Raw genomic sequence first — 56,607 nt, forward strand, 5'->3', positions numbered from 1 at the left:
CGTTCATCAGCCATCTGTTCCCGCCGTCGAAACGCGGCCCCGCGATGGGACTCTGGAGCGGCGTCGCCGGGATCGCGGCCATCATCGGGCCACTGCTCGGCGGTGTGCTCGTCGACCATCTCGGCTGGGAATGGATCTTCTTCGTCAACCTGCCGGTCGGCGTGGTCGCGCTCGCACTGGCGCTGCTCAAGGTGCCGGACTGGCAGCCGAAGCACTCGCATTCCTTCGACGTCCCCGGCATCCTGCTGTCGGGCGCCGGCTTGTTCTGCCTCGTCTACGGCGTCCAAAATGGACAGCAGTACGACTGGGGCCGCGTGTTCGGTCCGATCACCGTATTCGAGATCATCGGCGCCGGTGTCGCCCTGCTGGTCGCTTTCGTGGCGTGGCAACGGTTCAACCGTAAGGAACCGCTGCTGCCGCTGGGTGTCTTCGCGAACCGCAATTTCTCTGCCGGGGCGCTGACCTCGGTCACCGTCGGCTTCGCGATGACCGGGATGTTCCTGCCGCTGGTGATCTACATCCAGGCCGTGCTCGGCGAGTCGCCGACGATGTCCGGCCTGCTGTTCGCGCCGATGTCGCTGCTGGGCGGCTTGATCGGCCCGTTCGTCGGCCGCGCTTCGGACAAGGTCAACGGCAAGGTCCTGCTGATCATCGGCCTGACCGCACTGGGCGCGGGGCTGGCGCTGGCGGCGCTGACCGCACGGGCGGGCGCGAACGCTTGGGCGCTGACCCCGGCACTGCTGGTGGCGGGCTTCGGGATCGGGTTCATCTTCGCGCCGATGGGCAACCTGACGATGAGCTCGGTCGAGCCGCGGCTCATCGGGACCGCGTCGGGCATCTTCAACACCGCGCGCCAGGTCGGCGGCGTACTCGGCAGCGCCGCCGTCGGGGTACTGCTGCAGGCACGGATCAGCGCTTCGATCGCCGACGAGGCCACGGCGGCGGCGAGCGCGTTGCCGGAGCAATACCGGGCGCCGTTCGCGGAAGGTGTCGCGAAGGCCGCGGAATCGACCGGGGAGTTCGGCTCGTCCGGGGCGGCGGCGTTCCCCGGCTTGCCATCGGACGTAGCCGAGCAGGCCCAGCGCCTCGCGCTCGACGCCGTCCACAATGGACTCACCGATGCGGCGAGGGTGACCCTGCTGCTTCCGGCCGCGGTACTGGTGCTGGGCGTGCTCGCCGCGCTCACCATGCACCGCCCTTCTCGGGCACCCCACCCGCCCGCTCGCGAACCCGCCGCCAGCATCGCCTGACCCCTTGAGTGGTAAGGACGGGTGCTCAGGTACCTACCGCCGGTGCGCGAGCGGCGGGTTCGCGTGACTGAACGGACGACACGCGTGCCTGGAGGGACGACACACGTGATCAGACGGACGACTCGCGGCGGAACCCCGGCCGCGGTCGTGTCGTCCATCCAATCACGCGTGTCGTCCGCCGGATCACGCGTGTCGTCCGGTCAATCACGTGACATCGCCTGACCCCAGGTCTCGTGAGTGGTAAGGACGGTTAGAACCGTCCTTACCACTCACGAGGCCCTACCGGCGGTACCGCAGACCGTAGCCGTACGGATACAAAGCCTTCTTGCCGTCACCGACGTTCACCGGTTCCTGCGCCGCGCTGGTCGGCCAGCTGAATGTCAGCTTCCCTGTCGGGTTGTAGTCGCCGTACAGGACATCGGCGACACCGGCTCCTTCGCTGCCCGGGAGCCAGGCGGCGAGAAGCCCGTCGAACTGCGGCAGTTGCGCGGCGATGTCGAGCGGGCGCCCGGACACGGTCACCACGACGACCGGGACCCCGGAGGCCTTCAGCTTGGCGATCGTGGCGAGGTCTTCCGCGTCGAGCCCGAAGCCGTTCGGGCGATCTCCCTGTCCTTCGGCGTACGGCGTTTCGCCCACCACGGCGACGGCGACCTGGTAGCCGCCGTCGATTCCGTTACCCGCACGGTCATAGGTCACCGTGGTTCCCTTCCCCGCCCCCGACTTGATCCCGTCGAGGATGGTCGTGCCCGGGATCACCGGGCCGCTCTGGCCTTGCCAGGTGAGCGTCCAGCCGCCCGCCTGGTTGCCGATGTCGTTCGCGTTCTTGCCCGCCACGAAGATCTTGTTGTTCTTCTTCGCCAGCGGCAGCACACCGTCGTTCTTCAGCAGCACCTGGGATTCACGGACGGCCTGACGGGCCAGTTCACGATGTTCCTTGCCGCCGAACGTCTTCTGGAGCGAACGGTCGGTGTACGGGCGCTCGAACAGGCCGAGCTTGAACTTCTGCGCCAAGATGCGGCGGTTCGCGTCGTCGATCCGGTCGCGCGAAACCCGGCCCGCCTCGACTTCGGCCTTGAGATAGGCGATGAACTGCGGCGCGTCCCACGGGACCATGAACATGTCGATACCCGCGTTGACCGAGAGCCGCACCTCTTCGGGGGTGAAGCCTTCCTTGCCGTCGATCTGGTTGATCGCGTTGTAGTCCGAGATCACCAGACCGGAGAATCGCAGCTCCCGCTTGAGGACGTCGGTGATGAGGTACTTCTCGGCGTGCATGCGCACACCCTGGAAGCTGGAGAACGAGATCATCACCGAGCCGACGCCGCGGTCGATCGCCTCACGGAACGGCGGCAGGTGGATCTGACGCAGTTCGCGTTCGCTGATCCCGGTATTGCCCTGATCGACGCCGTTCGTCGTGCCGCCGTCGCCGACGTAGTGTTTCGCCGTCGCGAGCACCGATCCCGGTTTCCCGCCGAGCCTGCGCCCCTGGAGGCCGGTGATGGCCGACGCGTTGGCGATGGCGTCGCGCGGGGATTCGCCGAAGGATTCGTAGGTCCGGCCCCAACGATCGTCACGGGCGACGCACAGGCACGGGGAAAAGTCCCACTGCGGACCGGTTCCGGCGACCTCCAGCGCCGTCGCGCGGCCGATCTTCTCGACCAGGCGCGGATTGTTCGCCGCGCCGAGGCCGATGTTGTGCGGAAAGATCGTCGCGCCGTAGACGTTGTTGTGGCCGTGCACGGCGTCGACGCCGTAGAGCGTGGGGATGCCGAGCGGCGTCGAAATCGCCGCCTTCTGGTACGCGTCGACCATGTCGGCCCACCCGTTCGGCGTGTTGCTCTCCGGCACCGAGCCGCCGCCGGAGAGCAGGGACCCCAGTTTGAGCGCGGCGGCCTGTCCGGGGGTGACCGCGCCGCGTTCGGCCTGGGTCATCTGGCCGATCTTGTCGTCGAGGCTCATCCGCTTGAGCAGGTCGTTCACCCGTGCGGAGGTCGAAGCTTGGGGGTTCTTGTAGACCGGCCCGGGGGCGGCGGACGCCATCGGCGCCAGGGCCGAACCGGCCAGGAGCAGTCCTGCGAGCACTGTGGTTTGCGTCGTGCGAAGTGATCTTCTGACGCGGAGGCGGGACGACATTGGTTCCTCCGTAGCTCGGACAATCCATATGTTGCGCGCCACAACAAACTAGCTCCACGTCCGGGTGTCCCAGGTCACAATCAGGCAACGACCGGCCTTCGAGTACCTTCCACGAGTGCGTTTCGTTCTCGCGTCCCAGTCCCCCGCCCGCCTCGGCGTCCTGCGTTCCGCCGGCTTCGACCCGAGCGTCGTCGTGTCCGGCGTCGACGAGGACGCGGTCGCCGCGTCCCTGACCGATCCGGCTCCCGAAGAGCTGGTCCGCGCGCTCGCCGCCGCGAAGGCCGAAACGGTTTTCGAGACGCTTGGCGGGCACGGCGACATGGTCATCGTCGGCTGCGATTCGATGCTGTCGATCAACGGCGAGATGGTCGGAAAGCCGATCACGCCGGAAGCCGCGCGCGAGCGCTGGGCGTCGATGGCGGGCAAGACGGGTGAACTCCTGACGGGCCACTCGATCATCCGCGTCGAGAATGGCGTGAAGACGAAAGAAGCGTCCGGAACCGAAGGCACCACTGTTCGCTTCGGCACGCCGTCGCAAGAAGAGATCGAGGCGTACATCGCTTCCGGAGAGCCGCTTCAGGTGGCAGGCGGATTCACGCTCGACGGGCTCGGCGGCTGGTTCATCGAGGGAATCGACGGCGATTTCTCGAGCGTCATCGGGATCAGCCTGCCGCTGACCCGGCGTTTGCTGGCCGAGGTCGGTGTCAGCGTCATCGAACTGTGGACGCGTCCCGCATCCTGAGACGACTCCCACACGATCGGGTGATCCGGAAGAGTCCTGCTTCGCCGAACGTTCTTCACGTTCGGGAAATCAGGAAACCTTCACGCACCGGAGTCGCCCCGTGTCTTTCATTCGGACCTATACAAGGCCAAAGGTCTTCGCGGCGGCGGTCCTCGGCTCGCTCGTCGTGGGCGCCCTGCTCGGCGTGCTCGCCAGGACGACCGAGGCGAGCTGGCTGACCGACCTGCTCGACCAGATCGGCACCATCTTCACGACGCTGCTGCAGATCGCGGTGATCCCGCTGGTCTTCACGGCGATCGTGGTCGGGATCAACAGTCTGCGCAATCTCGGCGGCGGCAAGAAGGCCGCGCGACTGGGTGGCAAGACCGTCCTGTGGTTCGCGATCACCTCGTTCATCGCTTCACTGATCGGCATCGCCGTCGCGAAGCTGTTCAACCCTGGCAGCGGCGGTCTCGGTGAAGGCGTCGCCGCGACGGCGAAGAACGCGGACAAGGCCACCAAGAGCGTCGACAACTGGGGCTCCTGGAGCGCCTTCATCGAAGGCTTCCTGCCGAAGAACTTCTTCGCGGCCTTCAGCGAGGGCTCGACGCTTCAGGTGCTGTTCCTCGCCGTGATCATCGGCGCGGCCGCCTACAGCCTCGGCGACAAGGCCAAGCCGTTCGTCGACTTCACCACCAGCGTCTTCGAGATCATCCAGCGCTACCTCGGCTGGATCGTCCGGCTCGCCCCGATCGGCATCATCGGCCTGATCGGCGCCGCGGTCTCGAACTACGGTGACGCCCTGTTCCGGCCGCTGTTGTCCACCACTCTCGCGGTGTACGTCGGCTGCTTGCTGGTGCTGCTGGTGGTCTACCCGATCCTGCTTCAGTTCGTGGCGAAGGTCAGCCCGCTGAAGTTCTTCTCGAAGGCCGGCACGGCGATCCAGTTCGCCTTCGCTTCGCAGTCTTCGGCCGCGACACTGCCCCTCACCCGGCAGTCCGCCGTGAACCTGGGCGTCCAGCCCGCGTACGCCGCCTTCGCGACTCCGCTGGGCAGCGCCACGAAGATGGACGGCTGCGCCGCGGTGTTCCCCGCCATCGGCGCCATCTTCATCGCGAACCTCTCCGGCGTCTCGCTGAACATCTGGCAGTACGTCGGGATCGTCGTGGTCGCCGTGCTCGGCGCGCTGGCCACCGCGGGCACCACCGGCTGGCTGACCGCGCTGACCCTGACCACCGCGTTCATCGGGCTCGACGCGCAGCAGGTGGCGCTCGGGATCGCGCTGATCTACTCGGTGAACCCGATCATGGACATGATGCGGACCGCGACCAACGTCGCGGGCCAGATCGTCGTGCCGGTGGTCGTCGCGCGTGGCGAAGGCCTGTTGGACGACGACGTGCTCAACTCGCCGACGGACCCTTCGCCCACTTCCGACGGCGAAGCGGCTACTACCTCTCGGAGGGAGCCTGCTGCCGCGGGTGCTTGAGGTTCTTAGAGTCCGTGAAGGCCCCCTTCCCTACCCTCAAGGTAGCGAAGGGGGCCTTCACGGACTTCAGGCTCCGAGGACCGGCCGCCACCCACGCTCTCACTGGGGGCACGCCCGCAGATCCGCCTTCGTCAGCCGCACATCCGGCCATCCCCTCAGTTCCGAGGGCGCGGTGTACCGGCGCGTGCAGCCCACCGAACCGCGCGCGACGTCGTAGACCTCCGCGAGCACCGGCGCCGCCTGGCACCGAGCCGAGCCGGACTGCGCGCCGGGGCACTCGTGCCGCACGACGATGACGTCCGCGATCCCGTCGGCGGTCACGTCGTTCAGGGCGATCGTCCCGGCGTCGGAGAAATACGGCTTCCCGGTGTCCCGCCAGATTCCGCCGCGCGCGACGAACAGCTCGCCCGCCGAGCCGCCGCCCACTTCGCCACGCACCAGGCACACCGGCGTCACCCCGTCGACGCACCGCAGAGAATCGCCCTTCAGGGTGACCCCCATGTCGTTGACGATCAGCGGGTACACGGTGTCCGACCCGATCCGGACCACGCCCTGCTTCCCCGCGTCGTCGGCCATCAGCACGACGGGCAGCCCGCCGACGGTCATCGCGCCGATCTCCCGGCAGGCGGAGTCGCCGCAGTCGACGCCGGGCGTATGCGGGGCACCGTCGGACGCCGGAGGCACGCCGGGGTCGCCGGCGGGCGCCGGAGCGGCGGGGCGGAGCAGGACCACGGCCACGATCACGCCCGCCGTCACCACCACCGCCAGCAGCGCGGTGAGCAGCACGGATCGCGGGGCCCGCGCTTCCTGAGTCCGCATATCCGAGAGCGTAAGTGATCTAGCGCAGAGTGCACGTCTATGTTGTTCCTGTGACGAATCCCGGACTGCCCCCAGCGCTGTTCCTCCCGACGGCGAAAAAACCGAAGGACTACAGGAGCGCGGAGATCGAACTCCGTGCGACCAAGGACGGCCGGATGGCGCTGATCGCCTTCAGTTCCGTGCAGCGACTGGTCGAGTGCTGCGGTCCGCATCAGCCGTGGGCGCTGGTCAAATCCGAGCATCTCGGCCGGGTCCACCAGGCCCAGCCGTACGACTTGATCGTGCTCGATTCCGACCTTCCGGAAGAACTGCGGCACCGCGAGGCGCTGGTATAAACAAAGGTCACTGGGTGGCCTTGCTCTCACTAATCGGGGCGGGAACTTCCGTAAACTGCTGCGGAGCCGCATCGGGGCGGCCCGACGTGCGAACGCAGGAGGTACGGCGTGACCGAGCAGGCCGGCACAGGTGGTCCGGTGACCAAGATCCTGATCGCGAACCGCGGGGAGATCGCGGTACGGGTGATCAGGGCGGCGAAAGACGCCGGGCTGACCAGCGTGGCCGTCTACGCCGACCCGGATCGTGACGCACCCCACGTCCGCCTCGCCGACGAGGCCTTCGCACTCGGCGGCACCACCGCGGCCGAGAGCTACCTCGTCTTCGACAAGCTGCTCGACGCCGCCAAGCGGTCGGGCGCGGACTCGGTCCACCCCGGCTACGGGTTCCTCTCCGAGAACGCGGACTTCGCCCAGGCCGTGATCGACGCCGGGCTGACCTGGATCGGGCCGAGCCCGCAGGCCATCCGCGACCTCGGGGACAAGGTCACCGCGCGCCACATCGCGCTGCGCGCCGGAGCTCCGCTCGTGCCCGGTACGAAAGACCCCGTCGCGAACGCCGACGAGATCGTCGCCTTCGCCGACGAGCACGGCCTGCCGGTCGCGATCAAGGCGGCGTTCGGCGGTGGTGGTCGCGGGCTGAAGGTCGCCCGCACCCGCGAAGAGATCCCGGAGCTCTTCGAATCCGCGACGCGCGAGGCGATCTCCGCGTTCGGCCGCGGCGAATGCTTCGTCGAGCGCTACCTGGACAAGCCGCGCCACGTCGAGGCGCAGGTCCTCGCCGACCAGCACGGCAACGCCATCGTCGTCGGCACCCGCGACTGTTCGCTGCAGCGCCGCCACCAGAAGCTGGTCGAGGAGGCGCCCGCGCCGTACCTGACCGACGAGCAGCGCAAGCGCATCCACGAATCCGCGAAGGCGATCTGCAAGGAAGCCGGCTACTACGGCGCCGGGACCGTCGAGTACCTCGTCGCCGTCGACGGCACGATCTCGTTCCTCGAGGTCAACACGCGTCTGCAGGTCGAGCACCCGGTGTCCGAGGAGACCACGGGCCTCGACCTCGTGCGCGAGATGTTCCGGATCGCGCGCGGTGAGAAGCTGCGCATCACCGAGGACCCGGAACCGCGCGGCCACTCGATCGAGTTCCGCATCAATGGTGAGGACGCCGGCCGCGGTTTCTTGCCCGCGCCCGGCACCGTGACGAAGTTCGTCGCGCCGAGCGGCCCCGGCGTCCGCGTCGACTCGGGTGTCGAGTCCGGCAGCGTGATCGGCGGCCAGTTCGACTCGATGCTCGCGAAGCTGATCGTCACCGGATCGGACCGGCAGAACGCGCTCGAGCGCAGCCGCCGCGCCCTGGCCGAGATGGTCGCCGACGGGATGGCGACGGTCCTGCCGTTCCACCGCGTGATCGTGGAAGACCCGGCCTTCGTCGGCGACGAGAACGGGTTCAGCGTGCACACCCGCTGGATCGAGACCGAGTTCGAGAACACGATCGAGCCGTTCGTGGCACCGGAAGCCGCCGACGCCGAGGAAGAGGCGCCGCGGCAGAACGTCGTCGTCGAGGTCGGCGGCCGCCGTCTCGAAGTGTCGCTCCCCGGCGGTTTCTCGCTCGACGCCGGTGGCGGCGGCGGGACGGCCGTGAAGGCCAAGCCGCGCAAGCGCGCGGGCGGTACCAAGGCGGCGGTGAGCGGCGACGCGGTCACCGCGCCGATGCAGGGCACCATCGTCAAGGTCGCCGTCGAAGAGGGCCAGCGGGTCGAAGCGGGCGAGCTGGTCGTCGTGCTCGAAGCGATGAAGATGGAGAACCCGGTCACCGCGCACAAGGCGGGCACGGTCACCGGCCTCGCGGTCGAGGTCGGTGCCGCGGTGACGCAGGGCACCCAGCTGTTCGAACTGAAGGACTGAGCCACCGCCACGGCCCGGTGGGTCCATTGTGGACTCACCGGGACTGACGGATGTCGTGGTTGACGGGGCCTCACCCGGCCTACCATCACCAGGGTGAGCGAGGTTCCGTCTCCGCGGCTGCGGATCAGTGATCAGGATCGCGAGTCCGCGCTGGCCGCGCTCGGCGAGCACATGACCGCCGGCAGGATCGACATCGACGAGTTCGGCGAGCGATCCGCCCGGGTCACGGCCGCCAAGACGCGCGGCGACCTGTCCGAGGTCTTCGCCGACCTGCCCGAACCGCGTCCGCGCTACGACACGCCCAGGAGCGAACCGGAGAAGCCGGCATCCCCATGGGCGGGCATCTCCCCGGCGCAACGCGTCATGGGCGCGCTCCTGCCGATCCTGTTCATCGCCACCATCGCGCTCATCATCACCACCGGTATCACCTGGTGGTTCATCCTCGTCCCGATCGGGATCAGCGCCGTCGGCGAGGGCATCTGGGGCAAGGGCTGGGAGAACTCCCACAAGAAGCTCGGCAAGCAGCGCCGACGGGAGCTGGACGGCTGATCCGCCCGTAGACTCGGGACGTGAGTGCCGAGAGACCGGACATGCGGCTGAGCGACGCCGAACGCCAAGACGCGCTCGAAGCGCTGGAGGAGCATGTCCGCACCGGCAGACTCGACCTCGACGAGTTCGGGACCCGGTCGGCGAAGATCAGCGCGGCGAGGATGGCCAGCGAGCTCGAACCGCTGTTCACGGACCTGCCCTCGCCTCGCCCGAGCGCGCTGCTCCCCCTGCCTCCGATGCCCGGTGTCGCGCAGGCGTCCGCGAAGAACGAGGTCCAGCCGTCCAAATGGCTGACGGCCAGCGCGGTGCCGATCGCCGCGGCGGTCGCGATCGCGTTGTTCTTCTTCACCCGGGGGACGTTCCTCGTCTTCCTGCTGCCGCTGGCGGTCGCGCTGATCATGAGCCGCCGCCGCTAGACAACCGAAAGCCCGGTTCGCGCGTGTCCTCGGTACATCTGGGGAAATGGGGACGAACATGATCGTCAAGTCCAGAGTGCGCGGCGGGGCCCTGCTCGCCGCCACCACCATCGGCATGACCGTGCTGGGCGCCGTGCCCGCGAGCGCGGCGGAGGGACACTGGGAGGCCACCTTCCTGACTCTGCCCGCGGGTAGCGAACTCTCGCGGGGCTTCGTCACCGGCGCGGACGGGCACGGCGGCTACGCGGGCGCCTTCCCCATCGGCGGCACCTCGCAGATCGTCACCTGGAAGAACGGCGCACCGACCGTCCACGGGGTACCGGCCGGCTACGAATGGGCGATGGCCTGGGACCAGAACGGGTCCGGCACGGTGGTGGGCGACGCGTCCGACTACGACACCGGCGACACCAGGCCGTTCGTCCTCGACGCGAACGGGTTCCGGGTCCTCCCGGTCCCGGCGGGGTTCTCGTACGTCTACGGCGTGGCCGTCAACGACCAGGGTGACGTGGTCGGCAACGCCCACAAGAAGGACGATCCGGACGGCACCCGCGCGGTGCTGTGGCGGGCCACCGCCACCTCGGCCGGTCCCGAGTTGCTTCCCGCGGGGCTGCTGGCGACCGACATCGACGATGACGGCACGGTCCTGCTGAGCCGTCTCCACAACGGCGGATTCGTGTGGAAGAACGGCGCCCTCACCGGGGTCACCGCCCCCGCCGGATACGAGTCCGTGACCGTGCGGGCCATCAACGCCGGCCGGATCGTCGGCAGCGCCTACGACCCGGCGATCCGGGATTCGCAGGCGTTCGTGTGGAGCACGCCGTCCACCGCGGAAGCGCTGCCCGGTGGCGTGTACGGCGTCGACCTCAACTCGCACGGGCTCACGACCGGGCTGGAGCCGGCTCCCGAGCCGATCAGGAACCGCTCGGTGACCTGGCAGGGCACCGAGCGGACCGGGCCTTTGCCGACCCCGGCGGGCTTCGGACGGGCGCAAGGCCGGGTCGTCTCGGAGGACGGGACGATCGCGGGAATCACCTCGGACAACCCACTGGACGAGGGCGGCACGCCGGTGGTCTGGCACTACGTGCGGTGATCTCCGGCCGGGGTGGTCCGCGTGCGGGCCACCCCGGTCTGGTTACCCTCGAAGAGTGGAACCGGTGGAGATCAACGCGGGCGAGTACTACCTGCGGCAGCTGCGGGCGGACAAGGCCCTCGACGACCGTCCGGCGCTGGTCGCGGCCTTCGCCGATCCGACGCACCGTAAATACGTCCTGAACTATCGCTTGCGCGACCTCGACGAGGCGACCGAGTACGTCGCGCTGCGCGCCGCCCAGTGGGCGGGTGACGAGCGCTGTTCGTGGGCGGTGGCCGAACCGACCACCGGGGATCTGCTGGGCGAGGTCGGCCTGCGGGACCTGGATCTCGATGCCGGATACGCGGAGGCGTCGGTCTGGGTGCGCGCGGCGTCGCGGGGCAAGGGCGTCGCGAGCACCGCGCTCAGCGCCGCCCTGCGCTTCGGTTTCGGCGGGCTCGGCCTGCGCGAGGTCAGCTACCGCTACGAAGAGACCAACGAGGTGTCCGCTTCGGTCGCCCGCAAATGCGGGTTCACCCTGGTCGGGCCCGAACTGGAGCCGGCCCCGACCGGGGAACGCCTCATCCGCTGGTGCCGCCGCAATTAGTCACCTACTTGCCCGCGATCGAGGTCCGGCGCCGGTGAGCGCCCAGGCAAGTAGGTGACTAATTGCGGCGGGTGGTCAGAAGGGGTAGGTGGGCGGCGGGTTCCGGACGGTGACCCATCGGGTCTCGGTGAAAGCCTCGATGTTCGCCGCCGCGCCGCCGAAGCGGCTTCCGGTGCCCGAAGCAGCGACGCCGCCGAAGGGGCTGTTCGCCTCGTCGCTGACGGTCTGGTCGTTGATGTGCACGATCCCGGTCGGGACGCGGTCGGCGAGCTCCAGTCCTTTGAGGACATCGCGCGTGACGATCCCCAGCGACAGCCCGTACTCACTCGCCGTCGCGAGGCGGACGGCCTCCTCCGCGTCGGAGAACCGCACGACCGGCGCGACCGGGCCGAAGATCTCCTCGGCCACCGCGGGCGCCGTCGACGGCACGTCGGCGAGCACCGTCGCGGCGTAGAACAGCCGGTCGTACTCGGCGCCGGCGGCGACCCTCGCCCCCGCCGCGACGCTGGCCGTGACCAGCTCGTGGATCTTGTCCCGCTGCCCGGCGTCGATGATCGGCCCGAGCGCCACCTCGTCCCGCGCCGGGTCGCCCACGCGCAACGCGGCCGCCTTCGCCGCCAGCCGCTCGACGAAGTCGTCGTAGAGCCGCTCGTGCACCAGGTGCCGACCGGTGGTCATGCAAATCTGGCCTTGGTGGAAGAAGGAGCCGAACGCGGCGACTCCGGCGGCTTCGTCGACGTCCGCGTCGTCGAGCACGATGATCGCGGAGTTCCCGCCCAGTTCCAGATGTGCCCGCTTCAGGTGCTTCCCGGCGAGTTCGCCGACCTTGCGCCCGGCGCCTGTCGACCCGGTGAACGAGATGACCCGGACCGCCGGATGCGTCACCAGCGTCTCGCCGACGTCGGCGCCGCCCGGCAGCATCTGCAGCACCCCCGGCGGCAGACCCGCTTCCTCGAAGATCCGCGCGAGGACGACGCCACCGGTGACGGCGGTGCGCGGGTCCGGCTTCAGGATGACGGCGTTCCCCAGCGCGAGCGCCGGGGCGACCGAACGGATGCCCAGGATGATCGGCATGTTGAACGGCGAGATCACCGTGACGACACCGGCCGGGACGCGGCGCGCCATCGAAAGGCGCGGCTCCTCACTCGGCAGAAGCTCGCCGTACGGGCGTCCGGGCAGAGCCGCCGCTTCATAGCACTCCTGCTCCGCGACGTGCAGCGAAAAGCCCGCGACTCCCGGCACGGCGCCGACCTCGCGGACGTTCCACCAGCGGATCTCGTCGGCGTGCTCGGACCACAGCCGGGCGGCTTTGCGCAGGATCGCGGCCCGCTGGACATGCGGTGTCGCGGCCCAGGCCCGCTGCGCCTCGGCCGCCGTTTCCGCCGCTTTCGCGGCGTCTTCGGCCGAGGCGATCCCCACGCTGCCCAGCACTGCTCCGGTCGCGGGCTCCGTGACATCTCGGATGCCACCGGTCCCGGGCACCCAGGAACCGCCGGCGAAGATCCGGTCCGTCCACGTCGCCGAGTCGAGAAACACCACAAGGCCGCCTTCCGTCTCTGGGACGGCCGACGCTATGCCAGATTCACCGGATCAGGCAACGATCCTTGCGCGCGTGGCACACCACGCGGCAGGGACGATCAACTCACCGGTTCGATGATCCCCGAGCGCGCTTCCGGTGCGGCCGAGCGCAACGCGTCGGCGGCCTCGTCGCTCGGCTGCGACTGGGACTCCCGTTCCGCGTCGACCCGCGCCTTGTACACCTCGACTTCGCGTTTCTCCTCGTCCTTCGACCAGCCGAGCACTTCGCCCACCAGCGTGGCGACCTGCGCGGCGCAGTCGACGCCTCGGTGCGCGTACTCGATCGAGATCCGCGTCCGGCGCGCGAGCACGTCTTCCAGGTGAAGCGCGCCCTCGTGGCTGGCCGCGTAGACGACCTCGACACCGAGGTAGTCCGGAGCGTGCTCCAGCGGCTTCAGCAGCTCTGGCCGTCCTTCGCCGAGCGCGAGGACCTCGTGCACCATCGAGCCGTACCGGTCGAGCAGATGACGCACGCGGTACGGGTGCAGCCCGTGTTCGCTGGCCAGATGGTCGGCCTGGTTGACCAGCGCGTGGTACCCGTCCGCGCCCAGCAGCGGCACCTTGTCCGTGATGGACGACTGCGGCCTGCCCGGAAGATCGACGGCCGCGGCGTCGACGGCGTCGGCCGCCATCACCCGGTACGTCGTGTACTTGCCGCCCGCGATCGCGACCAGTCCCGGCGCGACACGCGCGACCGCGTGCTCACGCGAAAGCTTCGACGTCTCTTCGCTTTCCCCGGCCAGCAAAGGCCGGAGACCCGCGTAGACGCCTTCGATGTCGTCGTGGGTCAGCGGTGTCGCGAGCACGGTGTTGACGTGTTCGAGGAGGTAGTCGATGTCGTGCTTCGTCGCGGCGGGATGCGCGAGGTCGAGGTTCCAGTCGGTGTCGGTGGTCCCGACGATCCAGTGGTTGCGCCACGGGATGACGAACAGCACGGACTTCTCGGTGCGCAGGATCATGCCCGATTCCGAGACGATCCGGTCACGCGGGACGACGATGTGCACACCCTTGCTCGCCCGCACCCGGAACCGGCCGCGGCCGCCGGAAAGACGCTGCAGTTCGTCGGTCCACACGCCGGTGCAGTTGACCACCGCGGAGGCGTGGACCTCGGTCTCGCGGCCGTCCTCGACGTCGCGCACGCGGACCCCGGAAATGCGGTCCGCCTCGCGGAGGAAACCGACCACCTGGGTGGAGGTGCGCACCACGGCGCCGTAGTGCGCGGCGGTGCGGGCGACGGTCATCGTGTGGCGCGCGTCGTCGGCTTGCGCGTCGTAGTAACGGATCCCGCCGATCAACGCGGACCGCTTCAGCGCCGGGACCATCCGCAGCGCGCCCGCGCGGCTCAGGTGTTTCTGGCCGGGGACCGACCGCGCGCCGCCCATCGTGTCGTACATCAGCAGACCGGCCGCGGTGTACGGGCGCTCCCAGACCCGGTGGGTCAGCGGGTACAGGAAGCTGACCGGCTTCACCAGATGCGGGGCGATCGTGGTCAGCATCAGCTCGCGTTCCCGCAGAGCTTCCCGCACCAGACCGAATTCCAGCTGTTCGAGGTAACGGAGCCCGCCGTGGAAGAGTTTGCTGGACCGGCTCGACGTGCCCGAGGCGAGGTCGCGCGCTTCGACGAGGGCGACCCGCAGGCCGCGTGTCGCGGCGTCGAGCGCCGTGCCCGCCCCGACCACTCCGCCGCCGATGACGACGAGGTCGAACTTGTCCTCACCCAGCCGCTGCCAAGACTCTTCCCGCTTGAGCGGTCCCAGCCTGGCGGGGCTGTTTTCGGCTTCGCGCTGAGAGCTTGCCACGTGACATTCCTCCTTGGTGCCGCTGTGACTCCAGCATCGCACGATCGGCCGCGACCGGTCCGTTATGCGGGTGACACGTGTGGCGTAACCCTCGTCGATCTTGGAAGGATTGGTTCCCAACACGCCTGGAAGGAACAAATACGCGACGGTAACGTGCCACGGACGTGGGTCGGCAAGGGCGCCGTAGCACACCGTGTTCGACCCTGCGCGGAATGTCCAAAGTGGAGGTCAAGCGGTGAGTGCAGGAGCCATATTCGTCTGGGAACTGCTGGGAACGGCGGTCCTGATCCTGTTGGGTAACGGCGTGGTCGCCAACCACGTGTTGCGCAAGAACAACGGCCACAACGGCGGCGTCGTGATGATCACCCTCGGGTGGGCGTTCGCGGTCTTCGCCGGTGCCAGCATCGCCGCGCCGAGCGGCGCGCACCTGAACCCCGCGGTGACGCTGGGCCTCGCCATCGCGGACAAGACGAAGTGGGCGGACGTCCCGATCTACTTCGCCGGGCAGCTGGTCGGCGCGATCCTCGGTGCCGTGCTCTGCTGGGCCGCCTACAAACTCCAGTTCGACGACCACCCGCAGCGCGACGAGACGCTCGGCATCTTCTCGACCGCGCCGCAGATCCCGAACAAGGCGTGGAACCTCGTCACCGAGATCATCGGCACCTTCGTGCTGGTCGCGTGGATCCTGCTCAGCCCGGTCTACGCCAACGCCACGGGTGAGGGCGGCACCCCGAACTTCGGCAACTCCGCGCTCGGCTACGCGGGTGTAGCGTTCGTCGTGCTGGTCATCGGCCAGTCCCTCGGTGGCCCGACCGGTTACGCCATCAACCCGGCCCGAGACCTCGGCCCCCGCATCGCGTACGCGTTCCTGCTGCCCATCAAGAACAAGGCCAACCCGAACTGGGGCTACTCCTGGATCCCGGTCGCCGGCCCGCTGGTCGGCGGTGCCCTGGCCGCCCTGCTGTTCCTCGCCGTCCACAACCTCACCTGAGACTGGAGTTTTCGATGACTTCGTACGTAGCCGCGATCGACCAGGGCACCACGTCGACCCGCTGCATGATCTTCGACCACTCCGGCCGGGTGGTCGCCGTGGACCAGCGGGAACACGAGCAAATCTTCCCGAAAGCGGGCTGGGTCGAGCACAACGCCGAGGAGATCTGGGAGAACACGCGGGCCGTCGCCGCGGGCGCGCTGGCCAAGGGCGACCTGGTCGCGAGCGACATCGTCGCGGTCGGCATCACCAACCAGCGCGAGACCACGCTCGTGTGGGACGGCACCACCGGCAAGCCGGTGTACAACGCGATCGTCTGGCAGGACACCCGCACCGACAAGATCGTCGCCGACCTGGGCGCGCTCGGCGGCGGTCAGGAGCGCTACCGCGCGAAGGTGGGCCTGCCGCTGGCGACCTACTTCTCGGGCCCGAAGATCAAGTGGATCCTCGACAACGTCGACGGTGCCCGCGCGAAGGCCGAAGCCGGTGACCTGATCTTCGGCAACATGGACACCTGGGTGCTGTGGAACATGACCGGTGGGGTCGACGGCGGCGTGCACGTCACCGACCCGACCAACGCGTCGCGGACCATGCTGATGGACCTCGACACGCTGACCTGGGACGCCGAGATCGCCGAGGAGATGTCGATCCCGCTGTCGATGCTCCCGGAGATCCGGTCGTCCTCGGAGACCTACGGCAAGGTCCGGGAGAAGGGCGCGCTGGCCGGAGTCCCGATCTCGGGCATCCTCGGCGACCAGCAGGCGGCGACCTTCGGGCAGGCGTGCCTCTCGCCGGGTGAAGCGAAGAACACCTACGGCACCGGCAACTTCATGCTGCTCAACACCGGCACCGAGAAGGTCATGTCGGACAACGGGCTGCTCACCACGGTCTGCTACAAGATCGGCTCGAACGACACGGTGTACGCGCTCGAAGGTTCGATCGCGGTCACCGGTTCGCTCGTGCAGTGGCTGCGGGACAACCTCGGCCTGATCGGTTCGGCGGCCGAGGTCGAGCAGCACGCCCGCACCGTCGAGGACAATGGTGGCGCGTACTTCGTGCCTGCGTTCTCGGGTCTCTTCGCCCCGTACTGGCGCTCCGACGCCCGCGGCGCGATCGTCGGCCTCACCCGGTTCGTCAACAAGGGGCATATCTCGCGGGCGGTCCTGGAGGCGACGGCCTTCCAGTCGCGCGAGGTGATCGACGCGATGAACGCCGACTCCGGCGTCCCGCTGAAGTCGCTGAAGGTCGACGGCGGGATGGTCGTCAACGAGCTGCTCATGCAGTTCCAGGCCGACATCCTCGGCGTGCCCGTGATCCGCCCGGTGGTCAACGAGACCACCGCGCTCGGCGCCGCCTACGCGGCCGGTCTCGCGGTGGGCTTCTGGGAGAGCGAAGACGACATCCGCAACAACTGGGCGCAGGACAAGCAGTGGGACCCGTCGATGGACGAGGCCCGCCGTGAGTCCGAGTACCGGAACTGGAAGAAGGCGGTCACGAAGACCTTCGACTGGGTCGACGAAGACTGACCCGCCACCATGCGAGTGAAGGCCCCCGTCCCTCGGTTGGGGGCCTTCACTCGTTACGGGGACGAAGTCATCCTGGCGAACACGATGACGTTGTCGAGGTAGTTGCGCGACGCCTTGTCGAACACGCCGCCGCAGGTGATGAGCCGCAGTTCCGGCTCGGTGGTGTCGCCGTAGACGGCGTCGGTGGGGAACTTGTCCTTCGCCACCCTCTCGACCTTCGTGACCGTGAACTCAGCCGTCACGCCGTCCTTGCGGGTGATCGAGACCTTGTCGCCGGGCGTCAGTTCCTTCAGCCGGAAGAAGATGCCCTTCTGCTTGTTGCCGTCCACGTGCCCGAGGATCACCGAAGGCCCGATTTCCCCCGGGGTCGGCCCGTGCACGTACCAGCCCGCCTGCATCGGCTGGGTCACCGGCGGCACCTCGATGGTGTTGTCCGCGTTGAGCCCCAGCGGGATCAGGCTGGACTTCGCCTCGATCTCCGGCACGTCGATCGACACCGGATCGGCCTTCGGCAGGCCGCGGGTGACGGTCTCGGGCGCGACGCTCGGCACCGTCTCGGCTTGCGGCGTCCCGGCTCGCGGCGGAGCGACCTCGTCGCATCCGGACAGGAAGAACGCCAAGACGGCCGCCAGAACCAGCGGTGCCCGTCGCGGCCAGGTCGCCTTCATACTCGCCCCTTCGGGTAGCGGTCAGGGCGCCATGCTGCCGTCGCCGGCGTGAGCGGCACCGGAAGGCACCGAGTTCACCTGGCGGGGAGGAACGGTGAACGTTGCCGTATAAGACTTTCCGTTGCAGTTGACGATCAGCGGGTAGCTGCCGGGCGCCGTGCCGGCCTTGAGTTCGACGTCGGCGCTGACATTCGCCGGGACCCCGATGAGCGGACCGTAGTCGGACTTCCCGACGGTCAGCACCGGCGAAGAGAACGTCGTCGACGACGGCGCCTTCAGCCCGTCGCCGCCGGGGCATCGCGCAAGCGCCACGTTGGAGTCGCCGTGCACGTACTTGTTGACGAGCCCGAGTTCGTAGGCGGTGTCGTCGTTGAGCTGCACCGTGACACCGGGCTCCGGCTCGGGTTGCTGCGCGAACCCGGCCGACGCCCCCGCCGACATCGCCGCACCGATCGCCACCACTCCGGCGAGAACCCTGCGAATCACGGAAAACCCCTAGCCGTCACCAAAACACCGACATGCGCTAGACGCGGTCGCCCCCGCGAGGGTTGCCTCTTGGCGGCGATCAGTCCAAGTCGTCGTGGCGCATCAGCTGGCGGCCCGCCTCGGTGATCGACCCCGACAGCGACGGGTACACCGAAAATGTCAGTGCCAGATGTTCCACTGTGAGCTGGTTCTGGACGGCGAGCGCGATGGGAAGGATGAGTTCGCTCGCCGTCGGCGCCACGACCACCCCACCGACGACCACGCCGGTGGCGGGGCGGCAGAACAGCTTCACGAAACCGCGTCGCAGGCCTTCCATCTTCGCGCGGGCGTTCGTCGCGAGCGGGAGCATGATGGTGCGGGCGGGCACCTCACCCGAGTCGATCGCCTGCTGGCTGATGCCGACGGTCGCGATCTCGGGGTGGGTGAACACGTTGGCGGCGACGGTCTTGAGCTTGATCGGCGCGACACCCTCGCCGAGCGCGTGCCACATCGCGATGCGGCCCTGCATGCTGGCCACGGAAGCGAGCATCAGCACCCCGGTGCAGTCGCCCGCGGCGTAGATGCCGGGCGCGCTGGTGCGGGAAACGCGGTCGACGCCGATGAAGCCGCCGGGGCCGGGCTCGATGCCGACCTTTTCCAGGCCGATGTCGGCGGTGTTGGGCACCGAACCGACGGTCATCAGCGCGTGGCTGGCTTCGATCACGCGGCCGTCGGAGAGGTGGATCGCGACGCCCTTTTCGGTGCGCTCGACCTTGTCGGCGCGGGCCTGCTTGACGACCGTGGTGCCGCGCTGGGAGAAGACCTCTTCGAGCACGGCGGCGGCGTCGGCGTCCTCGTGCGGGAGCACGCGGTCGCGGCTGGACACGACGGTGACCTTGACACCCATCTCGGTGTAGGCCGAGGCGAATTCGGCGCCGGTGACACCCGAACCGATGACGGCCAGGTGCTCGGGCAGCTCGCGCAGGTCGTAGAGCTGACGCCAGTCGAGGATGCGCTCGCCGTCCGGCACGGCGCCGGGCAGCACGCGCGGGGTGGCACCGGTCGAGATGAGGACGACGTCGGCGTCGAGCACCTCGGTCGAGCCGTCGGAGGCGGTGACGGCGACCTTGTGCGTGGCGAGCCCGGCCTCTTCGTCGTCGAAGCGGGCCTGGCCGATGACGACGCGGACACCCTCGCGCTGGACGCGGGCGCGGATGTCGGCGGACTGCGCGAGCGCGAGGCCCTTGACCCGGCCGTGGACGGTCGGCAGGTCGACGCTGGTGTCGGCCATGTCGGTGTTGATGCCGAGCTCACGGAGGTCGTGCATGTTCGCGAGCGCGCCGGAGGAGGCGATGAACGTCTTCGACGGGACACAGTCGTAGAGCACGCACGCGCCGCCGAGGCCGTCGCGCTCGACGATGGTGACATCGGCTCCGTGCTGGGCCGCGACCAGTGCCGCTTCGTAACCGGCGGGGCCTCCGCCCATGATCACGATCTTGGTCACTGGTCTCCTCCTCGCAGCGGTGTCTGTGACTGCGTTTACCGTACGCGGGCGACCGTTGGGCGGATTGAGTGGCCGGACACGGCATGTACGTCCAGCCGGGTGACCGGTGGGTCGCTAGGCTGTCGCCGTGCCGTTGTATGCCGCGTATGGATCCAATATGGAGCCCTCCCAGATGTTGGAGCGCGCTCCCCACTCGCCCATGGCCGGCACCGGCTGGCTGGAGGGCTGGAGGCTGACCTTCGGGGGCGAAGACCTCGGCTGGGAAGGCGCACTGGCGACCATCGTCGAAGACCCGGCCTCCCGGGTCTTCGTGGTGCTGTACGACGTCACCTCGCTGGACGAACCCAACCTCGACCGCTGGGAAGGCGGCGAGCTGGGCATCCACTCCAAGATCCGGCTCCGCGTGCAGACCATGGACGGCTCTGTGCTGGCGTGGCTGTACGTCCTGGACGCCTACGAGGGCGGCCTCCCGTCCGCGCGGTACCTCGGCGTGCTGGCCGACGCGGCCGAGGCCGCCGGCGCCCCCGCCGACTACGTCGACGCCCTCCGCACCCGCCCCTGCCAGGGCATCTCCGGCTGATCCTCGAGTTCCGTCCGCCTGATCACGCGTGTCGTCCATCTGATCACGCGTGTCGTCCGTTCGATCACACGTGTCGTCCGGCTGATCACGCGACCGTGCGCCTTTCGAACGCCCTGGACAGCTCCGCCAAGAAACGTTGAGGATCACGCAGGTCCGCCGCCGACACCCGGATCGTGATCCACCCCCGTCCGGCCATCCGTGCGTCCCGCTCGGAGTCGTAGTCCTGGCGCCCCTCGTGAGAGGCGAAGCCGTCGTACTCCAAGGCGATCCTCCGCGACGGCCACGCCATGTCGAGCACGTAAAGCGTCCGGCCGTCGATCGTGGTGATCTCGTACTGCGCCTCCGGTAGCGGGAATCCCGCCTCGGCGACGATCAACCGGATGACGCTTTCCGGCGGGGAGTCCGCCTTGCCGGTCGCCAAGTCGAGCAGCATGAGAGCCCTGTGGATACCTCGCCGGTCGCGGCGGTCCACGATCCTGTCGCGAACGTTTGCCCGCAGGGCGCGGACATGGTCCGGCAAGAGCCCGTGCATCGCCTCGTCCAGTGCGGCGAACGCGGTTCGCTTGTCCCCGTCACAGAGGAAATCAGCCAGTGCCAGATCCAAGGAAAACGTGGCGAGCCCCTCGAGCTCGATGACATCCGACGCCTGGAAACCGGCTTGATGAACACTCAACCCCGGCTTCGATTTGATCCGCCGCGAGTGGGGCACCGTCACGTGGATGCTCGTGTCGCCCACAGCCGAAATCCCATGCAGCGCAAGGGCTGTAGCTCCGGACAGCGCCGACGGCTGCCCCACCACGAGCAGAGCGGCCTGAGCCCGAGTGGTCAGTTTGAGCAGATCCGCGGCATGCACGACCACGCCCCGCCATGGCTGAACGAGGACACCGGTGGCCAACCCTTCGAGGACCCTCCGACGCCCCAGAACCTCGTCGGCCTCACTACGCGAGACCGCCCCATGCCGTCCTCCCCAGTCGATCATGACTTCGAGGATCGCCGGTTTTAGGGCCTCAGGAAAGGCCCGTCATCCACACCTGTGGATAACTCCAAGGCTGTGGATAACCCTGTGGACAGGTGTTCGACACCGGAAGTGGCGAACACCTGTGACCAGGTGGACGACACGCGTGATCAGACGGACGACACGCGTGACTGGCGTAACTCAGGCCAGGGTGGCCAGGGCCGTGTGGACCAGCGTGCGGACTCCGCACAGGAGGGAACGCTCGTCGAGGGTGAAGGTCGGGCGGTGGATGTCGGCCATCGGGCCTTCACCGGACCAAACGCCGAGGCGGGCGAAGGCGCCCTGGACGTGCTCCAGGTACCACCCGAAGTCCTCGCCGCCGGACGACTGCTCGGTCCCGGCCACGGCGGTCTCCCCCAACGCGGCTTCGACACCGGCCCGCATCAGGGCGTGCGACTCCGGATCGGAGACGACCGGCGGCACACCGCGCCGGTAGTCGAGGGAGAACCCGACCCCGGACGGCGCGAGCAGCGACTCCACCGAAGCCGCGACGAGCGGCTCCAGCATCGTCCAGACCTCGTGGTCCGCGGTGCGGAGCGTGCCGCGCAGCACCCCGTCCTGCGGGACGGCGTTGGCGGCCTGCCCGGCGTGCACCGCGCCCCAGACCAGCACGGTCCCGGATCGCGGGTCTACCCGCCGCGAGAGCACCGCGGGCAGCGACGTGATCACGGTGCCCAGCGCGTGCACCAGGTCCGCGGTCAGGTGCGGCCGCGAGGTGTGCCCGCCCGGCGAGGTGAGCCGCAGCTCGATGAGGTCGGCGGCCGATGTCAGCGCGCCTTCACGCAGCCCGACCTTGCCGACCTCCAGCCGCGGGTCGCAGTGCAGCCCGTAGATCCGCTCGACGCCTTCCATCGCGCCCGCGGCGATCATGTCCAGCGCACCGCCGGGCATGACCTCCTCGGCGGGCTGGAAGATCAGCCGGACCCGGCCCGGCAGCTCCGGCGCACCTGCCAGCGCCCTCGCGGCGCCCAGCAGGATCGCGGTGTGCGCGTCGTGCCCGCACATATGCGCGGCGCCGTCGGTCTTGGAGGCGTACGGGAGCCCCGTGGCCTCGGTCAGCGGCAGGGCGTCCATGTCGGCGCGCAGCGCGACGCAGCGATCGCCGCTGCCGATGTCGCAGACCACGCCGGTACCTGTGGGGAGCACCCATGGCTTGAGCCCCACCGAGCGGAGCAGGGACATGACCATTTCGGTCGTGGCGAACTCGTGGCGGGAGAGCTCCGGGTGCGCGTGGATGTGACGGCGCCACGCGACGACGTCGGTGGCGTTCGCGCGGAGCCAGTCGTCGAGCCAGAAAGGGCCGCGTCCGGCACCAAGGTCATGCACAGGTGCCATGCTGACGCCGGCCTCGGAAATCAGCGCGGTGGACGCCTCTTTAGGGGCAACGACGCGACCCTCGGGGTCGCCTGGAATGTCCGGACGTGAATCGAGCACCGTCACGCCGCACCTCCTCCCGCGACACAGTCACCTTCGTCTACCACCGTACGAGTGGTCGCTGAAGGCACGCTGGGTGCCGTTCGATCTGTGATACGCATTTGCGATAGATCGTGCACCATGCGGATGGCAAGCCGCTCGTCGAGTGATCGAGCCGGAGATGGCCGGTAGTGGATCTGCGATGAACGGCTGCGAGAGTTCGGCCCGGGCTAAGCGGAGAGTCCTTCTACTTACCGGTAGCGGTTCAGGACTTCTTCTTCTTGGAACGGGCGCGGCGGCCGAGGATCACCAGACCGAGCAAGATGGCCGCGGCGACGCCCGCGATGATCTTCCTCTTGGTCTCCTGGCTGTTGGCCTTGTCGGTCTCGGCGGGGTCGAGCACCGGCCCCGGGGGCGCCTGCGACGGCACCTCGTGCACCGCCGCTGCCTGCGCGATCACCGGCGGGGGCGCCTGGATCTCCGAGAACGGCGCAGCCTGCGCGACCGGCGCGCAGACGACCAGCCCGGCGGCGACGAGTCCGGCAAGCTGCCCGAGACGAGACCTTTTCGGCATGACTCCCTTTCGACGGCGTAGCGCGAATCCGATTCTGCACTCTGCCGGGTTCCCCCGTCAGCCGCCACGCGGAGGACCGGAGAACGCCTCCAGAATCCGTTGCGCGGCCAGCGTCGGGGTCAGCTCACCGTCCCGGACCGCCCGTTCGACGTCGGGAACGACCGCTCGCACGTCCGGATGCGAAGCGAGCCGTCCGAGGAGCTGTTCCCGGACCATCGACCAGGTCCACTCCACCTGCTGCCGTCGCCGCCGTCCGTCCAGTTCACCCGAAGCGGTCAAAACCTCGCGGTGACGGCCGATTTCTGCCCACACGTCGTCGAGTCCGACGTCGGTGAGCGCGCTGCAGGTCAGTACCGGCGGCGTCCACTCGGCGTCCCGTCCGTAGATCATCCGCAGCGCGCCGGCGAGTTCGCGGGCGGCGCGTTTCGCGTCGCGTTCGTGGTCGCCGTCGGCCTTGTTGACCGCGATGACGTCCGCCAGTTCGAGGACACCCTTCTTGATGCCCTGCAGCTGGTCGCCGGTGCGGGCGAGGGTCAGGAACAGGAAGTGGTCGACCATGTTCGCCACGGTCACCTCGGACTGTCCGACACCGACGGTCTCGACCAGCACGATGTCGTATCCGGCCGCTTCCATCAGCACGATCGTCTCGCGGGTCGCCCGCGCGACGCCGCCGAGCGTGCCCGAAGTCGGCGAAGGGCGGATGAACGCCTTCGGGTCGACAGCGAGGCGCGCCATGCGGGTCTTGTCGCCCAGGATCGAGCCGCCGGTCCGCGTCGACGACGGGTCGACGGCCAGCACGGCGACCTTGTGCCCGGCCCCGGTCAGATCCGTGCCGAGCTGATCGATGAAGGTCGACTTGCCGACACCGGGAACGCCGGTGATGCCGACGCGCCGCGCGCCGCCCGCGTGCGGGAGCAGCTCGACCAGCAGTTCCTGCGCCTGTGCCCGGTGGTCCTCCCGGTTGGACTCGACCAGCGTGATCGCCCGGGACAGCAGGCCGCGGTCACCCGCGAGGACGCCTTTGGCGAGCGCCCCGACGTCGATCTTGCGCGGCAAGGTTCAGGACTCCTGGGCGGTCAGCTGTCCGATGAGGTCGATCGCCGCTTCGGCGATCACCGTGCCGGGGCCGAAGATCGCCGCCGCGCCCGCCGCGCGCAGCTCTTCGTAGTCCTGCGGCGGGATGACGCCGCCGACCACGACGATGATGTCCTCGCGGCCCTGTTCGGCGAGCTCGGCGCGCAGCGCGGGGACCAGCGAAAGGTGCCCGGCCGCCAGCGACGAAACGCCGATGACGTGCACGTCGGCCTCGATCGCCTGCCGCGCGACCTCGCCGGGGGTGGAGAACAGCGGGCCGACGTCGACGTCGAAACCGATGTCGGCGAAGCCGGTCGCGATCACCTTCTGGCCGCGGTCGTGGCCGTCCTGGCCCATCTTCGCGACCAGGATCCGGGGACGGCGGCCCTCTTCCTCGGCGAACTTCTCGACCAGTTCGCGCGCCTGCTCGACGTTCTCGGCCTTGCCGACCTCCTCGCGGTACACACCGGAGATGGTACGAATCTGGCCGGAGTGGCGCCCCCAGATCTTCTCCAGCGAGTCGGAGATCTCGCCGACGGTGGCCTTCGCCCGCGCCGCGTCGATGGCCAGCGCGAGCAGGTTGCCGTCGGACTGGGCGCCCGCCGTCAGCCGCCGCAACGCGTCCTGCGTGGCGTCCTCGTCGCGCTCTTCGCGCAGCCGCCGCAGCTTCTCCAGCTGTTGCGCGCGCACACCGGCGTTGTCCACTTTGAGCACGTCGATCTGCTCGTCGTCCGTGACCTGGTACTTGTTCACGCCGATCACCGGCTGGCGGCCGGAGTCGATCCGCGCCTGCGTCCGCGCCGCGGCCTCTTCGATGCGCAGCTTGGGGATACCGGCGTCGATCGCCTTCGCCATCCCGCCCGCCTGCTCGACCTCGGTGATGTGGCCCCACGCCTTGCGTGCGAGGTCGTAGGTCAGCTTCTCGACGAACGCGCTGCCGCCCCACGGGTCGATGACCCGCGTGGTGCCGGATTCCTGCTGCAGCAGCAGCTGCGTGTTCCGCGCGATGCGCGCGGAGAAGTCGGTCGGCAGCGCCAGCGCCTCGTCGAGGGCGTTGGTGTGCAACGACTGCGTGTGCCCCTGGGTCGCGGCCATCGCCTCGACGCAAGTGCGGACGACGTTGTTGTAGACGTCCTGCGCGGTCAGCGACCAGCCCGATGTCTGCGAGTGGGTCCTCAGCGAAAGCGACTTGGAACTCTTGGGCTCGAAGCCCTTCACCAGTTTCGCCCAGAGGAGCCGTGCGGCGCGGAGTTTCGCGACCTCCATGAAGAAGTTCATCCCGATCGCCCAGAAGAAGGACAGGCGCGGCGCGAACTTGTCGACGTCCAGCCCGGCCTCGACCCCCGCGCGGATGTACTCGACGCCGTCCGCGAGCGTGTACGCCAGCTCCAGGTCGGCCGTCGCCCCGGCCTCCTGCATGTGGTAGCCGGAGATGGAGATCGAGTTGTACTTCGGCATGTTCCGCGAGGTGAACGAGAAGATGTCCGAGATGATCCGCATCGACGGCTGCGGCGGGTAGATGTAGGTGTTGCGGACCATGAACTCCTTGAGGATGTCGTTCTGGATGGTCCCGGCCAGCTTGTCCGGCGTGACACCCTGTTCCTCGGCCGCGACGACGTACAGCGCCAGCACCGGCAGGACGGCGCCGTTCATGGTCATCGAAACGCTCATCTTGTCGAGCGGGATACCGTCGAAGAGCTGCCGCATGTCGTAGATCGAGTCGATCGCGACGCCCGCCATGCCGACGTCACCGGCGACGCGCGGGTGGTCGGAGTCGTAACCGCGGTGCGTCGCGAGGTCGAAGGCGACCGAGAGCCCCTTCTGCCCGGCCGCGAGGTTGCGGCGGTAGAAGGCGTTCGATTCCTCGGCGGTGGAGAAACCCGCGTACTGGCGGATGGTCCACGGCTGGTTGACGTACATCGTCGGGTACGGGCCGCGCAGATACGGCGCGATACCCGGATACGTGCCGAGGAAGTCCACTCCGGACAGATCGCCGGCGGTGTAGACCGGCTTGACGCCGATGCCTTCGGGCGTCTCCCAGGCGAGCGCGTCGGGACCCTTGCCGGTGGCGGCGTGCAGGGCTTCGGTCCACTGAGGACGGTCGGCCGGGTCCGGCGTGCCGAGGTCGATGCCTGCGAAGTTCGGGATGGTCATCACTGCACTCCGAGCTCGGTCAACGTGCCGGTCAGGATTTCCAGGGCGTCGCAGCCCGTGTACAGGTAGCCCGTGACGTCCGGGTGGTCGCCGGGTTTTCCGGCGAGCAGCACCGACGTGGCACCGGCTTCCTTCAGGGCCTTCGCGACGCTGTCGGCTTCCTCCGCGTAGGAGGTGTTGCTTCCGCAGAGGCAGGCGACCTTCGTTCCGCTGGCCCGGAATTCCGCGATGACGTCCTCGGTCGCACCGGGGTTCACGGCCTCGATCCCGCCGGCTTGGAACAGGTTCGCCACGAAACTCGCCCGCGCGGTGTGCGCCGCGACCGGGCCGAGCGTGGCCAGGAAGACGCGAGGACGGCTCGGATGCGCGTCCGCCCGGTCTCGCAGGGCCTCGAACGCTTCGGCGTACCGGTGGCGGGGCAGGCCGCCGCCCGGCAGGTCTTCGACGGCGTCGCGGACTACGGTCTTCTCGGTCAGATTGGGGAATTCGCTGACGCCGGTGATCGGATCACGCCGGGTCGCGAGCCGCTTCGACCGCTTCTCCCACGTTTCGGCGAGCCGTGCGGCGAGCGCGCCGGAGGCCAGTTCGGCCTCGATGCCGCCCGCCGCCTCGATGGCGGTGAACTCGCGCCACGCGGCCTTGGCCAGGTCTTCGGTGAGGTTCTCGACGTACCAGGAGCCGCCCGCCGGGTCGATGACACCGGCCAGTTTGGACTCCTCCAGCAGCACGGCGTGCGTGTTGCGCGCGATCCGCGCGGAGAACGCGTCCGGCTGGCCGATCGCGGCGTCGAACGGGAGCACGGTGATCGCGTCCGCGCCGCCGACTCCCGCGCCGAAACAGGCGAGCGTGGTCCGCAGCATGTTCACCCACGGGTCACGCTGCGTCAGCATCGCGGGCGAGGTGACCGCGTGCTGCCGCATGCCGGACGCCTTGCCGCCGGAAACCTCGGTGACGCGGGCCCACAGGCGCCGCGCGGCGCGGAACTTGGCGATCGTGAGGAACTGGTCCGCCGTGGCGGCGAGCCGGAATTCGATCTGCCCGGCCGCGGTGTCGACGTCCAGCCCCGCTTCGGTGAGCACCCGCAGGTAGGCGACACCCGCGGCGATGGTCGCGCCGAGTTCCTGCGCGTCCGAGCCGCCCGCCTCGTGGAACGGCAGGCCGTCGGCGACGATCGTCCGCACCTTCGGGTGACTGACGGCGACCTGTGCCGCCAATTCAGCGGCGGGGGCGAGCGGATGCGCCGAACCGGTACGCGCGGCCGACCCGATCGGGTCGGCGCCGAGGGTCGCGGTGACCGCGCTCGCCGGGATCTCGCGTTCGGCGAAAAGGGCGAACAACTCGTTCGCGGCGGCTTCGTACTCGTCGCCCGCGTCGAGAGTGACAGGCGCGAGGTCGATGTAGACCTCGTTCAACGCGTCGCCCAGATCGGCGACGGAGACGCCGTGCGCACCGGCGCGCAGCCAGATGGAGCTGACGCCGCCTTCGAGGTCGGCGAGGATCGCGGCGTTCGTGGCCTTGGCGTCGCGGCGCGCGTATCGGGCACGGATGTCCCAGCCGGTCGTCACCGCGCCCTCGGGCCGGGCGCTTCTCACGAACGGCGGAAGACCGGGGAACCCTGTCCCCTCGACGGTGTCTTCGGCGGTGTAGAGCGGCTGGATCTCCAGACCGTCATACGTCCGGGTGACGAGCTTGCTTTCGGGCAGGCCGTCGAACGACTCGTCGATGGCCCCGCTCTTGCGCAGCACGCCGGCCACGAGTTCCCGCCACTGCTCCCGGCTCGCTTCGGGGAACTCCGCCGCGAGCTTCAGCTCTTCGGGCGAGTCAGGGGTCGGCACTGACTCCGTCTCGGCCACTTCCGTCATAACCATCGATGCTAACGGCCCTCAAGTGGCGTTACCTGTGACGCTAGTCGCGCCGAAGGGGTGGCCTGATCACTCCGACAGGGCACGGCGCATGGGTCCGCCACACGGGCATACGACACAATTGGGCCCGTGCCGTCCGACACCCCCGAGCCCAGCGAGAGTCCCGGCGACGAGAAGCGTGTGGTCGCCGGCCGATATCGGTTGCGCTCGGTCATCGGATCAGGGTCGATGGGCACGGTCTGGTCGGCCTACGACGAGTTCCTGCACCGTCCCGTCGCGGTCAAAGAGGTCCGCCTCCCGCCCGGCGTGCCGGCGTCGCAAGCCGACGAACTGCGCGAGCGGACCCTGCGCGAAGCCCGCGCGATCGCCGTCCTGAGTCACCCGAACGTGATCATCCTGCACGACGTCGCGCGCGAGAACGACGAGCCGTTCGTGGTCATGGAGCTGCTGCCGTCGCGCAGCCTCGCGCATATCCTGCGCGACCACGGGCCGCTGACGGTCGAGCAGGCGGCGGCGGTCGGCATCGCGGTGGCGTCCGCGCTCGAAGCCGCGCACGCCGCCGGCATCACCCACCGTGACGTCAAACCGGGCAACGTCCTCGTCGCGGGTGACGGCCGCATCAAGCTCACCGACTTCGGCATCGCGCGCAACGTCTCCGAAGCCACCATGACCCGGACAGGGATGATGCTGGGCTCGCCCGCCTACATCGCGCCCGAGGTCGCTTCCGGTGGTGCCGTCGTCCCCGCCGCGGACCTCTGGGGTCTCGGCGCGACGCTGTTCGCCGCCATCGAGGGCTCGCCGCCCTACGACGCCGACGGCGACCCGCTCGAAACGGTCGGCAAGGTCGTCAACGGGAAGGTTCCGAAGCCCGGCCCCGGTCCGCTGGCCGACGTGATCGGCGCGCTCATGAAGAAGGAGCCGTCGAAGCGGATCACCCTGCGCGAAGTGCGCCGCCGGCTGTACCCGTTGCAGGCCAAGACGCTCATCGACCTCTTCCCCGCCGAGCTGTTCCACACGCCCGACGGCAAGAAGACCACCGCCCATCTCGACGCGACCGACACCCAGGTGCTCAAGCCGGTCGCGCCGGAAAAGCCGGGCGAGGGCACGAGTTCCGAACTCGCCGCCGACCCCGGGCCACTGCCGTTCCTGAACCAGCCCGCGCCGGCGCCTCCCGCCGAACTACCGCCGATGCCGACCGTCACACCGACGCCGACGCGCCCTCCGGGGCGGTCAGGGCGGTCGGCGGTGGGCACGGTGGTGCTGGCGCTCGCGTCGGTCGTCCTCTTCCTGCTGGCCGCTGGAGGCGGATTCGTGCTGGCCAGGGCCGTCGGCGGGCAGGACCTGCGGCCGCCGGAAAAGGTGCAGCAGGGCGACACGGTCATCACTCAGCCGCCGCCGAAACTGATCACGCAGCAGGGTGACGCCAGCACGGTGAACGGCCTCAAGGGCGGCCGGTTCAGCATCGGCGTCCCGGAAGGCTGGCAGAAGTTCGTCGCGCCGCATGTCACCAAGGGCGTGCCGAGCACCGTGGTGCAGTACGTCTCACCCGACGGCCGCCAGGTCATCCGGGTCGAGCGGCTGAGCGGTTTCCTGTCGAGCAGCCCGCCGCCCGCCTACTTCAGCTGGCTGAAGAGCCAGCATCCCGAAATCGCCCTCATCGGCGAGCCGACCACCGTGCCCGGCCGGGGCGACAACAGCCAGCGGTACACCTACCGGACGACCGAGCGCGCCGCCGGGAGCCGGGACGCCGTGAACGAGAGCATCACCCGCACGACGTACATGGACCTGTTCAGCGGCGGCACGGACCTCTGGATCCTCTCGGTGACGTCGCCGATCGAGCAGGAGAATTCCGCGAAGACCGCGATCTTCGAGCCCGTGGCGCTTTCCCTCATCGTCGACGGCTGACCCGGCGGATTCCCCACCGGCCGGAATTGTCGCGAGTGTTTTGGGCGTTCCCATGAAAGACATGCCGGATCTGGCGTGATCGAAGCCCTGGGGCGTTCGCTGTCTTCAGGACGAGACGGGCCGGCGTCCACAAGTGCGCCCGATTAGCGCCATGATGTCCGGTTCTCGCGGGCGTCGTGAGTGATAAGTGTCGTTCTAACACTCCTTAGCACTCACGACCCCGCGCGGAACTGGCCTCGCCCACGACTTCCCCCTCACGACACCCGGACAGAACACTCAAATCGCGTCCACAAGGGAGCCTCAGGGCCCCTTGCGAGCGGTCGCCCCCGCATGCGACGTGAAGGAAGCGTCCTTCAGCCCTCCCGGGCGAAGTAAGCCTTCGAAGCACGCTGCTGCGCCAGCCTCCGTAACACCGAGAGCAGCCTGTCCCCGAGAAGCGTCTCCACGACGGCGATCTCGATGATCTGCTCCAGCGACTCGATCCCGGCGATCGCTTCGAAGTCCAGTTCGGCGGTCCGGTCGGCGATCTCGGCGTAGTCGTCGAGGTGGTCGAGGTACCAGCCGTGCCCGACCTCGCGGATCGTGCACAGGACGCCGACCAGGGCCTGGATGACCAGGTCGTCGTCCTTGCAGGGCCAGCCGCGGCGCTCGGTGAGGTCCCGGACCGTCGCGAGCGCCCATTCGCGGGCTTCGTCGTCGGCGACCTGCCGTGGGGGCGTGATGCTCTGCTGGGCGATGCCGAGGATGTGGTGGGGGCTGGCTTCCCCGGCGTCGACCGCGGCGAGCACCTCTCCGACCGTCGCGAGCGACAGGCCGCCGACCTCCATCAGCGCCCTGATCAGCTTGATCCGCTGGACGTGCCCCTCGCCGTACTTCGCCTGGTTGGGGCTGGTCCGCTCACCCGGCGGGAGCAGCCCTTCCCGCAGGTAGTACTTGATCGTGGCGACCGGGAGCCCGGCTTTCTCGCTCAGTTCGGCCATCCGCACGCGTGCGTTCTCCGATCTCGGGGACGGTTCCAGGGGCATCCCTGAAGATTTCTCAGGATGGATAGCTTAGGTTCCCATAACGGAGAGCTTGACTATCCATTCTGGGAGGGACCCATGACCATCTTGACCGATCTCCGCGAGAGAACCCGCACCTGGCACCGCGGTTCGTATCGCCTGGCCCAGGCCTTCGCCGTGATCACCGTGCTGTGCGTACTGGCCATGCTGATCGACCAGCGGACACTGAACGGCGCGCCGCTCTGGGCGAAGCTGTTCAAATTCGCCGTCTCCGCGGCGCTGTACTTCTTCACCTGGAGCTGGCTCGTCTCGCTCCTGCCGAAGTTCCGGCGGACCGCGTACTGGCTGACGAACGTCCTCGTCGTGTGCTTCACGATCGAGTACGTGCTGATGGTGGTCCAGACCATCCGCGTCCGCGTGAGTCACTTCAACAACGAGACCCCGCTGGACGCCACGATCTTCGCCGTCATGGCCGGGACGATCGCCGTGCTGTGGGTGGTCAACCTCGTGCTGACGATCGCCGTCCTGTTCCTCCGGCTCCCCGATCGGGCGACGGCGTGGGCGGCCAAGATCGGCGCGATCCTCGGCGTGCTCGGGCTCTCGCTGGCCACGCTGATGACCAGCCCGACCCCGGAACAGCAGGCCATGCTCGACGCGACCGGCCAGTCCGCGATGGTCGGCGCGCATACCGTCGGGCTCCCCGACGGCGGCCCCGGCCTGCCGATCCTCGGCTGGAGCACGGTCGGCGGCGACCTGCGGATCCCGCATTTCCTCGGCCTGCACGGGCTTCAGGTCCTCCCCTTGCTCGCGCTCACCCTCGGTGTCCTGGCGGCGCGCTACCCGCGGCTTCGCGACGACGTCCTCAGGCTGCGGCTGGTGGTGATCGCCGGCATCGGCTACGCGGGCCTTCTCGCCCTGCTGACTTGGCAAGCGCTACGCGGCCAGTCGATCGTCGCCCCCGACTCCCAGACCCTGACCGCCTTCGCCCTGCTCGTGGCGGGCGTCGCCTTTAGCGGGCTAATCGCGATCGGGCGGCCGGCGCGGGAGCTGGAGGCATCGCCGCGATGAGCGTCGAGACGCTGTTCACCTGGACCTTCCCGCTGGCGACGCCGTTCTGGCTGCTGATGATCTTCCTGCCCGGCTGGTCGTGGACCCGCCGGATCATGTCCTCGCCCTGGACGCCGCTGCTCCCGCTGATCCCGTACTTCGTGCTCGCCATCGCGCATCTCGGCGAACTGTGGGCAGCGGTCAGCAGGCCGGATCTCGACGTGCTCAGCGCGTTCACCGGCACGCCGTACGGGGCGGCCACGATCTGGGCCCATCTGATCGCCTTCGACCTGTTCATCGCCCGCTGGATGTACCTCGAATCCCGCGAGCACCGGATCCACCCGCTGGTGACCGGCCCGATCCTGGCGCTCACGATCTTCCTGTCCCCGTTCGGGCTGGTGGCGTTCCTGCTCGTGAGAACCGTCCGGATACGCTCGTCGCATGAGTGAGAACGAGGTCGCGGCGGCCGCCGCCATCGCCGAACGCACCGGCGTCGAGAAGCACGACATCGCCGTCGTGCTCGGTTCGGGCTGGCGCCCGGCGGCGGACGTCATCGGGGAGCCCGAGGCGGAGATCCCGCTGGGCGAGCTGCCCGGATTCGTCGCGCCGGGCGCGGTCGGGCACGGGGGGACCGTCCGGTCGGTCCGCGTCGGCGAGAAGCGCGCGCTGATCCTGCTGGGCCGCACGCATTTCTACGAGGGCAAGGGGATCGACCCGGTCGTGCACAACGTGCGCACCGCCGCGGCGGCGGGCGCCAGGACGGTGCTGCTGACCAACGCCGCGGGCGGTCTGCGCGAGGGCTTCCGGGTCGGGCAGCCGGTGCTGATCTCCGACCACCTGAACCTCACCGCGCGCTCACCGATCGTCGGTGCGAACTTCGTCGACTTGACGGACCTCTACGCGAAGCGGCTGCGCGACATCGCCCGCGAGATCGACCCTTCGCTGGAAGAAGGCGTCTACGCGGGGCTGACCGGGCCGCATTTCGAGACGCCGGCGGAGATCCACATGCTGCGGACGCTCGGCGCCGACCTCGTCGGCATGTCGACGGTGCTGGAGGCCATCGCCGCCCGCGCCGCCGGGGTCGAGGTGTTCGGCCTTTCGCTGGTGACCAACCTGGCGGCCGGGATGACCGGGGAACCGCTGAACCACGAAGAGGTCCTCGAGGCGGGCCGCCAATCCGCCACCCGCATGGGCACCTTGCTCAAGGAACTCGTCGCCCGCGCCTGACAGCCCTTTGCGCGTGAAGGCCCCCTTCCCTCGGCTGAGCCGGGGGAAGGGGGCCTTCACGCGCTTCTCAGCCTGCGAACTCGGGAAGCCGCTGAGCGACCTCCGCGGGTGACGGCATCGCGGCGACCTCGTCGGCGAGTTTCCGCGCCGCGCCGAGCACCGCTTCGTCCGTGAGCAGCTTTCGCGCCTGCTCGGAGATGGCATCCTCGACGATGTCGGCGCCGATCAGTTGCGTGCCCACCCCGGCCGTGACGACGGCTTCGGCGTTCGTGAACTGATCCGCCCCCTGCGGCAGCACCAGCTGCGGCAGCCCGGCGCCGAAAGCCCCGAGCGTCGTTCCGCTGCCGCCGTGGTGGACCACGAGGTCGACATGCGGCAGGAGATCGACCTGCGGCACCCACGCCTCGACACGGACGTTGCCGGGGACGTCGCCCAGCGCCGCCGGATCCACCGTCGGCCCCGCCGCGACGATGACGTCCGCGTCGATCCGCGCCAGGCCGCCGATGGCCCGCTTCAACACGTCTTCGTCACCGAAAGCGGTGCCCAGGGTGAGGTAGATCAGCGGACGGCTCCTGTCCCGCCCGGCCACTCCCGCCGGGAGGTCTCCCGGCTCCGCCCAGCCGACGGGACGCAACGGGATCCTGTTCGCTTCGGCCAGGAAATCGGGCGCCTGCACCGATTCCGGGCAAATGTCGATGACCGGGTCACCGAAGGAGGGCAGACTCGCGCCCTCGATTCCGACCTCTGCCGCGAATTCCGCGAGACGGCCGGTGATGATGTCGGCGACCTCGCCCGGCGAGACGCGGCCGAAACCGTGCCCGATCGCGGGGATCCCGGCGAGCCGGGCGGCGATGGCACCGCCGGCATTTCCGCTTTCGTAGACGACGAGATCGGGCCGGTGCCGTTCGAGTACCGGCGCGAGATCGGCGACGAACCGCCGCGGCAGCACGTTTCCGAACACCTGCCCGATGACCGGGTAGAACGACTCGGGCGGGGCGTCCTTGGCCCGGGGCTGAGCGTCGGGGCCGAAGAACGACTCGAACGCCTCCCGCATGCCGAATCCGGCGCTTTCCGCGGCCAGCCCGGCCTTTTCGACCACCGGGAGCATGTCGTCACCCGTGGCGAACAGGACTTCGTGCCCGGCGTCGCGAGCGGCGACGGCGAGCGGTAGTAGGGGATAGAGATGACCATGACTCACCAGAGAAGTGAAGATCAATCGCACCCTCCCCAACGTACCCGTAGGCTGACTCGGTGACGACTTCTTTGACCTCGGAGCTGCGGGATCGGGCGTTCCGCTGGATCGCCGACGACCCGGACGACGATTCCCGTGTCGAGCTGCAGAACATCCTGGCGCGCGCGATGGGCGGCGAAGCCGGTGCGGCGGACGAACTCGCGGACCGGATGGCGGGCCCGCTCGAATTCGGCACCGCCGGGCTGCGCGGCCCGGTACGCGCGGGCCCCAACGGGATGAACGTCGCGGTCGTGACCCGGACCACGGCCGGGGTCGCGGCCTGGCTGGCCTCGCAAGGACATGCGGGCGGGGTCGTGGTGGTCGGCCGCGACGCGCGGCACGGTTCGGAAGCCTTCGCCGCGGCGGCCGCCGAGGTGCTGACGGCCGCCGGGTTCGCGGTGAAGACGTTGCCCGGCCCGCTGCCCACCCCGGTGCTCGCGTTCGCCGTGCCTGCCCTCGGCGCGGTCGCGGGCATCCAGATCACCGCGTCGCACAATCCCCCGGCAGACAACGGTTACAAGCTTTACGACGCGTCAGGCGGCCAGATCGTCCCGCCGTCGGACGGTCAGATCGAGCGGGCCATCGAAGCCGCTCCCCCGGCGATCAGCGTGCCGCGAGAGCCGGGCGCCGAGGTGCTGGGCGAAGAACTCCTGAACGCCTACCTGGCGAAGGTCGCGCTTCTGCCGCGCGGGCCGGAGCGCGAGGTCAAGGTCGCCGCGACGGCGTTGCACGGCGTCGGCGCGGACACTCTGCGCGCCGCGTTCGAGCGCGCCGGTTTCGGCGATCTCCACCTGGTGTCCGAGCAGGCCACGCCCGACCCCGACTTCCCGACGGTCGCCTTCCCGAATCCGGAAGAACCGGGCGCGACGGACCTTTTGCTGGCACTGGCGTCCGAAGTGGACGCGGACCTGGCGATCGCACTCGATCCCGACGCCGACCGCTGCGCGCTGGGCGTGCGCGAGCGGGACGGTTCGTGGCGGATGCTGCGCGGCGACGAAACCGGCGTGTTACTCGGCTGGCATATTTTGTCCACTGTGGACACGACTGACCCGCTCGTGGCCACGACCATCGTGTCGTCGTCGATGCTCGGCGAGGTCGCGAAGGAATTCGGGGCGCGCTACGCGGAGACCTTGACCGGGTTCAAATGGCTGGTCCGCGCGGGCGAAGGGCTCGTCTTCGCCTACGAAGAGGCACTCGGCCTCTGCGTGAACCCCGGTTTCGTGCGCGACAAGGACGGCATCGCCGCCGCCGTCCTCGCCGCGGCGTTGACCGCTTCCTTGCGCGCCGGCGGGCGCGGACCGCTGGACGTCCTCGACGAACTGTCCGTGAAGCACGGTGTGCACGTGACGGATCAGGTCTCGTTGCGGGTCACCGATCTTTCGGTGCGGGAGCGGCTGATGGCGGGCCTGCGCGCCACACCCCCGTCGGCGCTGGGCGGTACCGACGTCACGATGGAGGACCTCCTGCCCGACGCCGACGTCCTCCGCCTGACCGGCGAAGGCCTGCGTGTCGTCATCAGGCCGTCCGGGACCGAGCCGAAACTGAAGGCGTACTTGCAGGTCAAGCAGCCGGTCACCGGCGACCTCGCCGAGGCACGCGCCGCCGCGGACGCCCGGCTGTCCGCGCTGCGAGCCGACATCGAGTCCCGGCTGGTGTGAAATGCCGAAGCTGCTGATCGTCCACCACACGCCCTCGCCCTCGACGCAGGCGATGTTCGAGGCCGTGCTCTCCGGCGCGAACCATCCGGACATCGAGGGCGTCGACGTCGTGCGCCGCGCGGCGCTGGGCGCGACCGTGCCCGACGTCCTGGGCGCCGACGGCTATCTGCTCGGCACCCCGGCGAATCTGGGGTACATGTCCGGCGCGCTGAAGCATTTCTTCGACACCGTCTATTACCCGTGCCTCGATTCCACGCGGGGACGGCCGTTCGGGTTCTTCGTGCACGGCAACAACGACACCGCCGGCACCGTGCGCGGGATCGAGAGCATCACCACCGGACTCGGCTGGGAGAGCGCGGCTTCTCCAGTACTCGTCACCGGAGAACCGGGCAAAGCGGATTTGGAGGCCTGTTTCGAACTGGGCGGCACCCTGGCCGCCACGCTGATGCCCTGACCCACACCGCAATTCGTCATCTACTTGCGACAGCGATCGGCGCGAGTAGATGACGAATTGCGGCGGAAAAGTAAGGGGCCTGTCACCGGAAGCCCTGGGGGTCGACCTCCGGCAACAGGCCGAGACCAAGGGTTCGCCGTGACGGCGATCAACCTTGGCTGCCTCAGCGTACTACATCCGGCACGATCTTGGGCACCCACCGGGAAAAACGGCTCTCACTCCGGCGTCCGTACACCCCCAGGGCACGGATTCCGGAGTGAGAGACCGGACACGGCACGAAACCGCTTGACAACTGTAAACCACTGCATACATACGATGTCAACAGCTGCGGACAGGCTGTATCGCGTTACACTCCCACTACGGAACGGGACCAGGGAACGGATGGGGGGTCATGGCTCCGTATCAGACCTTCGCGCAGAAACTGAGCGCGCTGATCGATTCGGCGCGCGCGGACGAAGGCGCCCCGCACAGCTATCGCGAGCTGTCCGCGGCGATCGACCGCGCCGGCGGGCCCACCATGTCGCCCGCGTACCTCCAGCAGCTCGCCACGGGTAAACGCGTCAACCCGAAGATCCACTACGTCGAGGCGCTGGCGAAGCTGTTCGGGGTCCCGATCACGTACTTCTTCGAAGACCAGGAACCGCAGCCCGCCGGAGAGGCGAAGCTCATGGCCATGCGCGCGCAGGAGCTGTCCCCCCAAGGCCGTCGCCAGGTCATGGACCTGCTGGAGCTCGTCGAGCGCTACGAACGGGCCGAACGCGACCAGCCGGACGAAAGCCGATGAAGGAACGGGAGCTCCGCAAACGCTGCCGCAAGATGCTGAACAAGCTCGACATCGAGCCGCCGCTGGACGTCGGCGTGCTCTGCGAGCGGCTCGGCGAACAGCGTGGCAGACCGATCCGGCTGATGCCGTACCCGCTGGAGGTCCCCGGTCCGTTCGGCTGCTGGATCGCCACCGGTTCGGCGGACTACATCTTTTTCCAGCAGGAGACCACGAAGTCCCACCAGGACCACATCATCCTGCACGAGCTCGGGCATATGCTCGCCGATCACCATCCCGGCGGCGACGCCGAACCCGCCGACTTCCTGCGCGGCCCGGCCACCGGCCTGGACAGCGACGCGGTGCACCGCGCCTTGCGCCGCACCTCCTACGATGAGGCGCACGAATGGGAAGCCGAGACCGTGGCGACCATCATCCTCGAATGGGCGTCGGTCTTGAACTACACGATTCCCCGTCGCGCCGACGACGATGACGTCCGCCGCGTCCAAGGCGCGCTGGGCGACCATCAAGGGTGGCTGTGAACTCGCTGTTCTCCCCTCTCAACGTCGTGGCGATGGTGCTGTTCGCCACCGCGCTCGCCTGGCGGATCTACCAGACGTACCGGGCGCCCCGGCTGCTGCCGAACTGGGCGATCACGATCACGATCGTCTGCGTCGCCGGGTCCTTCCTCGCGCAGCAGAAGGTCATCTCCGGCTGGCTCGACGGGCTGACGGGCAAGGGCACGGGCCGCCTGGTCAACAACATCATGCTCGCCATCGGGGTGTGCGCGTTGTTGATCGTGTTCCTCGGCTCCGCGCTGGGGCCGCGCAGGCCGGGGCGCGTCCTGTTCGAACTCGTCCCGCTCTCCGGCGCGATCGCGCTGATGCTGGTCGCCATGGCCCTCACCCCGCCGGAGGTACGCGGGCTCGCACTGAGCCCGAAGCTCGTGCACGTGCCCGGGGTGGCGTTGTTCTACCTGGGGGCCGGGATCTACCTGATCTACGGCCTCGCGGCGTGCGCTTGGTGGATCTTCCGCTACATCCGCACCGCGGACCGCCATCTGAAGACCGGGCTGAAACTCAGCGCCGCCGGTCTGATCTGCCTGTCCGTCGGCAGTGTGTTCCGCGCGCTCTACATCGTGATCGCGTGGGCGTTCGGGCCCTCGGTCCCGCTTCTGCTCACCGTCGCCGTCCCGTTGGTACTGCTCGGGATCGTGCTCTTCCTCGCCGGGATCACCTATCCCGGTGCCCGTGCGCGGTTCGCCGCGCTGCGCCGCCGTCGCCAGCACCGGCGCCACCACGACGAGCTCACCCCGTTGTGGACCGCGCTGGCCGGGATCTACCCGAACATCGTGCTCCGGACCACGCCACAGGGCCGATGGGAACGGTGGCGGCCGCGGACGGTCCACCGCCGGTACTACCGCCGCGTGATCGAGATCCGGGACGGGCTCGTGCAGCTGAGCCCCTATCTGGAAACCGATCTCACCGCGCTCGCCGCCGACGATCCGCGAGCGGCGGCGGAAGCGCTGAAGACGGCGATCGCCAGGCAGACCGCGGGCGAGGAGACCGACGGGCGGGCGAAACTCGTGCTCCCGGGCGGCGCCTCCGACATCGAATCCGACGTGCGGCCGCTGCTCGCCCTGTCCGCCGCCGTCTCCAGGAGCGGAACATGACCGCACAGCTGCTGCTGACGGCGGGACGCGTCCTGCCGCGTCCGAGCACACCGGTCGAAGACGGCGCCGTGCTCGTCGAGGGCGGCCGGATCCTCGCGGCGGGCCCTCGCGCCGAGGTCGTGGCCCAGGCCTCGCCGGACGCCGAACGGCTCGACTTCCCCGGAGCGACGCTGCTGCCCGGCCTGTTCAACGCCCACGTGCACCTGGCTTTCGACACCACCCGCGAAATGCTGCCGAACTTCCTGGCGAGCGGAGACGAAGCGCTGCGCGCGGGCGCCAAGGACCGGTTGGGGCAGCTGCTGCGCAGCGGCGTCACGACGGTGCGCGACCTCGGCGATCGTGACGCGCTGGGCGCGCGGGTCCGAGCCGAACTCGAAGCCGAAGGCACCCCCGCTCCGCGCCTGCTGACCGCGGGATCCCCCTTGACCGTCCTCAAAGGACACTGCCACTTCTTCGGCGGCGAGGTCGCGGACGACGCCGCGATCCGGGCCCTGATCGACGCCAACGCGGCCGCCGGCGCGGACGCGATCAAGGTGATGGCCAGCGGCGGCCAGATCACCGAGGGCGGCGCGGACATGTGGGAATCCCAGTTCGACGCCCGGGCGCTGCGCCTGATGGTCGAGCACGCGGCACGCCACGGGCTCCCGGTCGCGGCGCACGCCCACGGCTCCGACGCCATCGAAGCGTCGGTCGAGGCCGGGGTCCGCACGATCGAGCATTGCACCTGGATGACCGGACCCCAGCGCCAGGACAGGCGCGAAGGCGTCGCCAAGCGCATGGCGGCCGAGGGCATCGCGGCGTGTTCGACGAGCAGCCGCAACTGGCGGATGCTGGCCGAGCGCATGGGCGAGGAGCTCGCGAAGACCGTGTACGGACGGCTGTCGTGGCTGGAGGAGCTGGGTGTCCCGCTGCTGGCGGGGACGGACGCCGGGCTGCCCGGTTCGGTCTTCGACGATCCCGTCGGCGCCCTCGAACTCTACGAATGGCTCGGGTTCGGCAGGCGCCGGATCCTTGAGATCGCGACCGAGGACTCCGCCGCCGGGCTCGGCCTCGGCGACGTCACCGGGCGGCTGGCACCCGGCCTGAGCGCCGACGTCCTGGTCGTCGACGGCGATCCGCTCGCCGATCTTTCCGCGCTCCGGAACGTCCGCCTCGTCCTTGCGCGGGGCGCCCGGGCCTGATTCCCGAAAGTGGGACGCCCGCTTTGGTGACAGTGTTTTAAAACGGTGTTATCGTTGGCCTCCCCTGCAGCGAAAGGAACCACCATGGAAGGCCCGATCAGGCTCTTCACCGTCATCGCGCTCGTTTCCCTGCCGACGGTGATGTACGGCGGTTACGCGCTGATGGGTGTCCTGCGCGACCGGAAACTGACCGAACACCAGCGCGGGATGTTCCGCGCCGGCCACGCGCACGCCGGTGTCCTGCTGGTTCTCGCGCTGGTCGCGCTGCAGATCCTCGGGCAGACCGGGCTCCCGGCCGCCGCGCTGTGGATCGTCTGCTTCCTGCTGCTGTTCGGCGTGCTCGCCCAGTCCGGCGGCTTCTTCCTGCACCTGGCACCGGGCAAGGGCAAGCTCGGCGGGCGGGTCACCAGCGCCGGGGCGGTGCTGCTCGGAGCGGCGATCCTGACCACCGCGTACGGCGTCGCCTTCGCTGGTTAAGCTTGTTGACGTGCCTGAATACCTGCCGACAGCCCCCGCCAAGGGGACCCGCGACTTCCTGCCCGCCGAGATGTCCGTCCGGACGCAGGTGTTCGGCCATCTCTACGACGTGCTCGAGCTGCGAGGTTTCCTCCGCTACGACGGGCCCATCCTCGAACCCGCCGAGATCTACGAGCGGAAGTCCGGGCAGGAGATCGCGGACCAGCAGCTGTACACGTTGACCACCAAGGGCGGCGAGCGGCTGGCGCTGCGCCCGGAGATGACGCCGTCGGTCGCCAGGATGATCGCGGGCAACGCCAAGTCGCTGCAGTTCCCGGTGCGCTGGTACAGCCACCCGAACTGTCACCGCTACGAGCGGCCGCAGCGTGGCCGGGTTCGCGAGCACTGGCAGATCAACGCGGACATCTTCGGTTCGGACAGCGCGAACTGCGAGATCGAGATCTTCGAGCTCGTCCACGACATGATGAGCGCGCTCGGCGCGACCCCGGACATGTTCCAGGTGCGGGCCAACGACCGGAACCTGCTCTCGTCGGCGCTCACCGACATCGTCGGCGTGACCGCGGAGCAGCTGCCGCAGGTGTTCACCTTGGTGGACCGCTGGGAGAAGTCGGACCGGACGAAGCTGAGCGACACCGCGGCCGAGATCGGCCTGGCCGACAAGCAGTTCGAGAAGCTGACCGAGATCCTGACCTCCGGCGCGGCCTTGCTCGACGAGCTGCCGGACCAGGTCAAGGAGAACTCGAACCTGGTCAAGGTGTTGAACAGTGGCGCCGCGGACCTGATCACGTTCGATCCGATGATCGTGCGCGGGCTCGCGTACTACACGTCGACCGTGTTCGAGGTCTTCGACACCTCTCCGGAGAACCGTCGCGCCCTCTTCGGCGGCGGCCGGTACAGCGACCTGGCGTCGTTGTTCACGTCGCAGCAGATCCCCGGGATCGGCTTCGGCATGGGTGACGTCACGCTCATCGACTTCCTCGACACGCACGGTCTCACCCCGAAGCCGCGCAGCGAGACCGATGTCGTGGTGATCCCGGTGGTCGAAGAGCTCACCGACGCCGCGCGCGAGGTCGCCGCACGGCTCCGGAAGGCCGGGCTGCGCACGTCCACCCCCGTCGAGCTTCGCAAGCTGGGCAAGGAGCTCACCCGGGCGGACAAGGCCGGGGCGCGGGCCGTGGTGATCGTCGGCCAGGAGGACTGGGACGCCGGGAACGTGACCGTGCGCGGGCTCGCGACCCGCGAACAGCGGACCGTGGCCGTCGACGGCGTGGTCGACGCGGTCAATTCGCTGCTCTGACAACGAATCGCGGCCAGCGGGCGCAATGCGAGGCCTCAAGGCTTCCGGTGAACGCGCCCGGGTCGTGGCCGCCGGCTTCGCGATGGGGTCGTGAGTGGTAAAGACGGTTAGAACGATCATTACCACTCACGACCACCCGAACCGGCCACGCCACGTCTGGCGTGACACTTAGCGGGACAGCATGCGCATGGCCGCTTCGGGGTAGCGCTCCCCCGCGACCGCGTCGGCGGGAACCACCTCCTCGATCGCCGCCACGTCTTCGGCGGTCAGCTTCAGGCCGACGGACGCCACGTTCTCTTCGAGGTACTTGCGCCGCTTGGTGCCCGGAATGGGCACGACGTCGTCACCCTGCGCCTGCACCCAAGCGAGCGCCAACTGGCCCGCGGTGACACCCTTCCGCTCGGCCAGCGCGCGCAGCGCCTCGACGATCGCCAGGTTCCGCTCCAGATTTCCTTCGGCGAACCGCGGCTGGGTCGTCTGCCGGAAGTCACCCTCCGCGAAGTCCTCTTTGGACTTGAAACGGCCGGTGAGGAAACCGCGGCCCAGCGGGGAATACGGCACCAGCCCGATACCGAGCTCACGGCAGACCGGGACGACCTCGTTCTCGATGTCGCGCGACCACAGCGACCATTCCGTCTGCACCGCCGTCACCGGATGCACGGCGTGTGCCCGCCGGATCGTCTCCGGGCCGGCCTCGGACAGCCCGATGTGCCGGATCTTCCCCTGCTCGACCAGCGAAGACAGCGCGCCGGCGGTCTCCTCGATCGGCACGTCCGGGTCGACGCGGTGCTGGTAGTACAGGTCGATGTGCTCGACGTTCAACCGGCGAAGCGAAGCCTCGACCTGTTGGCGCACATAGAATTCGTCACCCCGGATCCCGCGCTTCGAGGGATCCGCCTCGTCACGCACGATGCCGAACTTGGTCGCCAGCACCACCTGGTCCCGTTTGCCCGCCAGCGCGCGGCCGACCAGTTCCTCGTTGCGGCCGAAGCCGTACATGTCGGCGGTGTCGATCAGGGTGACGCCCAGTTCGATCGCGCGGTGGATCGTCGCGATCGATTCGGTGTCGTCGCCTTGGCCGTAGAACTCACTCATGCCCATACAGCCGAGCCCCTGCGCGCCGACTTCCAGCGTGCCGAGCCTGCGGGTGGGCAGGGTGGAACCCGTCATGATCTCTCTCGCAATTCTCTGGGTTTACTTACCGGCCGCGCGGGCGAGCCGCTCCGGGTAACGCTCACCGGCGAACGCCTCGGCGGGCGCGGCCGTTTCGATGGCCTCGATGTCCACTTCGGACAGTTCCAGCCGCGCGGCGGCGGCGTTCTCTTCGAGGTACTTACGCCGCTTGGTGCCCGGAATCGGCACGACGTCGTCGCCCTGCGCCTGCACCCAGGCCAGCGCGAGCTGCCCGGCGGTGACGCCCTTCTGCTCGGCCAGCGCGCGCAACGCGTCGACGATCGCCATGTTGCGCTCGAAGTTGCCTTCGGCGAACCGGGGCAGCCCGCGGCGCAGGTCGTCCGCCGGAAGGTCCTTCACCGACGTCACGCCGCCGGTGAGGAAACCGCGGCCGAGCGGCGAAAACGGCACGATGCCGATGCCCAGCTCGCGAACGGTCGAGAGGATTTCGCCTTCGATGCCCCGGGTCCACAGGGACCACTCGCTCTGCAGCGCGGTCACCGGGTGGACGGCATGGGCGCGACGGATCGTCTCAGCACTGGCCTCGGAGATCCCGGCGTAGCGGATCTTGCCTTCCTGGACCAGCTCCGCGAGCGCGCCCCAGGTCTCCTCGACGGGCGTGTTCGGGTCGACGCGGTGCTGGTAGTAGAGGTCGATGTGGTCGACGTTCAGCCGGCGAAGGGACTCTTCGCAGCTCTGCTTGACGTACGCCGCGTCGCCGCGGGCGGACATCCCGCCGTCCTTGTCCCAGACGATGCCGAACTTGGTCGCCAGCACGACCTGGTCCCGCTTGCCCGCGATCGCTCGGCCGACGAGCTCTTCGTTCGCTCCGGCGCCGTAGACGTTCGCGGTGTCGAGCAGGGTCACGCCCAGTTCGAGGGCACGGTGGACGGTGGCGATCGACTCCGTGTCGTCGTCGCGGACGCCGTAGGCCTGGCTCATCCCCATGCAGCCGAGCCCCTGCGCCCCGACCTCCAGCCCGCCGAGCCTCCTGGTGCTGATCACGCTGAAATTCCCTCCACGGTGGCTCCGGTGCCGAGCACCTTGCGTTCCACCTGGTCGTAGTGGTCGATCTTGTAGTCGAGGATGTCGAGGCAGGTCTGCAACTCGGCGATCCGGTCGGCGACCGATTTGCGCTGGTCGACCAGAATCGCCTTGCGCCGCCCCGCGCTCGCCGCGCCGTGGTGGCGCAGCGAGGCGTACTCGCGCATCCGTTTGATGGGCATGCCGGTCAGGCGGAGCTTGGTCAGGAACCCCAGCCACCCGAGGTCGTCATCGGTGTAGGCGCGGCGCCCGGCGGCGTCCCGCGCCGGGGGCTCGACGAGTTTGATGCGCTCGTAGTACCGGAGAGTGTCGATGGACAGTCCGCTACGTCGCGCGGCTTCCGCTATCGAGTAGCTCATGCGAACGACACTACGACCTGGAGTGCGCTCCAGGTCAACTCCGAATCCGAGCGATTGATAACAGCGTTGCGATACCCTCCGCACATGCCCCGCCCCAGGACGCACGACGAAAACCTCCGGCTGAAACTGCTGGACCGCGCCGGAGAACTCATCTCGGCCGACGGCCCCAAGGCGCTGAGCCTCCGCAAACTGGCCGCCGACGTCGGCACGTCCACCACCGCCGTCTATTCGCTCTTCGGCGGGAAAACGGACCTCGTCAGCGCCCTGTTCACCGAGGGGTTCCGCCGCTTCGGGCGCCGGATGTCCGGGGTCACGCTGAGCGGTGACCCGGTCGAGGACCTGGTGCGGCTCGGCGTCGCGTACCGGGAAAGCGCGCTGGCCGACCCGCATCTCTACGCGATCATGTTCACGAAGTCGGTGCCGGGTTTCGAACCGGCGGAGGAGACGTCCGAGCAGGCCCGCGCCACGATGGCGCCGCTGGAGGGGACGATCCGCAAGGCCGTCGCCGACGGCGTCTTCCTCGACGTGCCGCCCGAGGTCGTCACGGTGGCCTGCTGGGGATTCGTGCACGGGCTCGTGTCGCTGGAGCTGAACGGGAACCTGCCGGAGCAGTACACCGTGAGCACGGCTTACGAGACCGCGCTGCGGGTGAACGCCTCCGGCTGGCTGCGCCGGTGACCTGCGTTTAGCGGGCTAATCGCGACCCGCCGCCGCCCTGATCGCGTTTAGCAGGCTAAATGCGATCCGCCGCACCCGTCGCGTTTAGCCCGCTAAACGCGACCCACCCCCACATCGCGTTTAGCGGGCTAAACGCGATCCCGCAGGTCAGTAGAGCGGCAGGGTGCCCTCGTGGAGCGTCTTCCCTCCGGCATCGAGGACGACGACGCCCACCTGCGCGTTCGGATCCATGGCCTCCGTGCTTTCCGGTCGCCAGACCGCGAAAGTCCCGTCGGTGACCGTCGCGTCGACCTTCTTGCCCGCCCCGAAATCGAGCTTCACCGTGGTCGCGGTCCGCGGCACGATCCCGATGAACGGATTCTTCGCGCTGTCGGCCCCGCCCTGCTCGGAGCCGCCGAGCGTTTCGGTCGAAAGTTTGCGCACCGGCCGCCGCTCGGTCGTCTGGTCGGAGAAGAGGCGGTAGTACTCGCTCGTTCCGTCGCGATACCCGAGCCCGCCCTGGCAGACGACGAACCTGTCGCCGAGCCGGGCGGCGACCACCTTGACGTCATCGCCTTCGAGCAGCGTCCCCGTCTCGTACACGTCCACGTCGGGCAGCGGTTCGGCCGCCCCCTCCACGCAGGTCTGGAAGAACTCCCCCGCCGGTGTGCCCCGATCCGGCACCACGGGCGGGACGCGGTCGATCTCCGTCACAGCCGGTTCGGGCGCGGGCCGAAGGGCGTGCGGCGCGACGGTGACACCGTCGCCCGGCTGTCCGGTGTACGGCCCGACCGAGTACGTGGTCCGCGACGGTTTGGACTGCGAAAGCAGCACGAACAGGTTTCCGTTCCGGAAGATCGGCACCTCGGACGAGGCCGTCGAATCGGCGGTCCGGCTGAAGATCTCCATCTTCTCCCAGCCCGGGTCGGCCACCCCGGCGACCGTTCCGGCGTGGCTCGTCAGCAGCGCCGCGGTCTTGGTCCCCGTCGCGTAGGACGGGACGGTGTCGGGGTCGGAAACCGTCACCGTGATCGACGTCGTTTCACAGAAGAAGGTCTTGTCGCCCGCGCGCACCGCGACGACCGTCACGGACGTCCAGGAAGGGGCGACGGTGAATTGCGGCACCCATGCGTCACGGGCGGGGAAGCTCGCGGCCCTGCCCCGGGTCTGGAGCGCCGCCCAGCATCGGTTCATCGCCTCCTCCGCCTTCGGCCGGTCGAGGGAGAAGTCAGGATTCGCGACGACGGGACCCTGCCGGTCCGGCTCCCGGATGAGCACGGTCGTGACCAGAGCCCCCGCGAGGACCAGCACGACGGCGGCCGCGGCGGCGGCGATCGGCCATCGTCGCCGTTCGGGTTTTCCCATCCCCTCCCGCAGGGACATCCGCAGGTTGTCCAGCACTTCCGGAGGGAGTTCGCGCCTGCCGGGCAGGCCGAGGTCGTCGGTCATTTCTCCTCCAGGGCGGCCCGCAGCTGCGTACGGGCCCGCGAGATGTGGGCGCGAACGGTCACCTCGGCGACGCCGAGCAGTTCGGCGGCGTCGCCGGAGGAGAGGTCGCCGAGCAGGCAGAGTTCGACGGCCTGACGCTGCGATTTCGGCAGCTTCGCGACCAAGGCGAGCACCTGCTGAAGACGGTCTTCGCCGTCGAGCTGGTCGACGACGGTGTCGGCGTGGTCGGACACCGACCGGGGTTCCGGCAGCCGCCGGACGAGCCGGAGCCGCCGCCCGGTGCTGCGGTGTTCGCTGCGCGCGAGATTTCCCGCGACGGTGTACAGCCAGGGCAGCGCGCTGTCGCGGACGAGCGTGATGTCCGCCCGGCGCCGCCAAGCGGTGAGAAACGTCGACGACGTCAGGTCTTCGGCCGACGCCCACGACCCCGTCAGCCGGTAGGCGTGGTTCCACACCGACTGGGCGTGGCGCTCGAACAGCTCGGTGAACGCCGGGTGATCACCGTCCGCGGCCGCCCGCCAAAGCTCCGTGTCGCTCCTGTCGGGAGGAGGTTCGCACGAGTCCACCGGCACCCCCACCGTTCCGGTCACTGTTCTGGTCACATCTGTCAGTGACCGGCAACGGCGGAGTTGTTGTGAACCGGCCGGATCGCGTTCAGCGGGCTAAACGCGATCCGGCGGCGTCAGACGGCCCCGTACTGCCGGTCCCCCGCGTCCCCGAGGCCCGGCACGATGAACCCGGAGTCGTTCAGCCGCTCGTCGATGCTCGCGGTCACCACTCGCAGCGGCAGCCCGGTCTTCTTCAGATGCTCGATGCCCTCGGGAGCCGCCAGCGCGCAGATCGCGGTGACGTCGGTGGCGCCCCGGTCGGTGAGCAACCGGATCGTGTACTCCATCGACCCGCCGGTCGCCAGCATCGGGTCGAGCACCATCACCGGCCGGTCGGCGAGCGATTCCGGCAACGACTCCAGATACGGCGTCGGCTTGAGCGTCTCTTCGTCACGCGCGAGGCCGACGAAACCCATTTGGGCGTCCGGGATCAGCTTGTGCGCCTGGTCCGCCATCCCGAGCCCGGCCCGCAGCACCGGCACGAGCAGCGGCGGGCTCGCCAGCGCGTAGCCGTCGGTGCGCGCCACCGGGGTGTGGATCCGCTCGATCCGCACGGGCATGTCGCGCGTGGCTTCGTAGACCAGCATGACGGTCAGTTCGTGCAGCGCCGCGCGGAAGGCGGCGCTGTCGGTGCGCGCGTCGCGCATGGTGGAGAGCCTGGCCTTGGCCAGCGGGTGATCAACGACGTGCACATCCATGCCGGTCAATTTAGCCCGTCACGCCTGCCGCGCGAACCAGCCGACCCAACGGCGCTGCCAGGGTGTCTCCACCGAACGCTTGTCGTGGTTGGCCCGCGCCCACGCCACCGCCTCGTCGGCGCTCAGCCCCGAAAGGGTGGCGAGACAGGACAGCACCGTGCCGGTCCGTCCCACTCCGCCGTAACAGGCGACCTCGACGCCTTCGCCCGCCGCCGCCCTGGTGTGCAGGTCGACGATCCGGCGCCGCGCGTCCGCCCAGTCCGTCGGCAGGAGGAAGTCGGGCCAGCGGATCCACGCCCGTTCCCAGTCCATTTTGTGATCGTGCTTCCGGCGCAGTTTCGCGCCGCCCAAATACAGTCCGAAATCCGGCGCGGGCCCTTCCGGCCAGGGGCGACCCAGGCCCCGTCCGCGCACCTTGATCCCGTCCGGCAGCTCGACGGCGCCGGGTAGTGAGTTCCCCATCACCGGAGGATGCCACTGTCGGCCAGAAGATGGACGCTTGGCCTTCTCCTCGGCGCTAGGCTCCTCCAGGTGAGTGAAGAGCCGGCCCTGCCGGGCCCCGAACAGATGCGCATCTCCGACGCCGACCGCGAGCAGGTCGCGCAGGTGCTGCACGCGGCGATGTCCGAAGGACGCATCACCATCAACGAGCTGGAGGAACGGCTCACCGTCGTCTACGCGGCCAAGACCGTCGGCGACCTCAAGCCGGTCACCGCGGATCTGCCCCAGCATTCGCGGTCGGCGATCGAGCCGGCGACGTCGCGCGCGCTGGGCCTGCCCGACGACCGCATCGGCGGGCATCCCGGTTCCGGCGCCTCGATCGCCGTCATGTCGGGGGCGTCGCGCAAAGGCAGCTGGGTGGTCCCGCCGCAGCACAACAGTTTCGCGTTCTGGGGCGGCGCCGAGCTCGATCTGCGGCACGCGCGGTTCGCCGAGAAGCACTCGACGATCACCGCGGTCGCGATCATGGGCGGGATCGACATCATCGTGCCCGACGACATCAACGTGGACGTCACGGGAATCGGTTTCATGGGCGCCTTCGAACTGGAGGATCGCGCCGGGACTCCCCCGGCGCCGCCGACGGCGCCGACCGTGAAGATCACCGGCCTCGCGTTCTGGGGCGGCGTCGTCGTGAAGCGGAAACCGCGTAAAAAGGACGTACCCGAACTGGAAGCCTGACCTGGACTGGGGGTTCACCACATGCGCCGAAGTTTCGTCGCGATCGCTTGTGCCGCACTGCTTTCCGTCACCGCCTTCCCGGCGGTGGCCGCCGAGAACGCCGATCCGCGCCAAACCGCGATGGACGCGGCGGTCGCCGCGGGCATCCCCGGCATGGTCGCCGTTTCCGACGATTTCCGCGGGGTCAGCGGCGTCGCGGACATCGACCGGCCGGGTAAGCCCGACGCGTCGGGCCGCTGGCGGATCGCGAGTGTGTCGAAGGTGTTCGTCGCGACGCTGGTCCTGCAGCTCGTGGCGGAAAAGCGGGTCGCGCTGGACGAGCCCGTCCAGCGTCATCTGCCGGGGCTGCTGCCGTATCCGGAGCCGATCACCGTCCGCCAGCTGCTGCAGCACACCAGCGGACTCCCGCGCGACCTGGCGCCCGAGGACTCCTGGGCGTCCGGGCCGGAGGTCGACACCGAACGCTTCGAGCACTTCGACAGCGACGACCAGATCCGCTTGAGCGTCTCGAAGCAGCCGCTGCAGTTCACACCCGGAACGGGCTGGGCGTACTCGAACACCGGCTACAACGTCCTCGGCCTGCTGGTCGAGAAGGTCACCCGGAAGCCGCTGGAACGCGCGCTGGCCGAGCGCGTCACCGGGCCGCTGCACCTGCGCGACACCTCGCTCCCCCGCGACTTCCCGTTCCTGCTCCGCCCGGCCGCCCGCGGCTACGAGCAGCTGTACGACGCGCCGCGCGGCCTCACCGACGTCACCACCTACAACTACTCGCGCTATTTCGGCGCGGGCGGCATGGTGTCTTCGGCCAAGGACCTCAACCGCTTCTTCGAGGCGTTGCTCGGCGGGCGCCTGCTGCCCGCCGATCTGGTGGCCGAGATGAGGAAGACGGTCCCGGTGGGCGGCGGCATGGAGTACGGCCTCGGCCTGATGAAGCTGAACCTCAAGACGGCGGGCGCCTGCGCCGAGGACATCTCCATCTGGGGACACGGCGGCGATCTGCCGGGGTTCGCCACCCTCAGCTTCCACGACGACTCGGGCAAGAACATCTCCACGCTGGCCACCGTGGACCTCACCGCGTCGCCGGAGGCCGCGCTCAAGCGTCAGCTGCCGATGATCTCCGAGTTCTGCTCGCCGGTGGTCCCGACCAGGGCGGTCGCCCAGGCCCCGGTGCCCAGCCTGTAGGCCGCTTACACTCACCCGTATGACAGCTACGACCAGCTCGTCAGCGGCGACGGCCACCCCGTCGCCGCTGGCGGACGCGACTCGCGACGAGGCGAGCCTGCGCCGGTTCCTGCACGGGCTGCCTGGTGTCGACCAGGTCGGCGTCGAGCAGCGGGCGGCGGGACTCGGCACGCGCAGCATCAAGAAGGCCGCCAAGCTCTGGGCGATCGACACCGCCATTTCGATGGTCGACCTGACGACCCTCGAAGGCGCCGACACCCGGGGCAAGGTCCGCGCGCTCGCCGCGAAGGCCATGCGGCCGGATCCGGAACGTTCGGACACCCCGCAGGTCGCGGCCGTGTGCGTGTACCCGGACATGGTCGAGACAGCTGTCGAGGCGCTTCGCGGCACCGGGATCCACGTCGCGAGTGTGGCCACCGGCTTCCCGGCGGGCCGCACGAGCCGCGAGATCAAGCTGGCCGACACCAAGATCGCCGTCGACGCGGGCGCCGCCGAGATCGACATGGTGATCGATCGCGGCGCGTTCCTGGAAGGCCGTTACCTGGAGGTCTTCGAGGAGATCCAGGCCATCAAGGCCGCCTGTGGCAGCGCTCACCTCAAGGTCATCCTCGAAACCGGTGAGCTCGCCACCTACGACAACGTCCGCCGCGCGTCCTGGCTCGCGCTGCTGGCGGGCGGAGACTTCATCAAGACCTCCACCGGCAAGGTCTCGCCCGCCGCCACGCTGCCGGTCACCCACGTGATGCTGCAGGCCGTCCGCGACTGGTTCGTCCAGACCGGGGAATTGCGCGGCGTCAAACCGGCCGGTGGCATCCGGACGACCAAGGACGCGATCAAGTACCTGGTCGCGGTGCACGAGGTCGCCGGCGAGCAGTGGCTGAACCCGGATCTCTTCCGGTTCGGGGCGTCCAGCCTGCTCAACGACCTCCTGCTGCAGCGCCGCACCCAGGCCGACGGCCACTACAGCGGTCCCGACTACGTGACGGTGGACTGATCCATGGGCATCTTCGAGTACGCGCCCGCGCCCGAATCGCGCGACCTCGCGAACCTCAAACCGCATTACCGGCCGTTCGTGAACGGCGAATTCGTCGACGGCTCGGGTGAGCCGCTCAAGACGATCAACCCGGCCACCGAAGAGGTGCTCGCCGAGGTCGGCACCGCCTCGGTGTCCGATGTGGACACAGCGGTGAAGGCCGCACGCAAGGCATACACAGGCGTCTGGTCGAAAATGCCGGGCTCCGAACGCGCCAAGTACCTGTTCCGCATCGCGCGCCTGATCCAGGAGCGGTCGCGGGAACTGGCCGTGCTGGAAAGCCTCGACAACGGCAAGCCGATCAAGGAATCGCGCGATTCCGACGTGCCGACGGCCGCCGCGCACTTCTTCTACCACGCCGGCTGGGCCGACAAGCTCGACTACGCCGGCTACGGCCCGAACCCGAAGCCGCTCGGCGTCGCGGGCCAGGTCATCCCGTGGAACTTCCCGCTGCTGATGCTGGCGTGGAAGATCGCGCCCGCGCTGGCCACCGGCAACACCGTGGTGCTCAAGCCCGCGGAGACCACGCCGCTGACCGCGCTCGTGTTCGCGGAGATCTGCCAGCAGGCCGAACTCCCGCCCGGCGTGGTGAACATCCTGCCCGGCGCCGGGGACATCGGCGCCGCGCTCGTGGGCCACGGCGACGTGAACAAGGTCGCCTTCACCGGATCGACCGAGGTCGGCAAGGCCATCCAGCGCCAGATCGCGGGCACCGCGAAGAAGCTGACGCTGGAGCTGGGCGGCAAGGCGGCGAACGTCGTCTTCGATGACGCGCCACTGGACCAGGCCGTCGAGGGGATCGTCAACGGGATCTTCTTCAACCAGGGCCACGTATGCTGCGCGGGCTCGCGCCTGCTGGTGCAGGAGTCCATCGCCGAAGAGCTGCTCGAGAAGCTGCGCTACCGCGTCTCGACGCTGCGGCTGGGCGACCCGCTGGACAAGAACACCGACATCGGCGCGATCAACTCCGCCGAACAGCTCGCGAAGATCAAGGGCCTGGTGGAATCCGGCGACGCCGAGGGCGCGCAGCGCTGGACCAGCCCGTGCCCGGTGCCGGAACGTGGTTTCTTCTTCGCTCCCACCGTGTTCTCCGACGTTCAGCAGTCGATGCGCATCGCCCGCGAGGAGATCTTCGGGCCGGTGCTTTCGGTGCTGACCTTCCGCACTCCGGACGAGGCCGTCACCAAGGCGAACAACACGCCGTACGGGCTTTCGGCCGGGATCTGGACCGAGAAGGGTTCGCGCATTCTCTGGATGGCGAACCAGCTCCGCGCCGGTGTCGTCTGGGCCAACACGTTCAACCGCTTCGATCCCGCCGCGCCGTTCGGCGGCTACCAGGAGTCGGGTTTCGGCCGCGAAGGCGGACGCACCGGACTGGAGGCCTACCTCGATGTCTGACCGTATTTCGGTGGCGAAGACCTACAAGCTCTACATCGGCGGCAAGTTCCCCCGCTCGGAATCCGGCCGCGTGTATCCGGTCACCGACACCAAGGGCAAGTTCCTGGCGAACGCCTCGCACGCATCCCGCAAGGACGTCCGCGACGCGGTTTCGGCCGCCCGCAAGGCTTTCGGCGGCTGGTCGGTGGCGACCGCGTACAACCGCGGCCAGGTGCTGTACCGGGTGGCGGAGATGCTGGAAGGCCGCCGCGACCAGTTCGTCGCGGAGGTTTCGGCCTCCGAAGGCGTCGCGGCGAAGAAGGCTCAGTCCCTTGTGGACGCGTCGATCGACCGCTGGGTCTGGTACGCGGGCTGGACGGACAAGATCGCGACCGTGCTCGGCGGGGCCAACCCGGTCGCGGGCCCGTACTTCTCCTTCACCGTGCCGGAACCGACCGGCGTCGTGGGTGTGCTGGCGCCGCAGCAGTCGTCGCTGCTGGGCCTGGTGAGCGTGCTGGCCCCGGTGCTGGCGACCGGCTCGACCGCGGTGGTCGTCTCCAGCGCGGACCGGCCGCTGCCCGCGATCACGCTTTCGGAGGTCCTGGCGACGTCCGACCTGCCCGGCGGGGTCGCGAACATCCTGACCGGCCGCGCGTCGGAGCTGGGCTCGTGGCTCGCGTCGCACGGGGACGTCAACGCCCTCGACCCGACCGGCGCCGAGCCGTCCGCGCGGGCGGACCTGGCGCGGGAAGCCGCGGGGACCGTGAAACGGGTCCTGACCGTCCCGGACACCGAGCCGGACTGGACCGCCGACGCCGACATCTCGCGGCTGCGGCGGTACCTGGAGGCGAAGACCGTCTGGCACCCGCTGGGCGTCTGACCCACGTCCTTTGCGCAGTTGGACACCCCTTCCCCGGCGCAATTAGTCACCTACTTGCGCCGGGGGGGCTCACCGGTGCCCACCCGCCCGCTTGCCTTCTGCCGCCGGCGTTGCGAAAGCCACTTTCGCAACGTTGAAGGTTGCGAAAGTGGCTTTCGCAACGCCTCGCCGCGCCGCTGGCCGGGGGCTCACGGATCCAGATCGGCCCCGGTCAGCGCCCGGCCCGGCAGTGGCTCGTTCGTGCCGACGGCCCGCAGGCCGTCGATCATGATCCCGATGCAGCGCCGGGTCGCCATCCGCGCGACCTCCTCGCCCTTGCCCGGCATCTGCCGCAGCAACGTCGCGAACAGGATCGCGACGTCGCCGGTGGCGACGTCCGTCCGGAGCTTGCCCTCGGCCTGCGCGCCCCGGACGAAAGCGTCCATCACCAGCAACAACTCGTCACGCAGGGCCTTGATCGCGGGGTCACTCTTCAGGATCGCCAGCGCCCGCGGCGACACCATCGCGAGCTGGATGCTCAGCTGCAGCTCCATCGACTGGTGCAGCAGCCGGATCAGCGCCTCCCAGTCCGAGGCCTCCTGATCCCTCGCGGCCTTCGCGTCCCTCAGGACCCGATCGAAGTTGTCGACGGCGACCGCCCGGATCAGCGCGTCGCGGTCCGGGAAGCGCCGGTACAGCGTGCCGACGCCGACACCGGCCGACCGCGCGATCTCCTCCATCGGGACCTCGGCGCCTTGGGCGGCGAAGATGGCTCTCGCGGCGGCCAGGATCTGATCCCGGTTCCGGCGCGCGTCGGCGCGCAAGCGGGTCTCGGGGTCGGCTGTCATGATCCTCGCCTCTCGAAGGGTCCTTCAGGGCCGTGATTCTCGCACGTAGGGGCGTGCCCTTCACGCCTCCCGGGAAACCACCCCTTCGCGAGTGGACGACCTGCCTCCGCTTGAGTACCTTGGTGGCATAAGCGGAATGAATCCATCCGCATACGTTTTTGGGGCCCCCTGTCCGATTCCGCCCGAACCCACCCGACATCTGGGGAAGGACAACCCGATGACTGACGTCGAGGAAACCACCGCGACCTTGCCGCTGGCCCGGAAATGCCCGTTTTCGCCGCCGCCCGAATACGAACGGCTTCGCCGGGAAAGTCCGGTTTCCCGGGTCGGTCTCCCGTCCGGTCAAACGGCTTGGGCGCTCACCCGGCTCGAAGACATCCGCGAAATGCTGAGCAGCCCGCATTTCAGTTCCGACCGGCAGAGCCCGTCGTTCCCGCTGATGGTCGCGCGGCAGATCCGCCGCGAGGACAAGCCGTTCCGCCCCTCCCTCATCGCGATGGATCCGCCGGAACACAGCCGGGCCAGGCGTGACGTCGTCGGGGAATTCACCGTCAAGCGGATGAAGGCGCTCCAGCCGCGAATTCAGCAGATCGTCGACGAACATCTCGACGCCCTGCTCGCGGGCCCCAAACCCGCCGATCTCGTCCAGGCGCTTTCCCTGCCCGTTCCCTCGCTGGTGATCTGCGAACTGCTCGGCGTCCCCTATTCGGACCACGAGTTCTTCCAGTCCTGCAGTTCCAGGATGCTCAGCCGGGAGGTCACCGCCGAAGAACGGATGACCGCGTTCGAGCAGCTCGAAAACTATCTCGACGAACTGGTCACCAAGAAGGAGGCGAACGCCACCGAGGACGACCTCCTCGGCCGTCAGATCCTGAAACAGCGGGAAACGGGCGAGGCCGACCACGGTGAACTCGTCGGGCTGGCGTTCCTGCTGCTCATCGCCGGACACGAGACCACGGCGAACATGATCTCGCTCGGCACGGTGACCCTGCTGGAGAATCCCGATCAGCTCGCGAAGATCAAGGCAGACCCCGGCAAGACCCTCGCCGCCATCGAGGAACTCCTGCGGGTCTTCACGATCGCGGAAACGGCGACCTCACGCTTCGCCACGGCGGACGTCGAGATCGGCGGAACGCTGATCCGCGCGGGGGAAGGGGTGGTGGGCCTGAGCAACGCGGGCAACCACGATCCGGACGGCTTCGAGAACCCGGACACCTTCGACATCGAACGCGGCGCGCGGCATCACGTCGCGTTCGGATTCGGGGTGCACCAGTGTCTCGGCCAGAACTTGGCGAGGTTGGAACTCCAGATCGTCTTCGATACGTTGTTCCGGCGAGTGCCGGGCCTCCGGATCGCCGTTCCGGTCGACGAACTGCCGTTCAAGCACGATTCGACGATCTACGGCCTCCACGCCCTTCCGGTCACCTGGTAGGAGGAGCCATGAAGATCATCGCGGACACCGGGAAATGCGTGGGCGCGGGCCAGTGCGTGCTCACCGATCCCGATCTGTTCGATCAGAGCGAGGACGACGGAACGGTCCTCGTGCTGAACGCCGAGCCTGAAGGCGAAGAGGCGGAAGAAAACGCCCGCACCGCCGTGCACATCTGCCCGGGGCAGGCCTTGTCGCTCGCTTAAGGCGTGGGGCGCGGGGGTCGTGAGTGGTAAGTGTCGTTCTAACGACACTTACCACTCACGACCACCCCGACCCAGGCCTTACTTGACCGCGCCCATCGACAGG

At 69.0% G+C, this 56,607-nt stretch carries 56 protein-coding genes (2 of these 56 cut by a window edge); 32 read left to right on the forward strand and 24 right to left on the reverse strand.

All coding sequences use genetic code 11. From position 1 onward, the window contains the following. Positions 1–1,250: the 3' portion of a DHA2 family efflux MFS transporter permease subunit gene (locus BLW75_RS19205; protein WP_091597863.1), read on the forward strand. 361 nt of this gene lie to the left of the window's left edge; only the last 1,250 of its 1,611 coding nucleotides appear in the window; the start codon falls outside the window, past its left edge; the stop codon is at positions 1,248–1,250. A gap of 279 nt (positions 1,251–1,529) precedes the next feature. On the opposite strand, the gene BLW75_RS19210 is transcribed toward BLW75_RS19205, so the two are convergent. After that, complete coding sequence (locus BLW75_RS19210) at positions 1,530–3,335, reverse strand: glycoside hydrolase family 3 protein (RefSeq protein ID WP_034304762.1); 1,806 nt, start codon at positions 3,333–3,335, stop codon at positions 1,530–1,532. A gap of 166 nt (positions 3,336–3,501) precedes the next feature. Between BLW75_RS19210 and BLW75_RS19215 the strand changes: the two genes are divergently transcribed. Together BLW75_RS19215 and BLW75_RS19220 are read left to right on the forward strand one after the other, a co-directional pair. Then, on the forward strand, positions 3,502–4,128 hold the full coding sequence (locus tag BLW75_RS19215; RefSeq protein WP_034304760.1) for a Maf family protein: 627 nt from the start codon (positions 3,502–3,504) through the stop codon (positions 4,126–4,128). A 100-nt stretch (positions 4,129–4,228) separates the two neighbouring features. Then, entirely contained in the window at positions 4,229–5,593 is a 1,365-nt protein-coding gene (locus BLW75_RS19220) for a dicarboxylate/amino acid:cation symporter (RefSeq protein ID WP_091597866.1), read from the forward strand. A 99-nt stretch (positions 5,594–5,692) separates the two neighbouring features. Here the strand turns inward: BLW75_RS19220 and BLW75_RS19225 are convergent, their stop codons facing one another. Beyond that, positions 5,693–6,379 carry a hypothetical protein gene (locus BLW75_RS19225; protein ID WP_091597869.1) on the reverse strand — a complete coding sequence of 229 codons (687 nt, stop codon included), beginning with the start codon at positions 6,377–6,379 and terminating at the stop codon, positions 5,693–5,695. 83 nt (positions 6,380–6,462) lie between these two features. Here BLW75_RS19225 and BLW75_RS19230 point away from each other — a divergent pair, with 83 nt between their 5' ends. The 6 genes from BLW75_RS19230 to BLW75_RS19255 all read left to right on the forward strand — a co-directional run bounded on the left by BLW75_RS19230 (position 6,463) and on the right by BLW75_RS19255 (position 11,290). Further along, the gene (locus tag BLW75_RS19230; RefSeq protein WP_034304751.1) at positions 6,463–6,747 is read left to right on the forward strand and encodes an SAV_915 family protein; all 285 of its coding nucleotides are present in this window, start codon (positions 6,463–6,465) and stop codon (positions 6,745–6,747) included. Positions 6,748–6,855: 108 nt separating this feature from the next. Further along, the gene (locus BLW75_RS19235; RefSeq protein ID WP_034304749.1) at positions 6,856–8,649 is read left to right on the forward strand and encodes an acetyl/propionyl/methylcrotonyl-CoA carboxylase subunit alpha; all 1,794 of its coding nucleotides are present in this window, start codon (positions 6,856–6,858) and stop codon (positions 8,647–8,649) included. 93 nt (positions 8,650–8,742) lie between these two features. Then, positions 8,743–9,198 (forward strand): DUF1707 SHOCT-like domain-containing protein, encoded by a 456-nt coding sequence (locus BLW75_RS19240; RefSeq protein WP_034304746.1) that lies wholly within the window; start codon positions 8,743–8,745, stop codon positions 9,196–9,198. A gap of 41 nt (positions 9,199–9,239) precedes the next feature. Further along, positions 9,240–9,614, forward strand: a complete 375-nt coding sequence (locus BLW75_RS19245) for a DUF1707 SHOCT-like domain-containing protein (protein ID WP_034304743.1) — start codon at positions 9,240–9,242, stop codon at positions 9,612–9,614. Positions 9,615–9,672: 58 nt separating this feature from the next. Then, a complete protein-coding gene (locus BLW75_RS19250; RefSeq protein WP_091597872.1) occupies positions 9,673–10,704 on the forward strand; it encodes a hypothetical protein in 1,032 nt (343 codons plus the stop codon). A gap of 55 nt (positions 10,705–10,759) precedes the next feature. After that, a complete protein-coding gene (locus BLW75_RS19255; RefSeq protein WP_091597876.1) occupies positions 10,760–11,290 on the forward strand; it encodes a GNAT family N-acetyltransferase in 531 nt (176 codons plus the stop codon). A gap of 75 nt (positions 11,291–11,365) precedes the next feature. Here the strand turns inward: BLW75_RS19255 and BLW75_RS19260 are convergent, their stop codons facing one another. After that, positions 11,366–12,829: an aldehyde dehydrogenase family protein gene (locus tag BLW75_RS19260; protein WP_034304741.1), complete on the reverse strand. Its 1,464-nt coding sequence runs from the start codon at positions 12,827–12,829 to the stop codon at positions 11,366–11,368. A gap of 98 nt (positions 12,830–12,927) precedes the next feature. After that, complete coding sequence (locus BLW75_RS19265; RefSeq protein WP_091597879.1) at positions 12,928–14,667, reverse strand: glycerol-3-phosphate dehydrogenase/oxidase; 1,740 nt, start codon at positions 14,665–14,667, stop codon at positions 12,928–12,930. A gap of 235 nt (positions 14,668–14,902) precedes the next feature. On the opposite strand from BLW75_RS19265, the gene BLW75_RS19270 reads away from it, so the two are divergent. Both BLW75_RS19270 and glpK read left to right on the forward strand, forming a co-directional pair. Beyond that, positions 14,903–15,658, forward strand: a complete 756-nt coding sequence (locus BLW75_RS19270; protein ID WP_198935644.1) for an MIP/aquaporin family protein — start codon at positions 14,903–14,905, stop codon at positions 15,656–15,658. A 14-nt stretch (positions 15,659–15,672) separates the two neighbouring features. Further along, a complete protein-coding gene (gene glpK / locus BLW75_RS19275) occupies positions 15,673–17,184 on the forward strand; it encodes a glycerol kinase GlpK (RefSeq protein WP_034304739.1) in 1,512 nt (503 codons plus the stop codon). A 53-nt stretch (positions 17,185–17,237) separates the two neighbouring features. On the opposite strand, the gene BLW75_RS19280 is transcribed toward glpK, so the two are convergent. The 3 genes from BLW75_RS19280 to BLW75_RS19290 all read right to left on the reverse strand — a co-directional run bounded on the left by BLW75_RS19280 (position 17,238) and on the right by BLW75_RS19290 (position 19,821). Beyond that, positions 17,238–17,852 carry a class F sortase gene (locus tag BLW75_RS19280; protein WP_034304737.1) on the reverse strand — a complete coding sequence of 205 codons (615 nt, stop codon included), beginning with the start codon at positions 17,850–17,852 and terminating at the stop codon, positions 17,238–17,240. Between the two features lie 21 nt (positions 17,853–17,873). Next, on the reverse strand, positions 17,874–18,293 hold the full coding sequence (locus BLW75_RS19285) for a hypothetical protein (RefSeq protein WP_198935648.1): 420 nt from the start codon (positions 18,291–18,293) through the stop codon (positions 17,874–17,876). Between the two features lie 124 nt (positions 18,294–18,417). Further along, positions 18,418–19,821 (reverse strand): NAD(P)H-quinone dehydrogenase, encoded by a 1,404-nt coding sequence (locus BLW75_RS19290; protein WP_034304731.1) that lies wholly within the window; start codon positions 19,819–19,821, stop codon positions 18,418–18,420. A gap of 127 nt (positions 19,822–19,948) precedes the next feature. Between BLW75_RS19290 and BLW75_RS19295 the strand changes: the two genes are divergently transcribed. Next, positions 19,949–20,401, forward strand: a complete 453-nt coding sequence (locus BLW75_RS19295; protein ID WP_192746686.1) for a gamma-glutamylcyclotransferase family protein — start codon at positions 19,949–19,951, stop codon at positions 20,399–20,401. Between the two features lie 85 nt (positions 20,402–20,486). On the opposite strand, the gene BLW75_RS19300 is transcribed toward BLW75_RS19295, so the two are convergent. From BLW75_RS19300 to BLW75_RS19325, 6 genes are all read right to left on the reverse strand, one after another. Beyond that, the gene (locus tag BLW75_RS19300; RefSeq protein WP_091597882.1) at positions 20,487–21,380 is read right to left on the reverse strand and encodes an endonuclease domain-containing protein; all 894 of its coding nucleotides are present in this window, start codon (positions 21,378–21,380) and stop codon (positions 20,487–20,489) included. 177 nt (positions 21,381–21,557) lie between these two features. Further along, positions 21,558–22,856, reverse strand: a complete 1,299-nt coding sequence (locus BLW75_RS19305) for an amidohydrolase (RefSeq protein ID WP_034304726.1) — start codon at positions 22,854–22,856, stop codon at positions 21,558–21,560. Positions 22,857–23,094: 238 nt separating this feature from the next. Next, positions 23,095–23,403, reverse strand: a complete 309-nt coding sequence (locus BLW75_RS19310; protein WP_034304723.1) for a hypothetical protein — start codon at positions 23,401–23,403, stop codon at positions 23,095–23,097. A 57-nt stretch (positions 23,404–23,460) separates the two neighbouring features. Beyond that, complete coding sequence (gene meaB / locus BLW75_RS19315) at positions 23,461–24,459, reverse strand: methylmalonyl Co-A mutase-associated GTPase MeaB (RefSeq protein WP_034304721.1); 999 nt, start codon at positions 24,457–24,459, stop codon at positions 23,461–23,463. Between the two features lie 3 nt (positions 24,460–24,462). Then, a complete protein-coding gene (scpA, locus tag BLW75_RS19320; RefSeq protein ID WP_034304719.1) occupies positions 24,463–26,631 on the reverse strand; it encodes a methylmalonyl-CoA mutase in 2,169 nt (722 codons plus the stop codon). Then, positions 26,631–28,493, reverse strand: coding sequence for a methylmalonyl-CoA mutase family protein (locus BLW75_RS19325; RefSeq protein ID WP_091597885.1), 1,863 nt, complete (start codon positions 28,491–28,493; stop codon positions 26,631–26,633). The genes scpA and BLW75_RS19325 overlap by 1 nt, the downstream gene beginning before the upstream one ends. A gap of 129 nt (positions 28,494–28,622) precedes the next feature. Between BLW75_RS19325 and BLW75_RS19330 the strand changes: the two genes are divergently transcribed. Then, on the forward strand, positions 28,623–30,398 hold the full coding sequence (locus tag BLW75_RS19330) for a serine/threonine-protein kinase (protein WP_091597888.1): 1,776 nt from the start codon (positions 28,623–28,625) through the stop codon (positions 30,396–30,398). 353 nt (positions 30,399–30,751) lie between these two features. Here BLW75_RS19330 and BLW75_RS19335 read toward each other — a convergent pair whose 3' ends face one another. Continuing rightward, positions 30,752–31,423: a MerR family transcriptional regulator gene (locus BLW75_RS19335; RefSeq protein ID WP_241783219.1), complete on the reverse strand. Its 672-nt coding sequence runs from the start codon at positions 31,421–31,423 to the stop codon at positions 30,752–30,754. Positions 31,424–31,498: 75 nt separating this feature from the next. Between BLW75_RS19335 and BLW75_RS19340 the strand changes: the two genes are divergently transcribed. The 3 genes from BLW75_RS19340 to BLW75_RS19350 are packed head-to-tail and all read left to right on the forward strand — an operon-like array spanning position 31,499 to position 33,673. Beyond that, a complete protein-coding gene (locus tag BLW75_RS19340) occupies positions 31,499–32,467 on the forward strand; it encodes a hypothetical protein (RefSeq protein WP_034304715.1) in 969 nt (322 codons plus the stop codon). Continuing rightward, on the forward strand, positions 32,464–32,895 hold the full coding sequence (locus tag BLW75_RS19345) for an ABA4-like family protein (RefSeq protein WP_034304712.1): 432 nt from the start codon (positions 32,464–32,466) through the stop codon (positions 32,893–32,895). The genes BLW75_RS19340 and BLW75_RS19345 overlap by 4 nt, the downstream gene beginning before the upstream one ends. After that, positions 32,888–33,673 (forward strand): purine-nucleoside phosphorylase, encoded by a 786-nt coding sequence (locus tag BLW75_RS19350; RefSeq protein WP_034304710.1) that lies wholly within the window; start codon positions 32,888–32,890, stop codon positions 33,671–33,673. Before BLW75_RS19345 ends, BLW75_RS19350 begins: the two co-directional genes overlap by 8 nt. 67 nt (positions 33,674–33,740) lie before the next feature. Here BLW75_RS19350 and BLW75_RS19355 read toward each other — a convergent pair whose 3' ends face one another. Next, a complete protein-coding gene (locus BLW75_RS19355; RefSeq protein WP_034304707.1) occupies positions 33,741–34,895 on the reverse strand; it encodes a glycosyltransferase in 1,155 nt (384 codons plus the stop codon). 29 nt (positions 34,896–34,924) lie between these two features. Between BLW75_RS19355 and BLW75_RS19360 the strand changes: the two genes are divergently transcribed. The 8 genes from BLW75_RS19360 to hisS all read left to right on the forward strand — a co-directional run bounded on the left by BLW75_RS19360 (position 34,925) and on the right by hisS (position 42,403). Then, positions 34,925–36,562, forward strand: a complete 1,638-nt coding sequence (locus BLW75_RS19360) for a phospho-sugar mutase (RefSeq protein ID WP_034304705.1) — start codon at positions 34,925–34,927, stop codon at positions 36,560–36,562. A gap of 1 nt (position 36,563) precedes the next feature. After that, positions 36,564–37,016 carry a flavodoxin family protein gene (locus BLW75_RS19365; protein ID WP_034304701.1) on the forward strand — a complete coding sequence of 151 codons (453 nt, stop codon included), beginning with the start codon at positions 36,564–36,566 and terminating at the stop codon, positions 37,014–37,016. 391 nt (positions 37,017–37,407) lie between these two features. Beyond that, on the forward strand, positions 37,408–37,800 hold the full coding sequence (locus BLW75_RS19370) for a helix-turn-helix domain-containing protein (RefSeq protein WP_034304699.1): 393 nt from the start codon (positions 37,408–37,410) through the stop codon (positions 37,798–37,800). Then, positions 37,797–38,318 carry a hypothetical protein gene (locus BLW75_RS19375; protein WP_034304696.1) on the forward strand — a complete coding sequence of 174 codons (522 nt, stop codon included), beginning with the start codon at positions 37,797–37,799 and terminating at the stop codon, positions 38,316–38,318. The genes BLW75_RS19370 and BLW75_RS19375 overlap by 4 nt, the downstream gene beginning before the upstream one ends. Further along, positions 38,315–39,448, forward strand: coding sequence for an MAB_1171c family putative transporter (locus BLW75_RS19380; RefSeq protein WP_034304694.1), 1,134 nt, complete (start codon positions 38,315–38,317; stop codon positions 39,446–39,448). Before BLW75_RS19375 ends, BLW75_RS19380 begins: the two co-directional genes overlap by 4 nt. After that, positions 39,445–40,629 carry an amidohydrolase family protein gene (locus tag BLW75_RS19385; protein ID WP_034304691.1) on the forward strand — a complete coding sequence of 395 codons (1,185 nt, stop codon included), beginning with the start codon at positions 39,445–39,447 and terminating at the stop codon, positions 40,627–40,629. The genes BLW75_RS19380 and BLW75_RS19385 overlap by 4 nt, the downstream gene beginning before the upstream one ends. Before the next feature lie 84 nt (positions 40,630–40,713). Beyond that, positions 40,714–41,106 carry a hypothetical protein gene (locus BLW75_RS19390; RefSeq protein ID WP_034304688.1) on the forward strand — a complete coding sequence of 131 codons (393 nt, stop codon included), beginning with the start codon at positions 40,714–40,716 and terminating at the stop codon, positions 41,104–41,106. 10 nt (positions 41,107–41,116) lie between these two features. After that, on the forward strand, positions 41,117–42,403 hold the full coding sequence (gene hisS / locus BLW75_RS19395) for a histidine--tRNA ligase (protein ID WP_034304686.1): 1,287 nt from the start codon (positions 41,117–41,119) through the stop codon (positions 42,401–42,403). Between the two features lie 168 nt (positions 42,404–42,571). On the opposite strand, the gene BLW75_RS19400 is transcribed toward hisS, so the two are convergent. The 3 genes from BLW75_RS19400 to BLW75_RS19410 are packed head-to-tail and all read right to left on the reverse strand — an operon-like array spanning position 42,572 to position 44,979. Beyond that, positions 42,572–43,573, reverse strand: coding sequence for an aldo/keto reductase (locus tag BLW75_RS19400; protein WP_034304684.1), 1,002 nt, complete (start codon positions 43,571–43,573; stop codon positions 42,572–42,574). Positions 43,574–43,597: 24 nt separating this feature from the next. Next, entirely contained in the window at positions 43,598–44,581 is a 984-nt protein-coding gene (locus BLW75_RS19405) for an aldo/keto reductase (RefSeq protein WP_034304681.1), read from the reverse strand. Then, the gene (locus BLW75_RS19410) at positions 44,578–44,979 is read right to left on the reverse strand and encodes a MerR family transcriptional regulator (protein WP_007032012.1); all 402 of its coding nucleotides are present in this window, start codon (positions 44,977–44,979) and stop codon (positions 44,578–44,580) included. The genes BLW75_RS19405 and BLW75_RS19410 overlap by 4 nt, the downstream gene beginning before the upstream one ends. Positions 44,980–45,063: 84 nt before the next feature. Between BLW75_RS19410 and BLW75_RS19415 the strand changes: the two genes are divergently transcribed. Further along, the gene (locus tag BLW75_RS19415) at positions 45,064–45,657 is read left to right on the forward strand and encodes a TetR/AcrR family transcriptional regulator (RefSeq protein WP_034304675.1); all 594 of its coding nucleotides are present in this window, start codon (positions 45,064–45,066) and stop codon (positions 45,655–45,657) included. A gap of 147 nt (positions 45,658–45,804) precedes the next feature. Here BLW75_RS19415 and BLW75_RS19420 read toward each other — a convergent pair whose 3' ends face one another. From BLW75_RS19420 to BLW75_RS19435, 4 genes are all read right to left on the reverse strand, one after another. Further along, positions 45,805–47,085 carry a hypothetical protein gene (locus BLW75_RS19420; protein WP_034304672.1) on the reverse strand — a complete coding sequence of 427 codons (1,281 nt, stop codon included), beginning with the start codon at positions 47,083–47,085 and terminating at the stop codon, positions 45,805–45,807. After that, positions 47,082–47,675, reverse strand: a complete 594-nt coding sequence (locus BLW75_RS19425) for an RNA polymerase sigma factor (RefSeq protein WP_091597894.1) — start codon at positions 47,673–47,675, stop codon at positions 47,082–47,084. Before BLW75_RS19425 ends, BLW75_RS19420 begins: the two co-directional genes overlap by 4 nt. Positions 47,676–47,767: 92 nt before the next feature. After that, positions 47,768–48,391, reverse strand: a complete 624-nt coding sequence (gene upp / locus BLW75_RS19430) for a uracil phosphoribosyltransferase (RefSeq protein WP_034304667.1) — start codon at positions 48,389–48,391, stop codon at positions 47,768–47,770. An 18-nt stretch (positions 48,392–48,409) separates the two neighbouring features. Continuing rightward, positions 48,410–48,853, reverse strand: coding sequence for a protein-tyrosine phosphatase family protein (locus tag BLW75_RS19435; protein WP_034305048.1), 444 nt, complete (start codon positions 48,851–48,853; stop codon positions 48,410–48,412). 105 nt (positions 48,854–48,958) lie between these two features. Between BLW75_RS19435 and BLW75_RS19440 the strand changes: the two genes are divergently transcribed. The 5 genes from BLW75_RS19440 to BLW75_RS19460 are packed head-to-tail and all read left to right on the forward strand — an operon-like array spanning position 48,959 to position 54,042. Next, on the forward strand, positions 48,959–49,570 hold the full coding sequence (locus tag BLW75_RS19440) for a DUF1707 SHOCT-like domain-containing protein (protein WP_034304666.1): 612 nt from the start codon (positions 48,959–48,961) through the stop codon (positions 49,568–49,570). 21 nt (positions 49,571–49,591) lie between these two features. After that, positions 49,592–50,752, forward strand: coding sequence for a serine hydrolase domain-containing protein (locus tag BLW75_RS19445; RefSeq protein ID WP_034304664.1), 1,161 nt, complete (start codon positions 49,592–49,594; stop codon positions 50,750–50,752). 19 nt (positions 50,753–50,771) lie between these two features. After that, complete coding sequence (gene deoC / locus BLW75_RS19450) at positions 50,772–51,746, forward strand: deoxyribose-phosphate aldolase (RefSeq protein WP_034304661.1); 975 nt, start codon at positions 50,772–50,774, stop codon at positions 51,744–51,746. 3 nt (positions 51,747–51,749) lie between these two features. After that, a complete protein-coding gene (locus tag BLW75_RS19455) occupies positions 51,750–53,183 on the forward strand; it encodes an aldehyde dehydrogenase family protein (RefSeq protein ID WP_034304658.1) in 1,434 nt (477 codons plus the stop codon). Further along, complete coding sequence (locus BLW75_RS19460; RefSeq protein ID WP_034304655.1) at positions 53,176–54,042, forward strand: aldehyde dehydrogenase family protein; 867 nt, start codon at positions 53,176–53,178, stop codon at positions 54,040–54,042. The genes BLW75_RS19455 and BLW75_RS19460 overlap by 8 nt, the downstream gene beginning before the upstream one ends. Before the next feature lie 188 nt (positions 54,043–54,230). Here the strand turns inward: BLW75_RS19460 and BLW75_RS19465 are convergent, their stop codons facing one another. Continuing rightward, positions 54,231–54,869: a TetR/AcrR family transcriptional regulator gene (locus tag BLW75_RS19465; protein WP_034304653.1), complete on the reverse strand. Its 639-nt coding sequence runs from the start codon at positions 54,867–54,869 to the stop codon at positions 54,231–54,233. A gap of 217 nt (positions 54,870–55,086) precedes the next feature. On the opposite strand from BLW75_RS19465, the gene BLW75_RS19470 reads away from it, so the two are divergent. Together BLW75_RS19470 and BLW75_RS19475 are read left to right on the forward strand one after the other, a co-directional pair. Next, positions 55,087–56,301 (forward strand): cytochrome P450, encoded by a 1,215-nt coding sequence (locus BLW75_RS19470; protein ID WP_034304651.1) that lies wholly within the window; start codon positions 55,087–55,089, stop codon positions 56,299–56,301. An 8-nt stretch (positions 56,302–56,309) separates the two neighbouring features. Beyond that, positions 56,310–56,504 carry a ferredoxin gene (locus BLW75_RS19475; protein WP_034304647.1) on the forward strand — a complete coding sequence of 65 codons (195 nt, stop codon included), beginning with the start codon at positions 56,310–56,312 and terminating at the stop codon, positions 56,502–56,504. Between the two features lie 78 nt (positions 56,505–56,582). Here BLW75_RS19475 and BLW75_RS19480 read toward each other — a convergent pair whose 3' ends face one another. Then, positions 56,583–56,607 carry the end of a carbohydrate ABC transporter permease gene (locus BLW75_RS19480; protein ID WP_034304644.1) on the reverse strand. It continues 791 nt past the right edge of the window, so only the last 25 of its 816 coding nucleotides appear in the window; the start codon falls outside the window, past its right edge — the gene reads right to left on this strand; the stop codon is at positions 56,583–56,585.

Source organism: Amycolatopsis lurida (assembly GCF_900105055.1).
Classification (GTDB): Bacteria; Actinomycetota; Actinomycetes; order Mycobacteriales; family Pseudonocardiaceae; genus Amycolatopsis; species Amycolatopsis lurida.

Bases quoted from the DNA above. Each gene is read 5' to 3' on its own strand.
- BLW75_RS19445 (WP_034304664.1), top strand. From the start codon at position 49,592: ATGCGCCGAAGTTTCGTCGCGATCGCTTGTGCCGCACTGCTTTCCGTC.
- deoC (WP_034304661.1), top strand. From the start codon at position 50,772: ATGACAGCTACGACCAGCTCGTCAGCGGCGACGGCCACCCCGTCGCCG.
- BLW75_RS19415 (WP_034304675.1), top strand. From the start codon at position 45,064: ATGCCCCGCCCCAGGACGCACGACGAAAACCTCCGGCTGAAACTGCTG.
- BLW75_RS19410 (WP_007032012.1), bottom strand. From the start codon at position 44,979: ATGAGCTACTCGATAGCGGAAGCCGCGCGACGTAGCGGACTGTCCATC.
- scpA (WP_034304719.1), bottom strand. From the start codon at position 26,631: ATGACCATCCCGAACTTCGCAGGCATCGACCTCGGCACGCCGGACCCG.
- BLW75_RS19245 (WP_034304743.1), top strand. From the start codon at position 9,240: ATGCGGCTGAGCGACGCCGAACGCCAAGACGCGCTCGAAGCGCTGGAG.
- BLW75_RS19465 (WP_034304653.1), bottom strand. From the start codon at position 54,869: ATGACAGCCGACCCCGAGACCCGCTTGCGCGCCGACGCGCGCCGGAAC.
- BLW75_RS19390 (WP_034304688.1), top strand. From the start codon at position 40,714: ATGGAAGGCCCGATCAGGCTCTTCACCGTCATCGCGCTCGTTTCCCTG.
- BLW75_RS19420 (WP_034304672.1), bottom strand. From the start codon at position 47,085: ATGACCGACGACCTCGGCCTGCCCGGCAGGCGCGAACTCCCTCCGGAA.
- BLW75_RS19470 (WP_034304651.1), top strand. From the start codon at position 55,087: ATGACTGACGTCGAGGAAACCACCGCGACCTTGCCGCTGGCCCGGAAA.
- BLW75_RS19285 (WP_198935648.1), bottom strand. From the start codon at position 18,293: ATGTCGGCGGGGGCGTCGGCCGGGTTCGCGCAGCAACCCGAGCCGGAG.
- BLW75_RS19440 (WP_034304666.1), top strand. From the start codon at position 48,959: ATGCGCATCTCCGACGCCGACCGCGAGCAGGTCGCGCAGGTGCTGCAC.
- glpK (WP_034304739.1), top strand. From the start codon at position 15,673: ATGACTTCGTACGTAGCCGCGATCGACCAGGGCACCACGTCGACCCGC.
- BLW75_RS19370 (WP_034304699.1), top strand. From the start codon at position 37,408: ATGGCTCCGTATCAGACCTTCGCGCAGAAACTGAGCGCGCTGATCGAT.
- BLW75_RS19310 (WP_034304723.1), bottom strand. From the start codon at position 23,403: ATGCCGAAAAGGTCTCGTCTCGGGCAGCTTGCCGGACTCGTCGCCGCC.
- BLW75_RS19400 (WP_034304684.1), bottom strand. From the start codon at position 43,573: ATGACGGGTTCCACCCTGCCCACCCGCAGGCTCGGCACGCTGGAAGTC.
- BLW75_RS19375 (WP_034304696.1), top strand. From the start codon at position 37,797: ATGAAGGAACGGGAGCTCCGCAAACGCTGCCGCAAGATGCTGAACAAG.
- BLW75_RS19365 (WP_034304701.1), top strand. From the start codon at position 36,564: ATGCCGAAGCTGCTGATCGTCCACCACACGCCCTCGCCCTCGACGCAG.
- BLW75_RS19385 (WP_034304691.1), top strand. From the start codon at position 39,445: ATGACCGCACAGCTGCTGCTGACGGCGGGACGCGTCCTGCCGCGTCCG.
- BLW75_RS19435 (WP_034305048.1), bottom strand. From the start codon at position 48,853: ATGGGGAACTCACTACCCGGCGCCGTCGAGCTGCCGGACGGGATCAAG.
- BLW75_RS19325 (WP_091597885.1), bottom strand. From the start codon at position 28,493: ATGACGGAAGTGGCCGAGACGGAGTCAGTGCCGACCCCTGACTCGCCC.
- BLW75_RS19280 (WP_034304737.1), bottom strand. From the start codon at position 17,852: ATGAAGGCGACCTGGCCGCGACGGGCACCGCTGGTTCTGGCGGCCGTC.
- BLW75_RS19455 (WP_034304658.1), top strand. From the start codon at position 51,750: ATGGGCATCTTCGAGTACGCGCCCGCGCCCGAATCGCGCGACCTCGCG.
- BLW75_RS19475 (WP_034304647.1), top strand. From the start codon at position 56,310: ATGAAGATCATCGCGGACACCGGGAAATGCGTGGGCGCGGGCCAGTGC.
- BLW75_RS19345 (WP_034304712.1), top strand. From the start codon at position 32,464: ATGAGCGTCGAGACGCTGTTCACCTGGACCTTCCCGCTGGCGACGCCG.
- upp (WP_034304667.1), bottom strand. From the start codon at position 48,391: ATGGATGTGCACGTCGTTGATCACCCGCTGGCCAAGGCCAGGCTCTCC.
- BLW75_RS19300 (WP_091597882.1), bottom strand. From the start codon at position 21,380: ATGATCGACTGGGGAGGACGGCATGGGGCGGTCTCGCGTAGTGAGGCC.
- BLW75_RS19340 (WP_034304715.1), top strand. From the start codon at position 31,499: ATGACCATCTTGACCGATCTCCGCGAGAGAACCCGCACCTGGCACCGC.
- BLW75_RS19350 (WP_034304710.1), top strand. From the start codon at position 32,888: ATGAGTGAGAACGAGGTCGCGGCGGCCGCCGCCATCGCCGAACGCACC.
- BLW75_RS19335 (WP_241783219.1), bottom strand. From the start codon at position 31,423: ATGCCCCTGGAACCGTCCCCGAGATCGGAGAACGCACGCGTGCGGATG.
- BLW75_RS19250 (WP_091597872.1), top strand. From the start codon at position 9,673: ATGATCGTCAAGTCCAGAGTGCGCGGCGGGGCCCTGCTCGCCGCCACC.
- BLW75_RS19460 (WP_034304655.1), top strand. From the start codon at position 53,176: ATGTCTGACCGTATTTCGGTGGCGAAGACCTACAAGCTCTACATCGGC.